We start from the raw sequence: 57671 nt of genomic DNA on the forward strand, positions 1-57671 counted from the left end.
GCCGCTGCCGCCGATGATCAGCACAATTTCCGCCCAGGAAGCATGCGAATGGCAGGGGTAGGAATAGATCGGGCAGTTGCTTATGTGAATGATGTTTTGCATGTGAGGCGGTTTGTTGTTGATAAAGAATGTGGGTTCCCCGGAAAAGACAGCGGTGTTTTGTTCTGGCTCCAACATAAGCAGCCTCCTTTGCTTCATCATGCGTAAGTGAGCAGTTCGATCAAGGTTTTCTATTTTCACTATATATTCTTTGCCGAAAAAGGTCAAGATGGAAAAATAACAAATAAAAGCGGGGCGGATTTTACGGACTATTTATGCGATCGGTCCAAGCGCATAGATCAAAATCGTATGATGATTCGTTGGAAAGGCAGGCCGCGCGCGCGGCGCAGCACGCATTCGCCGCTGAGGTTTCGTGCGAAAAAGTGGGAAATCGAAGCGAAAACTGAAATTTAACGGTGCATGAAGTGCGGATTTATCCATAATCGCATATGGGGCGGCGATATCCGAGGATTGTCCGTTTACGAAAAAATGGGTGAAGGCTATAATTAACCTATCCAATTAAGCATCGCAAACAAGAGATGTGATCAGAAAAAACAGGATACGTATCGGCAGGGGGTGGACGCAAGCGGCGCGTGTAAGAAACGAGGAAGAAGCAAAAAACAGTGGTTCGTCAAGGACCGAAAAAAGGAGGAATATGTGTGAATAAGCGAATAATCCGTAAAATGGTAAGTATGTTGACTGCCGGCGCGCTGCTGTGCGCTTGCGGATGTGCGAAGGATACGCCGCAAGACGCCGCGCAGCCACAGACCGATGCAGGCAACGCCGACGGGGTCAATATTGCGGCGTTTTTCAGCGCCTCCGGCGCGAGCGCGGACTACGGCGTAATTGATTTCCGCGCCTGTCAGTTCGCGGTCGACTGGATCAACGACAAGGGCGGTATCGCTTCGCTGGGCGGCGCCAAGCTGAATCTGATTACCGGAGACTTGATGAGCGACGCCACGCAAGCTAAGGCGGTCGCGGAACGCGTGCTGAGCAACAACAAGATCAGCGCGGTCGTCGGCAGTTCGACCAGCTCGACCACGATTCCCATGCTGCCCGTGCTGGAGAAAGCGCGGGTGCCGATGGTCACAAGCAATTATTCCCCCGATATTGTCGGTCAGGGCTATTCGTATATTTTTATGCCATGCGCGAAGGGCACGCAGCATGCCCAGATGCAAGCCGACTTTATGAAGTGGATGGGCGCGGAAAAAGGCGTTTCGGTGAGTAAAGCCGCCATCGTGTTTGAGGACAGCGAGGTTGGCCGTTCCACGCTGAACTCGGCCGCGCCTATTATCGAAGGCGCGGGCGCGGAGATCGTCTATAACCAGTCCTTCCCACCCGGCCTGTCCGACGCTTCCTCCATCATCACCGCGATCAAAAACAGCGGGGCGGAGGTCGTGTTTGTCAACGCGCAGACCGCCGATCTCAAGCAGCTGCTTTCCACGATGAAGTCCATGCGTTACAGCCCTATCATTTTTGGCAGCGCGGGCGGTATCCTGCTGCACCAGTTTGCCGAGGATATGGGAGACGAGTGCCTAGGAATCGTCGCGACGGCGGCGTGCGCGGCGGATTCCAAACACAACATGGAAAACGAGGAGATGGTCGCTTATTTCAATGCCTACCGTGAAGAATTCGGCGTGCAATATATCGACGAGCACGTCGCGCAGATATCGAATCTGATCTTCACCGTAGCGGCCGGCATTGAAAAAGCCGCATCCACGGACGGCACGGAGATCCGCGATGCGATCGCATCGCTGGACGCCGAGTTTGTGATCCCCGGCGGGCCTTACGCCTTTGACGAGACCGGATGGAACACCAACTCGGTGCCGGCGCTGGTACAGTGGCAAAAGACCGAGGACGGAAGCGACTACGAATGCCGCATGATCTATCCGCAGGAACTTGCCCACTATGAGTATGTGCCGCTTTCCGGTACATAACGGTTACCATGCGCGGATGAAAAAGGAGTGAAGCGATATGGGGTTTATGATCTTGCAGACGCTGATCAATGGTATTATGTCCGGCGGCGTTTATGCGCTGGTGGCCATTGGCATCACGATCGTATTCGGCGTGATGAAAATTATCAATTTTGCCATGGGCTCGTACTTAATGGTTGGTATGTATCTGACCTATATGTGCTATCAGCTCATGAGTCTGGAAACCTATTTTCTGCTGCCCTTTGTACTGGTGATCCAAGCGCTGGTCGCGCTTGTTACGTTTAAGCTTTGCGTGGGGCCGTCGCTAAAACGCGGCAGCTCGGTGGCCCTGCTTGTCACGCTGGGGCTGGGCATGGTCATTCAGAACGTGGTGCAGGTGATCTTCGGCACGCTGCCGATGACCGTCCCTTCAAGCATTAAATACGCCTCCATTTCGATCGGTCCGCTGTCCATTGCATACCCTCGGCTGATCGCGCTGGCGGTCACGCTAATCGTTGTGGCGTTTGTCAACTATCTGATGAACAAAACGCTGATGGGACGCGCGATGCGGGCCACATCGGAAAATTTAGAGGTCGCGCAGATCCTTGGCATCAATGCGCAGCGGATCTACATCATCGCCTTTGTCATGGGCATCACGATGGCGGGCATTGCCGGCCTGCTGCTGACCCCCGTATATCTCATAACGCCCAATGTCGGTAACATTTTCCGCACGACCGGTATCATGGCGGTTGTCATGGGCGGGCTGGGCAGTATCAAGGGCTCGCTGATCTGCGGCCTGATGATCGGGGTGATTGAATCCGTAGTGGCGACCTTTGTTGCGGCGGATTACGGCCCCATCGGTATTTTTATTCTGTTTCTCATCATTCTGTTCGTGCGGCCGCAGGGCCTGTTTGGGGAAAGGGGGCGTGTATCGTGAAGCGGCTGAAAAAGAAAAGTACGGTCACCGGCATCGTCGTACTCGCGGCGCTGCTGGCGGCTCCGGCGCTGATCTCTTCCAACTACGTCATCTCCATGGCGGTGTACTGCTTTCTGTATGCGGCGCTGGGCGTGTCGTGGAACATAGTCGGCGGCTATGGCGGGCAGACCTCGTGGTGTCACGCAACGTTTGTCTCTATCGGCGCCTATACGGCCATGATCCTGCTGCGGAACTTCAACATCTCACCCATCCTGTCCATCCCGATCTCCATGGTGTTTTCCTTTTTCGTAGCGCTGGTGATCGGCGGCGCGACGCTGCGCTGGCGCGGCACGTTTTTCACCATCTCCACCATCGCGCTGCTTGAGATTTCCCGCATCGTACTGATGGTATCGGACAAGGTAACGGGCGGTACCTCCGGCCTGTACACGCCGTATACGGGACAAAGCTTTTATAAGCTGCATTTTGATAACGATGTGCCGTTTTATTATTTGTCCCTGCTGGCGCTTCTGATCGTGCTGTTCGTGGTATCGAAATTCGTCAAGTCAAAGACCGGTTATTATTTGAGCGCGGTCAACGGCGACGAGGACGCGGCGATCTCCCTTGGAATCGATTCCTTTCGGGTCAAGCTCAAGTCCTTTGAACTGAGCGCGATGATGACATCATTTGTTGGGGTGCTGCTCGGCATGTTTCTCGCCTTTATCGATCCGATGACGATATGCAGCATGGATATGACGGTGAAGATCGCCTCGGTCGCGATCATTGGCGGACTGGGAACGCAGTGGGGGCCGGTGCTCGGCGCGTTTATTATCATTCCCGCCACCGAGCTTTCCAGCGTGCTGCTCGGACAGTCGGGCAGCAGCGTGCTGCTGTACGGGCTGCTGCTCATTATCATCGTGCTGTTCAAGCCCAAAGGCGTGATCAGCATCTTCACGGAAGACATCCCGGAGTGGCGCTGCCGCAGGCAAAAGCGGGCGCAGGCCGGTGCGGCGGAGAGGGGGCAGGGGACATGAGCTGCCTGCTGGAGCTTCAAAATATCTCCATTTCTTTCGGCGGCATCAAGGCGGTCCAGAATGTCAGTTTTAGGGTGCAGCAGGGTGAAATACTGGGGCTGATCGGACCGAATGGCTCGGGTAAATCCACCTGTGTGAACCTGATCACAGGCGTATATCCGCTCGATTCCGGCTCTATCATTTTTGACGGCCGCACGCTGTCGGAAAAGGATTCGATCCGTAAGCGCACCCATATGGGTATGGGACGGACCTTTCAAACGCCAAAGCCGTTTGGTAATTTAAACGTATTTGACAATGTGTTTTCCATTGCGCTGCAAAAAAACTCTTTCGCGGAGGCGGAAAAGAAAACGCTTAGAATTTTGAAAACCGTTGAGCTGATTGAGCAAAAGGACGTTCCCAGCGCCAAGCTGCCGATCGAAAAGCGCAAATGGCTCGATCTGGCGCGCACGCTGGTTTTGGAACCCAAGCTGATCATGATGGACGAGGTCATGGCGGGCCTCAACCCTGCGGAGGTGGGCGAATGCATTGAAATGGTCAAACGCATCAACCGGCAGGGCGTGACGATCCTTTTTATCGAGCATGTGATGCACGCGGTCGTCAATGTTTGCAGCCGTGTGGTCGTACTGAACGAGGGGCGCTTTTTCAGTGAGGGAGAGCCGCGCGAAGTGCTGACCAGACCGGATGTGATCGCCGTTTATATTGGAGGGGGGCCAAAAAGCATGGAACTTCTTGAGGTGCGGCACATCAACGCCGGCTACGGCGACCTGCAGGTGCTGTTCGATGTATCCCTGAAGATCGGCAAGGGCGAGGTCGTTAGTTTGGTGGGGGCCAACGGCGGCGGTAAGACCACGCTATTGCGTATTTTATCCGGGCTAATGCCGGTCAAGAGCGGCACGGTGCGCTACAAGGGACAGGACCTGCTGGCAGCCAAAAGCTATCAGCGCGCTTCGCTCGGCATTGCGCATATCCCGCAGGGGCGCGGCATTTTAAGCACGCTTACCGTGCGTGAAAATTTGATACTGGGCGCATATGCCCCGCATGTGCGGGCGCAATGCGACCAGCAGATCGAGCAAAGCTTCGATATGTTCCCGATCCTGCGCGAACGCCAAAACCAAAAGGCGGGCTCACTCAGCGGCGGACAGCAGCAGATGCTGGCGATCGCCCGCGCGCTCATGATGCGGCCCGAGCTGCTTCTGATGGACGAGCCTTCGCTCGGTCTGGCGCCGATCGTGGTGGAAGAAATGTTCGATATCATTTGGAACGTGGCGCAGCAGGGCACAAGCATCTTTATTATTGAGCAAAACCTATCCTATGCGCTTTCCATCGCATCGCGCGGCTATGTGCTCGAAACCGGGCGCGTCGCCATGGAGGGAAGCGCGAAAGAACTTTTGGACAATGAAGCGGTTCGGAAAGCCTATTTAGGTGTGTGACGGGAGCGTGCAGCATGAAAATTACAGCAATTACAAACGGCATCAGCGGAAATTATGAAGAGGCCTGCCGTGTTCTGCGGGAAACGGGCGTTCGCTACGCCGAGATTCAGCATTTAGACGGCGAGCAGGACCCGGCGCTGCAGGCCGGAGAAGCGCGCAGCGTGCCGGGCGTACCGGTGGAAACGTTAAAGATCGAGGAAGCGTATCGCGTGCGCGATTTGTCTCGCCAATATGGGATCGAACCGGCCCTTATTACCAGCCATGCTTTTTGCGGCGTACCCATTCGCAGCACCGAGATCAGCGATCCGGTATATACGCTGCATATGCGCCAGCTGAAAAATGCGATCGCCTTTGCAAAGATCACCGGCGCGCCGATGGTACGCGTCATGTGCTTTGCCAAACAGCCGGTGACCTTTGGCAGCCACGGCGCGGGGGAATGGCTCGCGAACGACAACACGGTTTGGGATAAGTTTTTGTCGCTGTTTCGTCCGATCGCAGAGCTGGCCGAAACCGAGCAAATCACACTGGTCGTGGAAAACGGAAATGGCCAGATATGTTCCTCCTACCTGATGCGAAAGCTCGCGGACGGCCTCGGTTCTAAACGCATCCGCTATCTGTGGGACCCGGCCAACGCCATGTACTATGGGGAAATGCCCACGCTGGAGGTTTACGAGAGCATCCGCGATATCCTGTCGCATATCCATATCAAGGATTGCGTCGCGGATATCACCCGTTCCTATATGGATATCTGTGAGATCGGGTCGGGCGAGCTTGCGCAGTACTTGCCGCCGCTGGCTGCGGCGCTGCGGCGGGACGGATATCAGGGCTGCGTTTCGCTGGAAAATATTTATTGCCCGGACGGCGGCCGGTGTGCGGATGGATACCGGCTGGATATCCGCCATTTGCAGGATATCTTCGGATAAGGAGCGCGTTTATCAAGGGAGGAATACATATGAAAAAAATTGGGTTTGTCGGCCTTGGCGATATGGGCATGGGCATGGCGCGCAACATTCTGCGCGCCGGCTTCGACATCAAGGGATATGACCTGCGCGAAGACCGGCGCGCCAACTTTAAGGCGGCGAACGGCACGCTCGCTACCTCAACCGCCGATACCGCAGACGGTGTGGATGTGCTGTTCATCATGGTCATGAGCGGCGATCATGTGGATGCGGTGATAAGCGATGTGATCGATAGACTTGCTCCGGGCGCGACGGTGTTCATCACCGCGACCATCGGCCCGTGGTATGTCAAACGTCAGGCGGAGACCCTAGAAGCGCGCGGCATACATGTGGTGGATATGCCGGTCAGCGGCGGGCGCTTCGGCGCGAACGACGGCGTGTTGTCGCTGATGGCGTCGGGCGATAAGGCAGTGATCGATTCCCACATGGATGTGCTGTCCGCGATCGGCGATCCGAACAAAATCTATTTCGTCGGTGGCCGCGTCGGCGACGGACAAACGGTCAAAAGCTGTATTCAGGCGTTTCAAGGCACCTCATACGAAGGCCTGTTTGAGGCGATGGTTTTGGCCGAAAAGGCCGGACTGGATCTGGAGATGTTTGCCTCTGTGCTGAACGAAAGCATTATCGGCAGCGCGATTACTCGAAATACAACCAGAAAGATCATCGACCGGCACTTTGTAGACACCGGAAGCAATATCGCCACCATGAAAAAGGACATATCGATCAGCGTGGAGCTGGGCAAAAAGCTGGGCGTGCCGCTGTATGCGACCACGGTCTCGCGTGAGATGTTTCAGGTCGGTTTGAATATGATGCCGGACGGCGATAACTGGAGTATCGTCAAGCTGCTCGAGGCGCAGGCGGGCATCGAGCGGGAGGATTAGACCATTTCTTTTTCATCTTCTTTTTGGCAGGGCGCGTTGTAACGTTATGGGGCAGCGCGTCCTGCCGCCATCCGTCGAGGAGCGAGAAAAATGAACGATAAAAAACTGCAAGCGGCGTTTCAGTCCCATGGGTTTTCTTGCGCCTTTTTTGCGTCCGGCGCGGAAGCGGCGGCGTATTTATCGGAAACGCTTACCGGCCGCACCATCGGCATCGGCGGCAGCGTGACCGTGCGGCAGATCGGTTTATACGAGCTGCTTGCACAAAAAAACGCTGTTGTCTGGCACCACCGAATCGCGGGCGACGAGACAAAGCGTTTGGCAGCGCAGTGCGCCGTATATATCACCAGCGCCAACGCGGCGTCGGAGACGGGGGAATTGGTGAACATGGACGGCGCGGGCAACAGACTGGCAATGACTTTGTACGGACCGGAGCAAGTCTATTACCTGATCGGCCGCAATAAGATTGTGCCCGACTGCGCCGCAGCCATTTGGCGCGCGAAGCATATCGCGGCGCCCAAAAACGCACAGCGGACCCGGGCCCATACGCCTTGCGCGGAACGGGGCGACCGGTGCTACAACTGCGACTGCCCGGCTCGGATCTGCCGCGCGACGCTTATTTTAGACCGCGCGCCAAACCGAACGCCGTCCAAAATCCTGTTCATCGATGAGGATCTCGGATTTTAGATACGTCCCAAGCAAAAAAAAGCCTCCGGCCTAGCCGGAGGCTTTTTTTGCTTGGCTTTTAGATAGGGTACTGCCGGAAAGCGGAGGGCGTTACGCCGACCTTCTTTTTGAAGGCGCGTATAAAGTTTTCCTCGCTGTTAAAGCCGGTCTCAAAGGCGATCTGTCCCACGGTGCGCCCGCCCGCGAGCAGCAGCTCCTTGGCGCGGTCGATGCGGCGCAGGCTGATGTATTCGTAAGGAGAGTACCCCGTGCGCTTGCGGAACTGCTTGGTGAAGTACGAGGCGCTCAGGCCGATGTGCGCGGCGACATCCTCCACGGACAGCGCGCCGTTATAGTGTCCGTCCATGTACCGGAGCGCGCGGTCGATCAGCGCGTCAAAATCATCGACCGGACCCGAGGCGGCGGCAAGCAGCTCGCACAAAAGGGCGTACACAGTCTCGGAAAGCGTATGCTCGGGCCCGCGGCCCGGCATTTCCCCGTAGGTGATCAGCCGCTCAAATAAAAGGCGCACCTGCGCCGGATCGCCGGAGGGAAACACGTGTCCGCCGCGAAGCGACAGGATCTCGCCGTACAGGCTATCGCTCTGTCCGCCGTTAAACAGCAGCCAGAAAAATTCCAGTTCGTCGGTCCGCGCGCGATATTCATGCGGCTTTTTGCAATCGAACAGCACAAGGTCGCCGGGGGAGGCGGAAAAATGCTCGCCCTCCAGCTCGATATCCATATGGCCGCCCACCACGAGAAACAGCATATAGTTGACGCGGTGGCCGGCTTCCATCGCAATCTCACAGTTGCAGCTGAACTGATAATTCCGGTCGCAGAAATAGTGCCCAATCCGGGTGGGATAGAAGAACAGACGCTCGGCATAGGAAGAAGGGGTGAAAAAATAGCGCACAGATCGCCGGGAAACACCGGCCTCGTTAATTTCCATAACTTTCACGCTCCTTTTTTATATAATATCACGTTTCACCTTTGGTTTACAACAGAAAAAATCGAAAATGTCAATGAGAAGAGCGGTTTTCAGCTTGGTTTGTCAAAAACGCGGTGCTACAATAGAGGCAATGAAACGGAAACCACAAACCACATAAGCAAAGGAGACGAAAAGTATGAAAATCGCATTTGACGTAGACGTATTGGCCAAGCAGATGTCGATCAACGATATGGTGCATCAGGTGGCCGACTGGGGCTACAAGTACATTGAACAGTCCCCCCATCCGCGCATCAATCCCTTTTACAAGCACCCGCTCTTCTCCGAGGAGTGCGAGCAGGAATACCGTCAGGCGCTGAAGGAGACCGGCGTTGAGATCTCGTCCTTCATCGTTGTTTACCGCTGGTCCGGCCCGACTGAGGAGCAGCGTCAGTTCGCGGTGGAAAACTGGAAGAAGATCATCCAGATCGCCGTTAACATGGGCGTTCCGGTCATCAACACCGAGCTTTCCGGCGACCCCAATCAGGCCGAGATCTGCAACGGCATGTGGTTCAAATCGATGGAGGAGCTGCTGCCCCTGATTGAGAAGGAAGGCATCCGCGTTGAGATCCAGTCCCATCCGTATGACTTCTGCGAGCTGAACAACGAGACCGTCGATATGGTCAAATCCTTCCGCTCCAAGAATCTGGGCTATGTATACTCCTCGCCCCACGGCTTTTTCTACGATCAGGGCAAGGGCGATGTTCGCTCGATGCTGCAGTACTGCGGCGACGAGCTGACCCACGTTCTCTTTGCCGATACCTTTAACCAGACGCTGGATTGCCGCTACATCGCCAATCCGCCCTGGCTCAACGGCCGCGGCAAGGCTGACGTTACCATCCACCAGCATCTTGCCATGGGCGAGGGCGACGTGGACTTCCCCGGTATCTTCGAGACGCTGCGCGACATGGATTTTGCAAACAAGCAGATCGGCGCGAACGCCCCCAAGGTCGGCGGCGATAATATTGCCTGTGTTTCCATGTTCGGTTTCCCGGAGAAAATGGCAAAGCAGGCGCCCGAAGCACGCGAGCGCATCGAAAAGGAGCTTCTCGGCAAGTAAGGGTCGTATCTGAAAACTTTTTCCAAGAGTATGTGAATATTGCATAAAACATAGGGCCTTTCATCAGCTTTGTTGATGAGGGGTCCTTCTGTTTTGCATAAAAAAGTGATATGGAATATGTGCAATCCAACAAAACAATAGATTGGCATAAAGTTTCGTTTGAAATACGGTGCGAGAGATGGTAAAATTGGTAAAGAACTGGGGAAGAGCCCTTTGGGGCGCCCCGTAATCGCGTTCTCAGATCGCCGGTTTTTTTGAGAGGGGAGCCGGGCGGTCTTCTGTTTTGTTTTTTGCGTGCGCGTGCCCGCAAAAAACTTTAAGGGGAGTACGAAGCTGTTCCTTCTCCTTTGAGGGGGGAGAAGGGTGAGACGGCTTGGTATATAAATAAGAAGGAAAAAAGGGGAAAGACAATGAGTTTTCTAAATTCCATGGCGTTCACCGCGATTACTTTCTTGGCGTTTACAGCACTCGTAGCGCTTATCTCGTGGTGGAAGACCCGGGGCGACAACCTCGACACACAGGATGGCTACTATCTGGCGGGACGCGGACTGACCGGCCCGATCATCGCCGGTTCGCTGCTGATGACCAACCTGTCCGCCGAGCAGCTCGTCGGTACCAATGGACAAGCGGTGCGCGTCGGCATGGGCCCAATCGCGTGGGAAGTAACGGCGGCCATGGCGCTGATCGTTATGGCGTTCTTCCTGATGCCCAAGTACTTAAAGACCGGCCTTACCACGGTGCCGGAATTCTTCGAGCAGCGCTACGACGCGGGCACGCGCCGTCTGGTCTCGCTGATCGTGCTGCTCTCTTACATCGTCATCATGCTGCCGAACATCCTGTACGCTGGCGCGCAGGTGTTCTCCAACATCTTTGATCTGCCCGGCCTGACCGGCTGGAGCGAGTTCGCCTGCATCGCCGTCGTGTGTGTCGCGACCGCGTTTGTCGGTTCGATCTACGCGATTTTCGGCGGTCTGAAGGCCATCGCGCTGTCCGACTCGATCAACGGCCTCGGCCTGATCGTCGGCGGTCTGCTGGTGCCGATCTTCGGCCTGATCGCGCTGGGCCAGATGCACGGCGGCAACTTCATGCAGGGCGTGGACGTGTTCCTGCACTCCGAACCTGAAATGATGAACGCCATCAACCCGGCGAACGCGCCTGAGCCGTACATGCCCTGGCCGCTGCTTCTGACCGGTATGTTCATTAACAACATGTATTTCTGGGGCACCAACCAGTCGATCATCCAGCGTACCTTTGGCGCTAAGAACCTGAAGGAAGCGCAGAAGGGCGCCGTACTGGCCGGCTTCCTCAAGATTCTGACCCCTCTGATCGTCGTTATCCCGGGCATCATCGCTTTCATGCTGTACGGCTCCGCCGCGCAGGCCAACAGCGGCGACGCCGGCTACCCGATGCTGGTCGCTAACGTTATGCCCAAGCCGATTCTCGGCTTCTTCGCCGCCGTAATGTTCGGCGCGATCCTGTCCTCGTTCAACTCGGTGCTTAACTCCGCGTCCACGATCTACGCGCTTGATATCCACCGTCCGTCCTTCAACCCGACGGCTTCCGACGCCTACATGGTGAAGGTCGGCCAGCGCTTTGGCACGGTCGTGGCCATCGTATCGACGATCATGGCGCCGTTCATGCTCTACATGGGCGGTATCACCACCTTCGTAAACTCCATGTTCGCGGCGTTCAACACGCCTATTCTGGTCTGTCTGGTGTGTGGCTTCTTCTGGAAGAAAGTGCCCACCATCGCGCCCAAGATCATCATCCCGGTGCATGTGGTGCTGTATTTTACCCTTCAGTTCGGTCTGCGCAACGTGATTCCGTTCCTGAAGGATATCCACTATCTGTACTTTACCGCCGTGCTGTTTGTGGTCGACATGTTCATCATGTGGGTCATCGTTAAGAAGCGTCCGCGCGAGACCGATTTCGTCCTGAACGACGTCAAGGCGGTCGAGCTGACGCCGTGGAAGCATGGCAAGCTCTTTGCCACGATCACGCTGGCCGTTATGGTTCTGGCGTACATCCTGTTCTCCCCGCTGGTATTTGCCAAATAAAATACGGTTTTACTGTGAAGCTCCCCCGCGGATATTGCGAAAGCAATACCTGTGGGGGAGCTTTTTGTTAGTGCTTTAGCGGTGGCGTATTTGCAGAGCAAATACGGTAAGAACCGCCCGCAATGCGGGTGGGATTCAAGTTTAAACAAAAAAGGACTTCCAAACTGATAAAATGGTGAGTGTTCAAGCCACCAAAGAAACAGAAAGGAAGACCTTTATGGCAAACAGTTTAGCACATACAAAATGGGTATGCAAGTATCACATCGTATTCACACCGAAATATCGAAGGAAAATAATCTATAAGCAGCTGCGAAAAGATATACAGCAAATTATAAAGGATTTGTGCAAGTGGAAGGGTGTGGAAATCATCGAAGGGCATATGATGCCTGACCATATTCATTTACTCGTAAGCGTGCCGCCGAAATACAGTATCTCGCAGTTTATGGGATATTTAAAAGGGAAAAGTGCGATGATGATATTCGAGCGGCATGGGAATTTAAAATATAAATTCGGCAGTCGTAATTTCTGGGCGACTGGATATTATGTGAGCACGGTAGGAATCAATACGGCCACGATTCAAAAATATATCAGGGAGCAAGATAAGCAGGATCAAATCGAAGATAGCTTAAGTAAGAAAGAATATGTTGACCCTTTCAAGGGTAGTAAGTAGTCTTACCATCAGGGCTTGAACGAAGTGAAAGCCAGCGTCTTTTAGGCGCTGGCTTTTTTTATGCCCTTATAGGGCTTGTTCATGCCACCCCGCTTTGGGGTGGTCATGACTTTCCGAAAGGTGGCCGCTTTACCAAAGCTTTACGCAAAGTTTAAGCGGGCGCGGTGGAAAGGGAGCCCCGCTCATTGGTATGATAGCAACGTACTTTGGAACAAAGAAGAAATGCTTGCTCGTGAAAGGAGCTTTTTACATGTTGGAACTGAGATCGGTCAAAAAGGCCTACGACGGCGTGCCCGTTCTGCGGGATATCTCCATCCGCGTGGACGACGGCGAGATCGTTTCCATTCTGGGGCCGTCGGGCTGCGGTAAGACCACGCTCTTGAATCTGATCCTTGGCATCGCGGCGGCGGACAGCGGCGAGATCCTGTGCGACGGCGAGGACCTGACCCATACGCCGATGGAAAAGCGGGGATTCAATATTGTGTTTCAGGATTACGCGCTGTTTCCCAATCTGAACGTTTATAAAAACATCACCTATGGTTTGAAGAACAAGCCGGGCGTGTCCACGGAGCAAGAGGTAGACGAGCTGATCGATCTGCTGGGCCTGCGCGAGCATCTGGAAAAGGGGATCGACCAGCTTTCCGGCGGCCAAAAGCAGCGCGTGGCGCTGGCGCGCACCATGGTGATGAAGCCGCGCATCCTGCTGCTGGACGAGCCGCTTTCCGCGCTGGACGGCGTGATCAAGGAATCCATCAAGGACCGCATCAAGACGATCGCCCGCGAATACAAGCTAACCACCATTATCGTCACGCACGATCCCGAGGAAGCGCTGACACTGTCCGACCGGGTGCTGATCATCGACGAAGGCACGATCTCCCAGTACGCCCGCCCGGCGGAGATCATTCATAAGCCGGAAAACGACTTTGTTAAAAAGTTCATTTTGAATCAGCTAGAGATTAAGCGCAACAATATTTACGCGCTCTTCGGCGACCGCGCGCCGATGCCAGCCGAGGCGGTGTAACGGGGCCGTATGAATCGTAAAAACTGGGAACTAAAACTGATTTTCGCGGGTATCACGGCTTTGTTTGCCGCCTTCCTTATCATTCCCACCATACGCCTCTTTTTTAAGTCCTTTTTGGGGGAAGGGGGCGTTACCGCTTCGTATTACCTGTCGGTCTTTTCGCAGCGCGGCTTTGGGCAAACGCTTGCAAACAGCTTTGCCGTGTCCGCCGCCTCGGCCGTGGCCGCGGTGGGGCTGGCCTTTGTCATGGCCTACGCGGTGCACTATACGGGGCTGCCCGCGTGGTGCAAACGCATCCTGCGCGCCATGGCGACGCTGCCGATGTTTCTGCCCACCATTACTTACGGCTTTGCCATCATCTACTCCTTCGGCAAGCAAGGGCTGATCACGCGGCTGCTGGGCAGGCAGCTGTTCAATATCTACGGCTTTTGGGGGCTGATGATCGGCTACGTCATCTACACCATCCCCGTGGCCTTTATGCTGATCAGCAACACGATGTGCTACGTGGACAAGAAAACGCTGATCGTTTCCAAGACTATGGGCGACCCGCATCTTTCCACCTTCTGGATCGCGGTGCTGCGTCCGCTGCTCGGCACGCTGGCCGGGGCGTTTATTCAGGCGTTTTTCCTCTGCTTTACGGATTTCGGCATTCCCGCTTCGGTCGGCGGCCGGTATGATGTGATCGCGACCGTGCTGTATAACCAAATGCTCGGCGGTATCCCGGATTTCAACCGGGGCGCGGTGGTTGCCGTGATCATGCTGCTGCCATCCGTGGCGAGCATTTTCCTGATGCGCTTTCTGGAACGGTACAACATCCGCTACAACCGCATTTCAGACGCCGACCTGCGCAAAAACCGCGTGCGCGACGTGGGCTGGGGGCTGGGCGGCACGGCGGTCTCCGTTTGCATGCTGGCGGTATTCGCGGTCATCTTCGTGGTGCCGCTCGTGCAGGATTGGCCGTACCGCACCGCCTTTTCCTTTGACCACATACGCGGGGTGCTCGCGGACGGCGATCTGCTCGCGGTCTATCAGCACTCGATCGTGATGGCGCTTTTGACCGCGCTGTTCGGCACGCTGCTCGCTTACGGCGCGGCGCTGATCACGGCGCGCAGCGCGCTGCCCGCTTGGTGTAAGCGCGTGGTGGAAAGTATCGCCATGGTGACAAACACCATTCCCGGCATGGTACTCGGTCTGGCGTTTCTCTTTGCCTTTTCGGGCACGCCGCTGCAAAATACGCTGACGCTGATGGTGGTCTGCAACATCGTCCACTATTTTTCCACGCCTTATCTGATGATGAAAAACTCCCTTTCCAAAATGAACGCGGGGTGGGAAACCACCGCGATGCTCATGGGGGATAGCTGGCTGAAAACGATCCTGCGCGTGGTCACGCCAAACGCGGTGTCCAGTCTGCTCAGCGTATTCAGCTATTACTTTATCAACGCCATGGTCACGATCAGCGCGCTGGTCTTCATCGCGGGCGCGCGCACCATGGTGCTGACTACCAAGATCAAGCAGTTGCAGTATGTCAACAAATTCAACGAAGTCTTTGTACTGTCCCTGCTGATCCTGCTGACCAACTTTGTTGCAAAAGCCGTATTTTCCCGGCTTGCAAATGATAAAAAGAAGAAATGAACGTATGAAAGGAAACTGTTACCGATGAATCTGAAAAAACTCTTGGCCCTTGGCCTTTCTCTGTCGATGGCGTCCATGGCGCTTGCCGGATGCAGCTCCGCCGGCGCGGGCGACGTCGAGGCGGGCGCGAAGGTCGTGATCTACTCGAACGCGGATGATGAAGCCATCACCGCCATGACGGACGCGCTGGACGCGAACGGCTACGCGGACAAATACCTGCTCGAAACCTTCGGTACCTCCGAACTGGGCGGCAAGCTGCTGGCCGAGGGCGCCAATATCGAAGCCGATCTGGTTACCATGAGCACGTTCTACGTGCAAAGCGCGCAGGAACAGAACGATATGTTTTTGCCGCTGGATTTCGAGGTGAAAACGCTCGATACCTTTCCGGATTATTGCGCGCCCATCACCTCGCAGGAGGGCGCGATCATCGTCAACACTGAAATGCTGAAGGAATCCGGCCTTGCAATGCCCGCGAGCCTGAAGGATCTGACCGACGCGCAGTATGCGGGCCACCTTGCGGTGACCGATATCCAGTCCTCCTCCACGGCGTGGCTGCTGATCCAAGCGCTGGTCGCCGCCTATGGCGAGGACGGCGCGGGCGGTGTGCTGGCAAAGATTTATCAGAACGCGGGCGACCACATCGAGTCCTCCGGGTCCGCGCCGCTCAAGCTGTGCCGCGCCGGCGAGGTGGCAATCGGCTTTGGCCTGCGCCATCAGGCGGTGGCTGACAAGCAGGACGGCCTGCCCATCGACTATGTCGATCCGTCCGAGGGCAATTTTTCGCTCACCGAGTCCGTGGCCGTGACCAACAAGGGCGATCAGACCAACCCGCTCGCCATGGAAATGGCGCAGTGCATCATCGATAACGCCCGCGCCGCGCTCATCCAGACCTATCCGAACCCGCTGTACGAGGGCGAGATCGCGGACGCCGCAAACCAGTCCGCCCACCCGATGACCTTCCCGGAGCCGCTGACCTTTGAGCTGTTCCAGCAGCATCAGGCGCTTTCCGAGAGCGCCAAGCCGTAAGGGAGGAGTCGCCGCGATATGAATACCTATAAGCTTCTCACACCCGGGCCGCTCACCACGACCGACACGGTTAAACGCGAAATGCTGGTGGACCGCTGCACCTGGGATGATGATTACAAGGCGGTCACGCAGGAGATCCGCCGCCGGTTGCTCGAACTGGCGCAGGTGACGGACCGGGATTACACCGCCGTGCTGATGCAGGGCAGCGGCACCTTCGGCGTGGAGAGCGTGCTTACGAGCGTTGTGGGCGAGACCGACAAGGTACTGATATGCTCCAACGGGGCTTACGGCGAGCGCATGACCGCGATCTGCGCGCGCGCCCGCATTCCTTTTCTGCACTATGCGCAGCGCTATGACCGCACGCCTGACGCCGCGCACGTGGCGGCGCTGCTCGAAGCGCGTCCGGAGATCACGCATGTCGCCATGGTGCACAGCGAGACCACGAGCGGCATTTTAAACGACATCGAGTCCATGGGCAAGGCTGTGCAAGCGGCTGGCCGAACCTTTATTGTGGACGCGATGTCCTCTTTCGCCGGGGTGGAGATTCCGGTGGAAACGTGGGGCGTCGACTTTTTGGTGTCCAGCGCGAACAAATGCATTCAGGGCGTGCCGGGCTTTTCCTTTATCGTGTGCCGCCGGGACAAGCTGATCGCAAGCGAGGGCAAGGCGCGTTCGCTCTCGCTCGATCTGTACGATCAGTGGAAGAGCATGGAGGCGGACGGTAAATGGCGCTTTACCTCGCCCACACACGCGGTGCTTGCCTTTGCAAGGGCGCTCAAGGAGCTGGAAGCCGAGGGCGGCGTGGCCGAACGGCACCGCCGGTATGCGGCAAACAACCGCCTGCTCATTCGTCGTATGGAGCAGCTCGGCTTTGCTACCTATGTGGACGCCGCCAGCCAAGGTCCGATCATTACCACGTTTTTCTATCCGGACGGCGTGCGCTTTGCGTTTCGTGAGTTTTACGACTATATCAAGGCGCGGGGCTATGCGATCTACCCGGGCAAGCTGACCGAGCGCGAGACCTTCCGCATTGGCAACATCGGAGAGATCTATCCGGAGGATATTGAAAAGCTCGCCGGTATCATCGCGGATTTTCTCGCGGAGCAGCAAAAGGAGGCCGCCGCCGTATGATCGAAGCCGTTATTTTGGACTGGGCGGGCACTGCCGTGGATTACGGCTGCTTCGCCCCGGTGCGCGCCTTTGTCGAGGCGTTCGCGCACTTCGGCGTTGCCGTTACCATGGAGGAAACGCGCGCGCCCATGGGCATGCTCAAACGAGACCATATCCGCGCCATGCTGGGCATGGAGCGGATCGCGCAGGTATGGCGGACCGTGCACGGCCGCCCCGCGACAGAAGAGGATGTAAACGCGGTGTACGCTCAGTTCGAGCCCAAACTATTTGACATTCTGGACGGCTACGCGGCCCCTAAGCCCGACCTGCCGGATACCGTGACCGCGCTGCGGGCAAAGGGCCTAAAGATCGGCTCCACCACGGGATATACGGATGCGATGATGGCTATCGTCGTGCCGCGCGCGGCCGAACTGGGCTATGCGCCGGATCTATGGATCAGCCCGGACAGCGTGGGCGGCAAGGGGCGGCCCTATCCCTACATGATCTTTGAAAACCTGAAAGCGCTGGGCGTTACCGGCGTGCGCCGGGCCGTCAAGGTGGGCGACACGGTCTCCGATATTCGCGAGGGCGTGAACGCGGGCGTGTGGTCGGTCGGTGTGATCGAGGGCAGCTCGGAGCTCGGCCTGTCCGAAGCGGAGTTCGCTGCTTTGTCCGAGCGCGAGCGTGAAATCGCCTGCCGCCGGGTGGAGGATACCTTCCGCGCGGCCGGCGCGGATTGTGTGTTGCGCGATCTGCACCCGCTGCCCGCGCTGCTGGACACGCTGAACGCGAAAGCGGATTGAAAGCAGGGATGATTTACGCCGCCAAAGAGCGGATAAACCCTCTCGCTCTTTGGCGGCGTATGTGCTATACTAGGGTCAGTACCATAATAAGGAGGCACTCTGCCATGGCAATGAAAGAACACTATCAGGGACTCGGCCATATCGCGATCCATGTGAAGGATATGGACGAGAGCATCGCGTTTTACCAGAAGATCGGCGGCGCGCTGTTCAAGCGCGACAGCATTTCCACGCCGGAAGGGGACAAGCTGCTCGCGCTCGTCGATCTCGGCGGGTTCCTGCTGGAACTGATCCAGTCGCCCGCGCCTGCGCCGATGAGCGAGGGCAATATCCCGCACTTTGCCGTTTACGTAGATGATTTGGATGCCGCCGGGGCCGACCTACGCGCGCTCGGCATCGAATTTACCGAGCCGGAGAAAAAAGTGCTGCCGGATACCTTCGGCGGCCTGCAAAACTGGTTCTTCACCGGCCCCTCCGGTGAGCAGATCGAGCTGCTGCAAATGCTGTAATCCAAAGGGACCCAAAAAAACGGAGGAGATAAAATATCTCCTCCGTTTTTTTGCGTCTATTTTTGACCGCTGCCGCCGCATTTCCAGCATTCGCCGTGGTCGCAGTTGGGGCATACCACCCAACTGCTCAGCACAAGCGGGTTCCAGTAGCCGTGGGCGCCGTTGCAGGTCGGGCAGTCGCCGGAACCGTAACAAATATCGCAGCTCTGCGAGCCCTTTGGGGGCTGATAGCTGCCGCCGCTGGCCGAACCGTCGGAGGCCGAACCGCCCGAAACGCTTTGGTGCGCCTCCACATAGGCGCGGGCTTCCGCCATGTCCATTTGCTTGATCTCGTCGTCGGTATAGCCAAGCTGGTGCAGGATATCGCGCCGTTCCGCGTCCCAGTCGTCATACTGCTGTTCGTAGTTCGGATTGTCCATCTGACCGAAGAAGCAGTTTTTGCAGGGCTTGTTCCCGGTGTTGCCGCAGGTGATACACGGGGACCAATAAGAGGTGCCCGGAATCCTTTGCCTGCCGCTGCCGCCGCAGTCGTCGCAATCCTCGTCGTAATAACCATCCCCGCCGCAATAGGTACAGTCGATCAGCATTTCAGGCTGTTCGCCCTCAAGCTTTTTGTATTGCGCCCAAAGCGCGTCCTGATCCGCCTGTGAGGGCGTACCGGCGGCTGCCTTGGCTTGCTGAACCGGCGGCTTTTGCTGCGTCGCCCCCTGTGCTTTGGCCTGCGGTTCGTCAATCAGCACGGTTTTGGGCATCTGTTCGTCCGCCCCCTTCGGCGCGTCCGGCACAACGACCTTGTACGGCGTTTGCTCGCTTGGGGGCGCGTCGGCCGTTTTCGCACCGCTCTCATCATCTGCGCGACTGTTGCCCGCGATCAGCCCGACCGCAAACGCGCCGCCCACGGCCAGCAGCAACAGAACCGCCGCAACGACGTATCCCTTTGTCGAAACCTGTTTCATAGCTCGCGCCTCCTCAACCCCTGTTTTTCAACTCAAGCCTATCACAAATTTCCTGATTTTTCAACAGGTGAACGGACGAAAATAATATGACAGGGGAGTAAAAAAGATCGCAGCAACATGCATGCAGCAGTCGCCGTGAACGGCAGTTAGGGCAGTTTTGTAACTACCCGGTAAGAACGGGGAAAGCCTCTCGCTCTTTACAGCCGTATATGCTATACTAGGGATAGCAACATGATTAAAGGGGGATGTGACATGAGCATGAAGAAACACGGGGGAGGAAAGAATATGAAAAAAGGATCATGGCGGCATGTCGTAACTACTGCGCTTGCCATTTGCCTATTAACTGCCGGAGCGACGGCGATCAATAACGAGGGATTGTTTTCGGGTGCGACAATCGACAAAAACGGAACCCTGACTATGGACCCGTTTTTTATCAACGATTACGGCTATCCAGCGGATATCACAATTCCGGACAAGGTCGTTACAATATCGGACAGTTGTTTTGCTTCGAGTCAGGTGCAGTCCGTTACTTTTAATGGGCATGAAAAAAAGGTGGGCGCGAGCGCATTTTCAACCAGCAGTCTACGCCAGATCGCGTTTCCGGATTCCGTCACCGAGATCGGTATGCTGGTGTGCGCGGACTGCACCCAGTTGACTGATGCGGTCTGGTCAAAGGCCACGCCTACCGTATCCAAATATGCGTTTGACGGCTGTACCGCGCTGCAAAGCGTGACTCTGCCCGAGGGCGTTACGGCCATTGACAGCTGGGCTTTTAAGGGCTGTACCGCGCTGACATCCATCCGGCTGCCTGCAACACTGCGTTCCATTGAGAACGCCGCGTTTGAGGACGCCGGGCTGAAAAGCATTGTCATACCGGACGGCGTGACCAAGCTGGGCTGGGGCGCGTTTGAGGGCTGCACCCAACTGACCGAACTGCACATCCCCGCAAGCGTGACGGAGATCGGCCTTTTGTTTGGCGCTCCGAGTGATCCCGCGGTTAATGACCCCTATACCGATCCCTCTACATGGACAAAGGGCCCGGTCATTTATGGCGTTTCCGGCTCGGAAGCCGAGCGCTACGCACGGAAAAACGGCATTCGTTTTATGACGGAAAACGGTGCGACTCAACCAACGCCTGAGCCCTCACCGGAGCCTGCCCCCGAACCGGTTCCGGAAAAGAACGTGTCGATCTCTATTGCTTATGATGAAATGATAAAGATGTATGACAATGGAATTGCTTATTTGGCAACATTTACGAACCATACGGACAAGCCGATTCATCAATATTTTGCCCTTCTGGTATATGAGCCAATGCTGCAGGCGACAAGCGAAATAATAAAGAGCGAGAATGGGTATCAGATCGTTTATGCTCGAGACGCAAACGGCGATCCGATCTATTGGTTGGATGCTGAAATCCACTTTTTTGATGTTGATCTGCCTGCGTTCGGCAGTGTAAAAAAAGGCGTGGATGCAGGTACGTTTCTCCTCTCATCAGGGACACTGCAATGGATCACCTTTGACGACAAAGCGGAAATGGACCGCGTTCAGGCATCTGTACCTTCCGCATACTATGAACGTGATATAGAGCCGCATGAAAAGGGCCAGAACTGGCTCAAGGATACCTTTGGTATTTTGCTGCCGCGCGAGACGATTGACTGATTTTAGGGGGAAAGAATTTGTGAATACCAAAATACAACGGGCGACCGCAGCGCTTCTGTGCGCCGCCGTGCTGACCGGCGGCGCCGCCGCGTTTACCATGGAAGAGGTAAAGCCTGAGGACATTTTCACGCCCGAGGTAATCGAACAAGAGAGAGTTTCCAGTTGGGCTGCAGAAGAGGTTCGCGACGCCACCGATCTGGGGCTCGTCCCCGCCGAGCTTGGCCGCGGCTTCCAAAAAGAGATCAACCGCGAGCAATTTTGCGAGCTGGTCGTCAACATGGCGGAAAAGGCGCTGGGAAAAACGCTTACCGTCCCGTCGTCCCATAGCTTTACCGACACCGCAAGCGAGTGGGTGCTCAAGGCAAATGAGGCGGGCATTGTGAACGGTACCAGCGCCACCACATTCGAGCCGAACGCATCCATTACGCGCGAGCAGATCGCGGCCATGTTCTACCGCGCCATTGTCTATATCCGGCAGCAGGTGGGCAGGGAAGCCCTTGATGCCGGCGGCGATCTGTCCGCCTATACGGACGAGGGGCAGGTTTCCGGCTGGGCGAGGGAAGCGGTCGCCGCGCTGGCGCAAAGCGGAATTATGAAGGGCACCTCGGATACCCGGTTGAGCCCACAGGAAACGGCTACTGTTGAGCAAGCAATCCTTTTAGTGCTGCGGGTATATCGCATAGTTTAAGTAAATAACCGCAAAAGGGCCGCCCGATCGTTTGATCGGGCGGCCCTCAGTTATGGCACCTTCAAGCGCCTGTGTGTATGATAGGGTTAGCCGTTGGGCTGTGACGCGTATTTGGGAAGAAGCCGCGCCAGTATTTGCGCCAGTTCCGCGCGGTTGGCGCCTGCTTTGGGCGCCAGCCTGCCGTCCGTCATGCCTTCCACGATCCCGGCGCCGCAGGCCCACTGAAACGCGGGCACGGCCCAGCCGGAAACCTGCGCCGCATCCGGATAGGAATGGAGATCGGTTTTTGAACCGGCGCTCGTATCCCAGCCCTTCCATGCCGCGTAGCGGTAGAGCAAGGTAACGAGCTGCTCGCGGGTGAGGGGATCGTCCGGCCCAAAGCGTCCGTTTCCATAGCCCTTTGCCAGACCGTTCGCGGCGCACCACGTCACAGCGTCGGTGTACCAACGCCCGGCCAAAATGTCGGTGAAGAAGGCTCTGCCTTCACCGAGGATGGAGGGGGTCCCCTCCATCCTATATAAAATCGTTGCTAACATGGCGCGGCTTGAGCCGCCGTAGGGCTCGAACGTGGTTTGGCTGGTGCCATTCATCAAACCGTTGATATAAACGTACAGTACGGCGTTGTGGAACCAGTCTGACTCCCGCACATCGGTAAAGGGAAGGAGGAATTGCTCCAGATCGGCCTTCGTATAAGCGCCGTCCAAAACAGCGAAGGGAGAAAGGCTGTCGGTCTCCACCGTGATCAAGCCGTTCGCCGCTTTCGCGTCGGTCAGCGTCAGCTTGCCGTCCAAACAGTGGGCGACAGTTAAAACCTGTCCATCGTGATCTGCCACGGGCAGGGAAACGGATAGCTTGCCACGGAAGCCGTAGGAAAGGGAAACATCAAAAACTCCCAGCAGGCGCCCGGCCTTTTCGGCCGCCCGCAGCAGATCGCAACCGGCCTCTCCGGCATCGTGCAGCGTTCCGGTTGTGATAGACAAAACGGCGGATACGTGAATCTGTTCGCCCGATACCGTCAGCCCGGTGGGTTTGTCGGTCAGCGTGCGCCGGCAGTAGCTGGAACCGCCGCCACCGCCGCCACCGCCGCCACCGCCGGAGCCGCTGGGTTCGGGATCTTCCCAGACCGCGGTCAGGCTGGTCACGGAAGCGGGTACCGCCGCGCCCGCGGCATAGAGGCTGCCGTCGTTCCCGCGCCACATGAAGTAGTCGCCGTTCTTGCCGGCTGGCCGCGCAAAGCCGTCCGCCGACGGGGCGGTGAACGAATCTCCGGCATAGACGATATCCATGTTGCCGATCTGATCCGCTCCGGCCAGCGTGCCGCCGCTTAAATGCAGCCGTATCGCCTTGAGGGTGTTTGGCGCAAGCGCTTCCAATACGGGGCGGTAGCCCGGCCGCGCGTCGATACCTGCGGAATCGGTATCGTTCCAGCCGTGGGACGCATCATAGCCGCGCAGTGCATAGCCTTGCGCGGTGGTATCCTGTCCCAGAGAATATACGTCCGTCCAATTCTTTATGTAGGTGCTGCCGCCTGCTAAAATGGAATCCCATTCATTGCTCAGCGGCAAGCCGCGCGTATGGTCGCCGGTTCCGGAAGAAAGGTTGCCGACGGAAGGCGCGCGCAGGATATAGCCGGCGCCGCCGCTTATGTAGTCTTTCCCGAACAGCAGACCGGCGCCGTTCAGTTCCCGCCAACTGGCATCGCTGGAAAGGTTGTATTCCGAAATGAAAAGGCTGTGATCGTAGCGGTAGCCATAGGTACCGGCGGGGTCTGTTGTGTTCGCCGCATCGTCGGCCGCGCCGGGCTGACCGTCGGACGCGTTGTTCAGCACATAGGCGTTGACCGTGCCCGCATAGGTAAAGGGACTCCAACGCAGGCTGCCGTCCGGTAGGGAGCCGTTTCTTGTGCCGGGGATATCCACACCGGAAAGGTCGAACCAGTAGGTGCCGCCGGGCGTGAGCGTGGCCTGCTCCTCTTCCGGGCCGCCAAGCGTGACAAGCTGCCATCCGGCGGGGAAATGGGCCGCTAGCCAAGCGGCGTCATAGCCGTCCGCTCCGTAAGGGATAAAGACCGTGCCGCTGTCGGCAACGCCTGAAAAGGCGCCGGTGGCGAGCGCAGGACAGGAGACCGCGCGGAACCGTACGGAGGAAAGCACAGAACAAAATGAAAAGGCATCCTCGCCAAGCGCGTTTGTGCTGGAAGGCAAGTCTATTGCCGCAAGGAGGATGCAACCGGCAAACGCCTGATTCCCGATCGAGACCACGCTGTCCGGCAGCGTGACTTGCGTAAGCGATACGCACTCATAGAACAGGTCGTTTGGGATTGCGGTCAAATTCGTACAGCCGGAAAGATCCATAGCTTTGAGCCCCCTGCAATTCCGGAACGCCTTTTCGCCGATCGCGGAGACCGACGCGGGCAGACTGGATAAGTTCAGAGCGGGGCAATAGCCAAAGGCATCCGCGCCGATGGTCTCTAACGCGGCGGGAAGCACCGTCAACGCAAGTTTATCGCAGGTGTAAAACGCGCCGTTGCCGATGTGCTTTACGCTGTCCGGCAATTTGTCTAAATTGAGCGCGGCGCAGTTGGAAAACGCATAAGCTTCGATCGTGGTCAACCGGCTGGGCAGCTCGGTCAACTCTAATAGGCCGCAATAGGAAAACGCTCTTTCCCCAATGTGGTCCACCTCTGCGGGCAGCGCTGTCAGCGCCAGCTTTTTGCAGTTGTTGAACGCGCCGTCGCCGATCGTCGTCAGGCTATTCGGCAGCTTGTTCAGCTTCAAATTGAAGCAGTCGGAAAAGGCAAAGCTTTCGATCGCGGAAATTTGTTCCGGCAGCGTGGCGTTGATCAGTCTGCCCATGTTTTGGCGAGAAGAAGAGGAGCTTTCGTCCAGCCCGGCAATTTTGGTGAGCTGCGTCATGCCGGAAAGGTTAAGGTCGGTCAGGTTTTCCCATTCGCTGTTATCGTGGTAGCAGTCCCGCAGCGCGTTCCAGTCGTCGTCGCTGATCTCGGTCGCGTTGCCGGTGATCTGAATGGTGGTATACAGTTTCTTGTCGGGGTTTGCATGGGTAAGGGCGTCAGTAATTTTTGCGGTCATAGAATCGCCTGTGTTGAAGGTAACCGTAAGAATGAAACCTGCGGTTTTCGTCCAGCCCGAAGGCAGCGCATTGATAATTTTGCTGTAGTCGGACCCGGCTGGGTAGATCAGTTCGCCGATCTGAGGGAGTTTTTGTAAAGCGTTCTTGTTGCTTAATGTTGGAGCCGTTGCGCCGCTGAATTGCAGGGTTGAAAGATTACTACACTCGTAAAACGCATACTGACCAATGGAAGTCAGGTTTGCAGGAAACTGCATTTCAGATAAACCGGTGCAACCATAAAAAGCATTGTCAGAAATCTTAGTCAAAGTGTCTGGCAACTTGCTCAGGGTAAGGTTGGGACAGTCCCTAAACGATGCGTTACCTATCGTTGTCAGATTAGGTGGCAGATCGGTCAAAATAAGATTGGTGCAACCTATAAATGCGTTGTCTCCAACGGTTTTTAGACTGCTTGGAAGTTTCTTGAGCTGCAACTGCGTCAGATTAGCAAATGCATTCGCTCCGATCGTCTCTATACTGTCTGGCAACTCAGACAGTATCAGATTGGGGCAGTTGTAGAATACATGTGAGCTAATGGTTTTCAGGCCGACCGGCAGCTTGATAAATTGAAGCCTGTCGACCGTATTTTGGTAAGAAGATGGGTTTTTAATGACTGCCAGATTCGCCATACTTGACAGATCAAGAGTAGTAAGGCTACTCCAGTCTCTATTAAGATTAGAATTACAGTATTCGCGCAATAATGTCCAGTTCGTGTTATTTAAGGTTGTTGCCGTACCAGTAATTTTAATTGTGGTTACTGTTCCCTTTGTTATGCCTGTGGCATTCAGAGCTTTGTTAATTGCTCCTTCAACCCTAGCATTATCACTATTCAGCTCAACAGGCAACGTTACCTCCTCTTCCGGCGCGGCAAGAGCCACGCCGGGCAAAAGTCCCGCAACCATAGCGAGGGAGAGGGCTAGCGCGGCCAGCCGTTTTCGGATTCTGTTTTTCATGTTTGATCTCCTTTCGTGATCCCATTTTTGTGAAAAGCAAGGGGCTGAAAAACAAAAGCACCGGCCGCCCGCGTACAGCGGGAAGCCGGTGTTTTCCAGTTCATTTACAGTATATCATAGGTTTCGACAGATTACGCGAAAATGAAGAAAATTTCATTTTCGCGGGGACATGGCCCCGGGGGAGGGGGATAAAAAAGACTGCTGCAAGATACTTGCAGCAGTCTTTTGGGAAATTGTTCGATGCCCCAAACGCGAAGGAATTAATAGTGGCGGGACTCGTACAGGTGATCTTCGATCGCCTTGCGGGCGGCCTGTACTTCGGGCTTGGTGGAAACCTCGGCCACGCCGACGCGCCACCAGTTCTCGTAGCCCTTCGACATGGTCTTGGGCAGCACCTTCATATCGATCACGGTAGAAACGGTCTGCTTCTTGGAATCCTCGATGGCGGCCTTGAGCTCGTCGAGCGTCTTGACGGTGTAGGTCTTGCAGCCGTACGCGGCGCCGATGGCGGCGTAATCGATCTGAATAACCTTGCCCTTGTGGATGCCGTTGGTCACGCCCTCTTCGAGCATGTTCTTTTCGGTGCAGATGCTGGCGTTGCCCTGACCAACCTCAAGGTTGTTGATGCAGCCGTAGGAGGCGTTATCGAACAGCATGACGTTGATCTTCTTGCCGATCTGCACGGAGGTGATCAGCTCGGAGTGCAGCATATCGAACGAACCGTCGCCGCACATCGCGTAAACTTCCTGATCCGGGCAAGCCAGCTTGGCGCCCAGCGCGGAAGCGACTTCGTAACCCATGCAGGAGTAGCCGTACTCCATGTGGTAGGTGTTGGGGGTGCGGGCGCGCCACAGGCCCTGCATGTCGCCCGGCAGCGAGCCGGCGGCGGCGCAGACGATCGCGTCGTCGTCGATCATCTTGTTGATGGTGCCGAGCACGGTGGTCTGGCACAGGTCGCAGCCGGTGTCCTCCACGTACTTCTCAACGCATTCGCGGTTCGCGTCAAGGCACTCCGGAACAAAGGAATCCTTGCCGGTGTATACGCACTCGTCGAGGCGGGCCACTTCGTCGTCCCACCAGATCTTGCGAAGGTTCTTCACTTCTTCCGCATAAGCGTCGTCGGTGTGGTAGCCGATCTTGGACAGCTCCTCGCCGATGGCGGTCAGCGCTTCGTTCGCGTCGGCCACAACCGGGGTAGCGTCCATCTTAAACGCTTGGAAATCGGACGGGTTGATGTTGACGAACTGCGCGTCCGTGCGGTACAGCCACTTGGAAGCGGTGGTAAAGTCGGTGTAGCGGGTGCCCACGCCGATGACAACGTCGGCTTCGTGCGCCAGCTTGTTGGCGGCGATGCCGCCGGTCGTGCCCAGACCGCCGAGGTTGAGCTCGTGCGTCCACTCAATGGCGCTCTTGCCCGCCTGCGTCTCGCCGAAGGCGATGCCGAAGTCCTCAGCGAACTTCTTGAATACCTTGTGGGCTTCCGCGTAGCGAACGCCGCCGCCGCAGATCAGGAGCGGCTTCTTCGCGTTCTTGATCACTTCGACAGCCTTGCTGACGGCGTACTTGGTGGCCGGGCGGCGCTCGATGCGCCACACGCGCTTGCGGAAGAAATCGACCGGGTAATCATACGCTTCCGCCTGTACGTCCTGCGGCAGCGAGATCGCGACCGCGCCGGTGTTGGCGGTATCGGTCAGCACGCGCATAGCGGCGATCATATCGGTCATGACCTGCTCCGGACGGTTGACGCGGCCCCAGTACTTGGTGACCGCTTGGAAAGAATCGTGCGCGGAAATCGTCAGGTTCTGCGGCTGCTCCATCTGCTGGAGTACCGGGTCGGGCTGGCGGGAAGCGTAAACGTCGCCCGGCAGAATCAGCACGGGGATGTTGTTCGCGGTCGCGGTAGCGGCGGCGGTGACCATGTTGCACGCGCCGGGGCCGACGGAAGAGGTGCAGGCGAAGATCTGCTTGCGGCGCGCCTGCTTGGCAAAGCCGACGGCGGCAAGGGCCATGCCCTGCTCGTTCTTGCCCTGATAGACGATCATGTCCTTCAGTTCCTGCTCGATGCCGTTTGCAAAGCCTACGACGTTGCCGTGGCCGGGCAGCATGAATACGCCCTTAACAAACTTGTGCTCGACTTCGTTGCCGTCCATATCGATGTAGCTGACATACTGGTTCTCCAGAAAACGAACCAGAGCCTGCGACGCGGTCAGACGGACAGTTTCCATATGCTTCATAGGAATCATTCCTCCTCAAAATAATGACGGTGTGATTAGTTGCCGGTCGGGCAGTGCCAAATCTTATCGTTGGCGTCCTTATCGAGCAGCCAGAGGTGCTCTTCGTCGTCGATGCGGGTCTTGTCCCACGGATCGCCCGGTAGATGGCGGATGCCCCAAGCGTAGCAGCAGGAGTAACCGGGACCCATGACCTGCGGATGCATCTTATCCGTGATGATGGCAAGGCCGTTGTGGTGGATCTCGTATAATTCGCCGTTGGCCCAGCCCGCGCCGAAGCCGATCGGCTTGTCGAAACGGTAGAAGTAAACTTCGGGCTGCGGGTGGTGGTGCGGCGGGTAGGAGGACCACTTGCCCGGCAGGTTGATAACTTCGCCCAGCACCATGTTGGAGTAGGGGGCGTTGTCAAGATCGAAGCAGGTACGTACATCGCGCTTGATGCAGCCCATTAGTTCGCCCTTGTCGCCGCGCGCCCAGGTATCGGTATCGTCCGGCGTGTAAAGCTTGTTCGGGAAGGTCTTTTCGTTCAGGGTTTTTTGGATGTATACGTTGGAAGTGCCGTGCGCCGTGATCTTCACCTTGGTATCCTTGCAAACGTGCAGGCACCACGGGTTGTAATCAAACGGGTTGGGGCGTACCATGTCTACCTTCTGGTCGTCCCACTCCATGGTCACGTTGCCGTCGAACAGCATGCAGGCGAGCTCCTTTTCGGTCTCGTTAAAGGAGTATTCGTCGCCGTCCTCCATCACGAGCAGCGCGACGTCCATCATCGCGTCCTTGCCGATGCCTTCGTCCAGACGGATATATTCGTTGTATCCGCGCTTGACTTGCTTATCAATGTACATGCGTTTTCCCTCCGCTCTCTAATTTTTGGATGCGCCGCCATTTCGTATGCGTCCGGCGAAGGGCCGGTGCGCGCGGAAATGTGGACAAACTCTCTCCTCATATTATAACATGAGCGTTTTGCGCACACAACCGCTGGAAACAGCTTTGGCATTATCCACAAAAAACAGGTGGTATGTTCTAACAAAAGGTACAACAAAAATCAGGTTTTTTGATTTGCCGCCCTTGCGCCTTTGCCTGTTTACAGGTATAATTATAACATAAGGATGCCAAAATGCTTGTAATATCTTCGCCAATAATAACACGATATTAAGGAAAAAGGGGGCGTTACTTATGGACGCCGCACGGCGCGAAAAAAGGGAGCACGGCAGCGCGTCTTTTCCGTTTCAGATCTATCCCGCGCTGGATGGAAGCGAAGCGCAGGACAGCGATTTTATCCCCTATCACTGGCACCCGGAACTGGAGATCATCACGGTGGAAGCGGGCCATGTTTCGGTCACGATCGCGGACCATAATTACGAGGGCGAACCGGGCGACGTATTCTTTGCCGCGGGGGAGGAGCTGCACGAAATCCGCGCCGCCGGGCATGAAAACGAGTTCCGCTCCTTTGTGTTCGCGGCGGATTTTTTGGAGTTCACGCGGGCCGATCAGGCGCAGAGCGAGCTGTTGCAGCCCTTGGCCGAGGGGCGGCTGCGCATGAAGACCTGCATGCGCTGCGGCGAGGCGGGCCAGCGGGAGATACGCGGCCTGCTGGCGCAGATCGTCCGCGCGTGCAACGCGCGCGCGCCGGGGTACCAGCTGATGGTGAAGGCGGCGCTGCTCGGCGTGATCGCGGTCTGCGCGGAAAACGGCCGTCTGGAGCAATGGGCGCGCCCCGCGTCGGACTATAAGGCGGGCCAGCTTAAGGAGATCGTCGCCTATCTGGGCGAGCATTTCGCCGAGCCGCTGCGGCTGGCCGAGGTGGCCGCGCATTTTGGCCTGTCGCCGCAGTATTTTTGTACCTATTTTAAAGATAATTTTGGAAAAACACTGACGCAGCATATCAACTCGCTGCGCATCGAGCAGGCCGCGCGCCTGCTGCGTGAAACCGATCTGCCCGTGATGGAGATCGGCTTTCTTGTCGGCTTTGACAATTTCAGCTATTTCATCAAACGCTTTCGCGGGGTTTACGGCGCGTCGCCGTCCGGTTACCGAAAAGGGAAGTAGCCCGAACGCGGTCGGGGTCACATAAACAATAAGTGGGATGCCGCAACGATTTTGCAGCGTCCCACTTATTGTTTTATTCTTTATCATCCAGCGTCCACAGGTGCCTGTCGCGGCGAAAAACAAGGCAGATGAGCACGCCCGACACGGCCAGCAGCAGAAACAGCGCCGCCGCGCCCGTCCCGCCGCCCGCGCCAAACAGACGCACAAGCGGGCTGTTCGCCGTCTGCGCCGCCATGAGCGGGCCGAGCGCGCGGTCGATCAGCAGCCCGCCGAGCAGATACCCCACCGGGATGGTGAAGAATTGCAAGGCATTGCGCGCCGCGTAGACCCGCCCCTGCATTTCCACCGGAATATGCGATCTGAGCAGCACGTCCATGTTCGCGTTCATGACCGGAATGCACAGCCAGCCAAGCACCGCGCCCAGACACCACACCGGGGCCGAACGGCCCAATGCGAGCAGCAGGTTTTCCGTTGCCATGGAAAAGAGAAGCGCGTTGCAGATCGCGCGCACACGGCTTTTCGGCGCGGGCGCAAGCGAGACAAGCACGCTGCCCAGCACATTGGCGGCGCCTGTACAGGCGTTGACCAGCGCGTACACGGTTTTGCTCCCGCCGGCGCGCGAAAGCAGCATGGCGGGCAGCGCGGCGTTGTACATCGAAGCCGCCAGATTGATGGCCGCGAGGAACAGGATCAGATCGAGCACGCCGCGGTGCCGCCGCAGAAAGCGCAGGCCGCTTTTGGCGGAAGCGAGCACGCCCTCCGCCGCATCGCCGGTGGCGTGCGGCCGTGGTATGCGAACGCGCAGCAGCAGCGTGAGAAACGCCACGGCAAACGTCGCAAGATCGAACACCAGCACGGCCCGAATGCCCAACGCGGCGAACATGACCGAAGCAAACACCGGCGATAAAATCGTGACAAGCGAATTGGAGAGCGACCGCAGGCCGCCGACCCGCTGGTATTGCTCCTTCGGCGCGAGCAAGCTTACCGCCACGTCGGAGGCGGGCTGCTGAAAGGTATTCATCAGGCCGTTCAGCGCGTTAAGCAAGTAGAGGTGCCAAATTTGCAGCGAGCCGGTGCAGAGCAGCGCCAGCGTGACCGCCGTACCGGCCGCCGCCACCGTATCGCAAACCAGCATGGTACGCTTTTTGTCCCACCGGTCGCTCAGCGCGCCCGCGAAAATGCTGAAAACCACATAGGGGGCGTAGGAAGATACGGAGAGCAGCGCGGTGACAAGCGCCGAGCCCTGCCGCTCAAACGACCAGACGATCAGCGCGAAGCTGGTCATAGCGCTGCCCAGCTCGGAAAACGCCTGCGTGCTCCACAGGATGAGAAAGGTATGAAGCCCCCGCAAGGGCTTGTTTGTATGATTCATTTCGACTTTGCTCCTTATTGTTTTGGTGCCGGGTATGGCCCGGGAAATCAACAAAACATGCAAAGCCTTTCATCGGACGGAACAAGGTGTTTCATTTCCGCTCCATGCAGCGCCGTCCGCTGATCAGACCTTGCATGGAGCTTTTTCAATGCAGAGCCGCATACCGTTCGCCGCCTCCTTTTCCAAAAGAACGTTGCTTATAGTATAGAAGGGGCGCGCGCAGAAGTCAAACCAATCGTCCGGCTGAGGGCGAATGGGCGCGCGATTAAAGCTTTTATTTTACCCGAAACGATTTCGGCGCGCGATGGTAAACCAGCACCAACGCAACGACAATATAAAGCATGGTGAATCCAAGCGCCGACATCGTAAAAACAAAACCGCCTGTTTCAATTTGCAGGCAAAGGAAACACAGAACGTACATCAGTACATTGATAAACGAGTAAAAAGGGTTTTTTATCTGCAAACTTTCCGAATATGGTTGGAAAATATAATAGAGGCACAAATGATGCGCCGTAAACAAAATGGACAACAGAAGGATGGTCACACAGAACAGCATAAGGTCCATGGTGAATAGGGAAGTGCCGCAGAGCAGACAAAAGCCCAGCGCCGCCAGACAGATCGCACCCGCGATTACAAGGTCGTACAGGGATACGCGAAACAGCCGTATTTGAAAATTGCGCAAAACGGTCTGCGGCTGACGGTAGTAGGCATAATGCAGCATATCCTTATCGCAGTTAAAGAACATGGCGCGGGCGGCTTTGTCCGCAACCGTCATAAAATACATGATATAAACGAAGAACGGCAGCAGGGAGGTCAAATGGGTACTAAGACGGACCGCCGCCTCGCGGTTGACGATCCAAAACGCCACGGCTCCGGAAAACAGCCCGGCTGTTGCGAGCAGCCGATAATAGACCGGCTTGACCAGCTGCCTTCTATGCCGTGCAAAAAACAGAGCGTTCATATACCGGTAGCCAGTGAGTTTCCGAAACTTTTCCTTTGCTGATTCGGAACCTTTCGCATCCGTTTCCTTGATCTCGACCGCTTTAAAACCGGCGGATGCGCCGGTGGAGGACTTGAGAAGCGTTGATAATAGAAAGTTTTGATCGATGGAGCGATGAAATTTTTCTTCATACCCACGGTAGCCCACCGTAATATACCAAAGGCTTACGATGCCAAGCGCTACGTAAACGACCACGCTGACCGGATGGAGCAGGACCGCGGCCAGAGTACCCGACCAACCGAACGCTGCGGGCAAGTAGGCGCCTGCGAGTCCGACGCCGATGACAGCCCAACTATACGCCATGCTGCGTGAAATGACCTTTCCGGTCCGGTCGAAGATCAGGAGCTGAGACGCCTCTCCGATCATGCGGAAGGAAAGCAGCATGAGCCAGAGAAAAAATCCTTGCAGAAGCGTTGCGCCCAGCAGTCGGGCGGACACGAATAGCCAAGGCAAATAGTATAGAAAAAAGGGAACGTATTTATATGCCAAAAAAGCCTTGAGATAGGTGCGCGCATCCATATGCAAATACTTGATACAGGCCACTTTGTCCCGCGTGACCGTAAAAATTTGACTTTCGCCAAACGAACCGATCCCGCAGTTTAAGAAAAACAGAATCTGCACCATCGCAGGAAACGCTCTGGACATCGTTTGCGGTTGCAGCGTCACCAGAAGCGGCAGCCCAACAAAAGCGAGCAGATAAAGCGGCTTGCCGCAAAAATCGAAAAGCTGCCTGACGATGCTTGCCACTACGGCAAGCGCCTTTTTGAGACCGTACCGGGCGTAGATAGATTCCGGCATGCATGTTCCAATCAGCCATAACCGCCTAAAGTAATAGCAAAACGCGTTCACCCATAAAACGGCTTTGATATCGGTGATCTGCTTTAATGTTTTAATCATAGGCTGCCTCATCTTTCAAAAGCTCTATGATCTGCGCTTCAAAGTCCTTGCTTTGCAGCATGGTATGGTCGATCTGCTGCAAGCGACCGTCGCTGAGCACGACGATTTCGTCGCATAGGTCGGTTGCCAGTTGCAGGATGTGCGTGGAAAAAATGATGATATGGTCGTGTTTGATTTCACGTAAAAGCTGTTTGATTTCCAATGCCACCACCACGTCGAAGGAAGTCAGCGGCTCGTCGAGCAGAATGACAGGAGGCCGGACGATCATAAAGCAAAGCATCTGTACTTTGTTTTTCATGCCGTGCGAATAGCCTTTGATCAGGCGGTGACGATCCTCGGCGTTGATCTTTACCATATCAAAGTAGTCGTCTATCGTCTTGTGGGGGTCAATTTTTCGCTCGTTTATGTCCATAAAAAATTTGATAAACTCATATCCGGTCAGAAAATCCGGCAGAATCGGCGTGGAGAACACATATCCGACCTCGTCCGCCATAAGCGCGTGGCAGTTTCCGTTCGCTTCGCAAATTTCTGCTTTTCCGCTATCGGGCGCCACCTCGTCGGTCAGGCAGTTGAAAAGCGTGGTCTTGCCCGCGCCGTTTCGACCAAGCAATCCATATATTTTACCTTTTTCAAATGTGAACGAGCAGTCCCGCAGTACCTTTTTGTTTCCAAAGGATTTTTTTATTTCAAATAGTTGCAAATTCATAAGATCGCCCTTTCTTGATTGTCACGGCTGCCTGACATGGCTGAAAACAGAAAAAGCACACCTCCGGCGCAAGAAAGCGCAAGGTGTGCTTTGGCTTTTCCATAGGGTAAGACGTACTTCGGGCAGCGTCGCTTAAGGCGTTGTCCATGGTATGTTTTCACCATCCTTTGTTTTGGGCCATTATAGCGGATATTCCAAGGCAGTACAACCCGGAAAAGAATATGTTCACAAAAACTTTACCTTGAGGATTTCTCACACGAAAAGCCGCAGAAACAAGCGCCCTCATCCGCCCTTCCGGACAAACAAAGGGGAACGCGCCGCCATCGCAACGTGCTCCCCTCATATTCGTATTATTCGTAACGGATCCGCACGTTTGCCGAACGGCAAAGATCGATATAATCCATTGGCGGCTCGCGGTCTGTGATGAAGGCGGTCAGGTCCTTTAAATGACAGAAGGTGACGATCGCCTCGCGGCCGATCTTGGAGGAATCGGCCATTAAGTAAATATGGTCCGCGCGCTGAACGACGGCGCGCTTGATCTCGGCTTCTAAAAAGGTGGTGTTGGTCATGCCCGCGGTGAGCGATACGCCGGTCGCGCCCATGAACGCCTTGGTGATGCGCACGGCGGAGAGCGCTTCGATCGTGGAAAGACCGACAAAGGAATCGGTCGTGGGGCTGTAAATGCCCCCCAGCGAAATAATGGTCAGGTTTTCATACTTGGCGGCCTCGCTCAACGCGCCGAGGGAATGGGTGATGATGGTGATGCGTTTTTTTGCCACCAGATAACGCAAAAGGCACAGCGTAGTCGTGCCGGAATCGATAAAAATCGTGTCGCCGTCCTCGATCTCCTCCGCCGCGAGGCGGCCGATCAGCGATTTATCCGCCGGGTTTAGCCCGGAGCGGATGGGCGTAGGCACCGCGCCGTTTGAAACGGCGGCGGTAACGCCGCCGTATACCTTGGTGATATGTCCGCGCATTTCCAACTCGTTCAGGTCGCGGCGGATGGTGTTTTTTGATACCCCGAACACCTCGCACAGTTCGTCAATGCTGACCGTTTCCCGCGCAATGACGTATTGTTCAATGGAATTCAGCCGATTTACTTTCATGACGCTTCCCCAATCCGTATTACTATTTAATCCCTTATTTTTTTTCTCTTAAAATTTTATCACAAGCAGATGCATAAATAGAACCCTATTTTTAATATTACCAGAAAACCACGAAAAAGCAACCAAGACACAACAAACAATTTTTATATTTTTGCACCAATTTTTTTGTGGATTTTTCCGGACTGGCCAAAATATAGGTTCAAAATTTTATGATGAAAATAAGAAATGCGGTTGAACTCGCGGGTCGTTGGTGTTAAACTGTATTCAAGACGGCGTGTATTTTGCGCCGCAGCCCGGACCCTGTTCCGTTTTGAGAAAAATTTTGTATTAGGCAGGTGTATGCAATGCAGAAAGCAGAAAAGATGCAGGAGCTTCGTGTATTCGCAGCGCAGATCCGTCTTGAGACCGTCAAGACGATCGGCTCGCTTGGCTTTGGCCATGTGGGCGGCTCGATGTCGATCATCGACGCTCTCGCCGTACTTTACGGCGATGTGATGAAGATCGATCCGAAGAATCCTCGCTGGGAAGACCGCGACTGGTGCGTCCTCTCCAAGGGCCACGCCGGCCCGGCAATGTACGCGACCCTCGGCCTCAAGGGCTTCTACCCCTTGGAGCAGGCGTATACGCTCAATCAGCCCCACACCAATTTCCCGTCCCACACCGACCGTCAGAAGACCCCCGGCGTTGACCTGACCACCGGCTCGCTCGGCCAAGGCATGTCTACCGCTACCGGCGCCGCTCTTGGCAACAAGATCGATAAGCGCGACAACCACGTATTCGTATTTGTCGGCGACGGCGAGTGCGATGAAGGTCAGGTTTGGGAAGCGGCTCAGTTCGCCGCGCACTACAAACTGGACAACCTCGTCTGCTTCGTAGACGATAATAAGTATCAGCTCGACGGCGCGTGCGAAGCGGTCATGAGCCACGGCAAGGGCATCGGCGCTAAGTTCGACGCTTTTGGCTGGAACGTGATCAATCTTGCCGACGGCAACGACGTTGAGCAGATCTACGACGCCGTACAGCAGGCCTATGCCACGAAGGGCAAGCCCACCTGTATCGTGCTGAACACCGTTAAGGGCAAGGGCGCTACCTTTGCCGACGGCACTGGCGCACACTCTTCGCAGCCTTCTAAGGAGCAGTGGGACGAAGCCATTGCTTACGCTGAGAAGCAGTACGCCGAGATCAAGGCACAGTAAGGGAGGGAATAGGAATGAGCTTTACTTTGATTGGCAAACACGAAAAGGATTCCCGCGCCAACCGCGACGGTTACGTCTCCGCGATGCTTGAGCTGATGGAGAAGGATCCTACCGTTGTACATGTTGACTGCGATCTGGAAAACTGCATCAATACCGGTAAGCTGGCTAAGGCTTATCCGGACCGTACCATCAACGCAGGCATTGCCGAAGCGAACGCTATGGGCGTTTCCGCAGGCCTGACCGCGACCGGCAAGAAGGTGTTCATGCACTCCTTCGGCTGCTTCGCATCCCGCCGCGCGTTCGATCAGGCGTTCATGTCCGCCGCGTATGCCGCTCTGCCGGTACACGTTGTCGGTTCCGACCCCGGCGTTTGCGCCGCATACAACGGCGGCACCCATATGCCGTTTGAAGATTGCGCGCTGTACCTGTCCATTCCGGACGCAGTCGTGATCGACCCCGTGGACTACGCGCAGATCAACTGCCTGACCAAGAAGCTGGCCGATTCCGGCAAGTTCTCTTACATGCGCATGATCCGCAAGGGCGTAACCACCGTTTACGCCGACGGCTCTGATTTTGAGATCGGCAAGGGCGTTACCCTCAAGGAAGGCAAGGATGTTGCCATCATTGCCTCCGGCATCATGGTAGACGAAGCGCTGAAGGCTGCCGAAGCACTGGCCGCTGAAGGCGTTGCCGCCAAGGTGATCGACATGTTCACCTGGAAGCCGCTCGACGAGGAACTTGTGATCGCCTCCGCTAAGGAGTGCGGCTGCGTTGTTACCGCCGAAAACCATCAGGTCGGCTGCGGTCTGGGCAGCGTTGTTGCAAACTGTCTCGCCAAGAACCAGCCGGTTCCGATGGAGATGGTCGGTATTCAGGAGCGCTTCGGTCAGGTCGGCGCAGAGGACTTCCTCCGCAAGGAGTATAACGTCACGGCTGACGATATCGCCCAAGCTGTCAAGAAGGCCGTTTCGCGCAAGTAAGCGACTAAACGAACATAAAAGGCACGCCGCATAAAACTGCGGCGTGCCTTTTTCATAAAATTGTTCTCCGCGGCTTAGAAATTTCGCTTTTCAAGAATTCCGGCAAAAAGTTTGTGGGATAGGCAGATAACTCTTTACGAAACTCGTACGAGCCGATATAATAGAAATGTTTGAAAAGTGGGAGGGGGATTACGGTGGAGCAGCAGGAGAGCATTCTCGGCACCGCGCCGGAGGGAAAGTTGGTGCTGCAACTAGCGCTGCCGGCCATGCTGGCGCAGTTCGTCAATATTTTATATAGTGTGGTCGATCGTGTGTACGTTGGCCATATCGCGGGCGTGGGCGAGTTATCGCTTGCGGGCGTGGGCGTGTGCGCGCCGGTCGTAACGATGATTACCGCGTTCGCGGCGCTGGTCGGCTTTGGCGGCGGACCGCTGATGAGCATCCGCATGGGGCGGCGCGATATGGAGGGCGCGCGGCAGATTGTGGCAAACAGCTTTTATCTGCTGCTTGCCATCAGTGTGCTGGTCACGGTGCCCGCGCTCGTGCTGAAAAAGCCCATTCTCTTCGCCTTTGGCGCGAGCGAGCAGCTTTGGCCCTATGCCAACGCCTATTTTACGACCTATGTATCGGGCACGGTATTTGCCCTGATATCCTACGGCCTGAATCAGATCGTGATGAGTCAGGGCTTTGCGGGCGTGGCCATGCGTTCGGTCATTGTGGGCGCGGCGGTCAATATCGTGCTCGATCCGGTGTTCATCTTTTTGCTGCACATGGGGGTGCGCGGCGCGGCGCTGGCCACGGTTGTGTCACAGGCCTGTTCCGCGGTCTATACGCTGCGGTTTTTGTTCGGAGGGCGCGCGGCGGTCGGCATTACCAAGTGCCCGCTGCATGCGGGGTGGATGCGCCGCATCGCGCAGGTCGGTCTATCGCCCGCGCTCATTATTGGGCTGGATAATGTACTGCTCATTTCAGTGAACGTGATGCTGCGCCGCTTCGGCGGGGGAGAGAGCGACATGCTGATCGCCTGCGCCGCCATCATGCAGAGCTTTATGCTGATCGTCACCATGCCGCTCGGCGGTATTACGGCGGGCACGCAGGCGATTTTGGGTTACAATTATGGCGCCGGTCGGGTCGACCGTGTGGTTCGCGCGGAAAAACGAATCATGCTTTTGTGCTTCGCGTTCGTTCTCGTGATGTTCCTGCTCGCGCGCTTGGTGGCGGAGCCGTTCGCGCGTATCTTTACCACCGACCCCGTCTATATCGAGCAGGCGGCGTGGATGATCCGTACTTACACGCTGGGCATTATCGGCCTTGCGATCCAATACCCCTTTGTCGATGGATTCACCGGCATGGGGCTGGTAAAATGGGGGCTTACCTTTTCGATGCTGCGCAAGACTGTGTATTTGGTCGGCGTGGTCGCGCTGCCCGCCGCCTTTTCAGCGACCGCGCTGTTTTACGCGGAGCCGATCTCTGACATTTTGGCGGCGGTGGTGTCCGGTATCGCGTTTTTGCTGCTCTTCCCAAAGCTGATGCGCAAACGCAAGGAGGAGGACGCGGGCTCCTTTGGCGATTCTGCCCCTAGGCAGCAAGAAGATTTTGCTGTAAAATAAGAAATAGAAAAATATATGCCGATGGAGGAACAATCATGGATTTGAAGGAGCGCGCGCTGAAAGCGCACGAGCAGTGGGGCGGCAAGATCGAAGTCGTTGCGCGGTGCGAGGTAAACAGCAAGGAAGATCTTTCGATCGCCTACACGCCCGGCGTGGCCGAGCCCTGCCTGAAGATCAAGGAAAACCCGGCGGACAGCTATAAGTATACCCGCCGCCATAATCTGGTCGCCGTCATTACGGATGGCACGGCGGTTCTGGGCCTTGGCGATATCGGGCCGGAAGCCGGTATGCCTGTGATGGAGGGCAAGTGCGCGCTTTTTAAGGCGTTTGCCGATGTCGATGCGTTCCCGCTCTGCGTCCGATCCAAGGATGTGGATGAGATCGTCCGTACGATCGAATTGATCTCCGGTTCGTTTGGCGGCATCAATCTGGAGGATATCGCGGCCCCGCGCTGCTTCGAGATCGAGCGGCGGCTCAAGGAAGTGTGCGATATTCCGGTCTTTCATGACGATCAGCACGGCACCGCCGTTTGCTGCGGCGCGGCGCTGTTAAACGCCTGCCGTTTGACCGGCCGCAAGGTGGACGAGATCAAAATGGTGGTTAACGGCTGCGGCGCTGCGGCGATCGCGGTGACCAAATTTTTGATGTTCCTCGGCGTCAAGGATATTGTTATGTGCGAGCGCTTCGGCATCGTCTGTGAGGGCGACGAGCGCCTAAATTCCGCGCAGGAGCAAATGGCGCGGGTGACCAACCGCGCCCACCTGACCGGTACGCTGGCGGACGCCGTAAAGGGCGCGGACGTGTTCTTCGGTATGTCGGCCCCGCAGGTGCTGACGAGCGAGATGGTCGGCGCCATGGCGGAGCATCCGATGGTGTTCGCCATGGCCAATCCCGTGCCCGAGATCTGGCCGGAGGATGCGAAAAAGGGCGGCGCGGCGGTCGTCGGCACCGGCCGTTCGGATTACCCGAACCAGATCAACAACGTGCTGGCGTTCCCCGGTATTTTCCGCGGCGCTTTGGATGTGCGCGCGTCCGATATCAATGAGGAAATGAAGCTCGCGGCGGCCAAAGCGATCGCCTATTGCGTTTCGGACGACGAGCTGACCCCGGAATACATCATGCCAATGGCGTTTGATGAGAAGGTCATCAAAGCTGTTGCCGAAGCCGTCGCCGAGGCGGCGAGAGATTCGGGCGTGGCGAGGATATAAATATAAAAAATAAGCAGTGATTTAAAAGTCACTGCTTATTTTTATTTACGGAACTTTCTCCCATGCTTTCAACGCGCCGGTGTCAAGTAATTCCTCGAGTGATTTGTCTTGGTTCTTATTTCCACCGGTTAACCAAGAGGTTGAAGTCAATGTTTTATTTCCGTTTGTCGTAGTACTTCGATAATATGACCCATCATAATAGAATAAATATCCCTTTAATTTTGGATTATCTGATTCAAAATTGCTTTGAGGTGTTAATAGCATGATATCGTGATAACTGCTGTCGAAATACATTCTGGTTGCAGTCCACACCAGAGGAGATTCAGAAAATCCCTGAGTATCGGGAAAATATTTTAAGGCTTCATCAGTTGGCACAGTCAATGGAGTTCCTATAGCTTGGTTATAGGCTTTCATAAAGGCGTAGTCATCACCACCGGACTTGAAATAACTGGTATCTCCGGGTTTTCCGTATAAGGCTTCAAAAGCCGCGCTGACAGAAGGGAGAGCAGCGGTTCCTTTCTCTTCGTTAGTCATCCAATCAGTTCGTTCGGATGAAGAACTATTTTCAGGATGTTTTGTGCAATAAACAGAATAAGAACTGTTATGGGAAATGATTTCTATGGTGCCATCTAAAGGACAGATTTTATCAGTAAAAGAGTTTCCGGTCTTTTCATATGCCGTTTTAAGGTCATCCCAATTTTGCTGAGATTCTTTATTCAATTCTTTTTTAAAGTTATCATCTGTCATAGCGGTAGAAGAAATAAGCCCTAACAGCGATCGGCGATTTGCTTGGCAGACTGCCGCTCGCGCCTTCTCCAAACTGCTTGTGAAAACAGGGATCGCGATCGCGACCAGTACGCCGATGATGGCGACGACGATGAGCAGCTCGGCGAGTGTAAAGCCGAGCTTGTTTCGACGTTTATTCACAGCGCACCCCCTACCCCTGTCAGTTGTTTACCGATACCGGTAAACGGGCAAAGGGTGCGCACCCTTTGCCCTGTGATGATTTGGTTACGTATTTATTCTATCATGAGTTTTCGGAAAAAGAAAGTACCTTTTATGTATTCTATTCGGGGGCAAATAGGGTTTGACTTTTCTTGGGGCTTTGGGTACAATAAGATATAGCAATGTGTATGCGCCGGAGAAGCGCCATGCGCATCAGAGAAGAATTGGAGGAATGAAAAATGTTAGATCCGAACAAGGTAAAGTTAGGTATCTGCCCGATCGGTTGGTCCAATGATGATATGTGGGATCTTGGCGACGAGAACACATTCCAGCAGTGCATTTCCGAAATGAAGCTCGCCGGCTACGACGGCTGCGAAGTCGGCCATAAGTACCCGGAGGATAAGGAAGTCCTCAAGCACATGCTCGACGCGCGCAACATGACCATCGCGTCCAAGTGGTTCTCTTCCTTCTTGGTTGACAAGCCGTATGAAGAGACTGAGGCCGAGTTCATCAAGGAGCTTGAGTACCTGTCCTACGTTGGCGCCAGCGCCATCAACGTTTCCGAGCAGTCCGGCTCTATTCAGGGTATGGAGGACAAGCGCGTTCTGAAGGACAAGCGCATCATGAACGACGACGAGTGGGCCCGTTTCTGCGACGGCCTGAACAAGCTGGGCAAGCTCTCCATGGAGAAGTACGGCATCAAGACCTGCTTCCACCATCACATGGGCACCGTGTGCCAGACGGTTGAAGAGACCATTCGCCTGATGGAGAACACCGATCCCAAGTACGTATTCCTCTGCTTCGATACCGGCCACTTCACCTTCGCGGGCGAGGACCCGGTTGCTGTTCTGGGCAAATTCGCTTCCCGTGTCGGCCACGTTCACCTGAAGAACATGCGCATGCCGATCGTTGAGAAGGTCAAGGCCGAAGATTGGTCCTTCCTGAAGGCTGTCCGCAACGGCGCTTTCACCGTTCCGGGCGATCCGGACGGCTGCGTGGACTTCGACGCCGTATTCGACCTGCTCGATAAGGCCGGATACGAGGGCTGGATCATGGTAGAAGCCGAGCAGGACCCGGCCAAGGCCAATCCGTTCGAGTACTCCAAGATGGGCCGCGAGTATATCACCAAGCACACCGGCCTGAGCGGCGAAGTCGCCCTTAAGTAAGCAAATACATACTGGCCCCGTCCATTTTGGACGGGGCCTTTTGCACGCAAAAGACGCGCCTATGGACAAATTGTAAAAAAGGAGCAAAACCCTTTGCAATGTCGGGCCAATTAGGGTAAAATAGTGGATAGGAATATGATCAATTAAAGGAGTGTTATGATGCAGACACCCAAATACAAGCGCGTGCTCATCAAGATCAGCGGGGAAGCGCTCGCGGGCGACCGGCATTTCGGCCTGAACTTTGACGTAATCGGCCCGGTGTGCGATGTGATCAAGAAGTGCAACGCGGAAGGTACCGAAATCGGCGTGGTCGTCGGCGGCGGCAACTTCTGGCGCGGCGTTAAGGACGGCGGCGGCAAAATGGAGCGCACCCGCGCCGACCATATGGGCATGCTTGCCACAACGATCAACGCCCTTGCTTTGGCGGACGCGCTGGAACAGCGCGAGGTGCCGGTACGCGTACAGACCGCGATCGAGATGGACCGCATTGCCGAACCGTACATCCGGCAGCGCGCCGTGCGCCATCTGGAAAAGGGCCGCGTCGTTATTTTCGGCTGCGGCACCGGCAACCCCTTCTTTTCTACCGATACCGCCGCTGTGCTGCGCGCGGCCGAGATCGGCGCGGAGGTGATCCTGCTCGCCAAGAATATCGACGGCGTGTACGATTCCGATCCCGCCAAAAACCCGGATGCTAAAAAATACGACCACCTGTCGTATATGGATGTGCTGAACCAAGGCCTTGGCGTTATGGATACGACGGCGACCTCGCTTTCCATGGATAACCACATTCCGATTCTGGTGTTCGCACTGTCGGATCCCGAAAATATTCACCGCGCCGTGAACGGCGAACAAATCGGTACGATCGTACAGGAGGAGAAGTAAAATGAAAGCTGATATGAAACCTTACGAACACAAAATGCAGAAAACCCTCGATGTGCTGGCGCAGGAGCTGGCCGCGGTGCGCGCTGGCCGCGCCAACCCGGGCGTTCTGAACAAGATTACCATCGACTATTATAACACGCCCACGCCGCTGAATCAGGTGGCCGCGGTATCCACGCCCGATCCCCGCACGCTCTCTATCCAGCCGTGGGACGCTTCCACGCTGAAAATGATCGAAAAAGCGATTCAAACCTCCGATCTGGGCATTAATCCGCAGAACGACGGCAAGCAGATCCGCCTTTCTTTCCCGCCGCTGACCGAGGAGCGCCGCAAGGAGCTCATCAAGGGCGTGGCCAAGACGGGCGAGGACGCCAAGGTTGCGCTGCGCAACGTACGCCGCGAAGGCATCGACAAGTGCAAGGCCGCTCATAAAAAGAACGAAATGACCGAGGACGAAATGCACGAGAGCGAAGAGAAGCTCCAGAAGCTGACCGATAAGTACGTAAAAGAGATCGATAGTCTGGTCGCCACCAAGTCCAAGGAATTGGCAGAAGTATAAAAAAGGGGATGGGCGGCGGTACGCCGCCCATTTCTATGGAATCGCCCGTGCTATAAAGGGCGTGGACCAAATATGGGGGATAAACTGTGGGCTTGTTTGAGCGAAAAAAGAAAGCTGCCGCCGATCGTCCGGCGCCGCCGCGCCATATCGCCGTAATCATGGACGGCAACGGCCGCTGGGCGAAAAAACGCGGCCTGCCGCGGAAAGCGGGGCATAAGGTCGGGGCGGAGACCTTCCGCACGGTCGCGACTTACTGCAAGGATATCGGCGTGCAGTACTTCACGGTGTACGCTTTTTCCACTGAAAATTGGAAGCGCCCGGAAGAAGAGGTCTCGGCGCTGATGGACCTGTTCCGCCGTTATCTCAAGGAAGCGGCGGAAACGATGTTCCAGCGCGGCGTGGCCGTGCGCGTGCTGGGCGACCTGTCGCCTCTGCCGGAGGATATCCTGCGGCAGATTGAAGAGACCGACCGCATTGCCGACACGCTCGGGCCGGACGCCGCGACTGCCTCGCTCTGCATCAATTACGGCGGACGGGATGAGATCAAAAACGCCGTGCGCCGCATCGCGGAGGAAGTAAAGGCCGGCACGCTCGAACCGGGCGATATAACGGAGGAAACAATCGGCGCGCGGCTTTACACCGCGCACATGCCCGATCCGGATCTGATCATCCGTCCCTCGGGCGAAATCCGCACCTCCAACTTCCTGCTGTGGCAATCGGCCTATGCGGAGTATTACTTTACCGATGTCCTTTGGCCTGATTTTAAGCCGAGCGACATGGACGCCGCGATCGAGGCGTACCATCGCAGAAACCGCCGGTTCGGCGGCGTATAAAAAGTAGCAAGGGGAACTATTGATATGAAAACAAGGGTGCTGTTCGGCGTTGTGGGCTTTGTATTCGTCCTGCTCGCGCTGTATGTGTTTCCGCCCGTTGTACTGGAACTGATTGTCGCCGCCCTGTGCGTGCTTGCCACCTATGAGGTGCTCGGTTCGACCGGGCTGGTGCGCAACCGGCTGATGCTGATGCTTAGCTGCCTCATTTCGTTTTTGTTCGCCGCGGGGCATTCCTCGCTCGTGAAATTTGGCATGCAGGCGGTCGTGCAGGTGCTCGTTCTGTCGATGCTGCTGCTTTCGTTTGTTATTTTGCTGCGCTTTCACGACAGCATGCGGGCGGGCGAAATTGCTTGGGGCTTTTTCGGCGCGCTCATTGTGCCGTACCTGATGCTGTCCCTGCTGCGCATTTTCCAGATGGAGTACCACCACGGTCCGTTTCTCGTGCTGCTGCCGCTGCTCGCGGCGTGGGGCGCGGATACGTGCGCGCTGTTTACCGGGCTGTTTTTCGGCAAGCATAAGCTCGCGCCCGTCGTCAGCCCTAAAAAGACGGTGGAGGGCGCGGTAGGCGGCGTAATCGGCGGCGCGCTTCTTGTCATGCTGGCGGCGGTGCTGATGAACGTATTCCTCGATCTTGAGCTGCCGATCTGGGCGGGCGCGGCGCTTGGCGCGGGCGGCGCGGTGCTCGGCGTTTTAGGCGATCTGTCGTTCTCCGTGATCAAGCGGCAGACCGGCATTAAGGATTACGGCAGCATTTTTCCCGGCCACGGCGGGGTGCTCGATCGTTTCGACAGCGTGCTGTTCGTTGCGCCGGTGGCGGAAATTCTGTTCCGCGTGATTTGGTAAGGGAAAGAAACGAGGACTTGGCATGAAAAAAATTGCAATTTTAGGCTCGACCGGCTCGATCGGCACGCAGACTGTCGATATTTTGCCGTCGATAGAAGCCGAAATCACCGCATTGACCACATTTCACCGCATAGACTTACTGGAGAAGCAGGCGCGTGCGCTGCACCCGAAAATGGTGTGCGCGGTGGACGAGGCGGCCGCGAAGGACCTGAAAACCAAGCTAGCCGATACCGATATCGAGGTGCTGGCGGGCGAAGACGGTCTGGTTACTTGCGCCGCCGCGTCGGGCGCGGACACGGTGGTTACCGCGGTGGTCGGCATGGTCGGTCTGGAAGCCGACGCTCGCCGCGATCGACGCGGGCTGCGATATCGCGCTGGCCAATAAGGAAACGCTCGTGTGTGCGGGCAAGCTGGTCATGGACCGGGCGCGGGAAAAGCATGTGAAGATACTGCCGGTGGATTCCGAGCACTCGGCAATCTTCCAGTGCGTGCAGGCCGCCGGCGGCAACCCGCTGGCGAAGATCATCCTCACGGCGTCCGGCGGGCCGTTTTTTGGTAAAACAGCCGCCGAAATGCGTTCTGTCACCTTGGAGCAGGCGTTACAGCATCCCAACTGGTCGATGGGCAACAAGATCACCATCGATTCCGCGACCATGATGAACAAGGGCCTTGAGCTGATCGAAGCCATGTGGCTGTACGATATGCCGCAGGAGGATATCGAGATCGTCATCCACCGCGAAAGCATCATCCATTCCGCGATCGAGTTCGCGGACGGCGCGGTGCTGGCGCAGCTCGGCGTGCCCGATATGCGCCTGCCCATCCAGTACGCGCTGACTTATCCCGCGCGCCTGCCCTGCAAGGCGGAACGTTTGAACCTTGCGAAAGCGGGCAGCTTTTCCTTTTACGAACCGGATGAAACCGCGTTCCCGTCCATCCGTCTGGCGCGCAGTGCGGCCGCGGGGCGCGGCAATCTGGGCGCGGTCCTCAGCGGCGCGAACGAGGCCGCCGTTGCCGCTTTCCTTGCCGGCGATATCGCTTTTTACGAGATCGCGGAGCGCGTGGAAAAGGCGCTGCTCGATGTGCGCTTTGTGAAAGAGCCCACGCTTTCCGATATTCTGGAAAGCGACCGCGAGGCGCGCGTGCGCGCGGTAAACGGCTAAAAGCGATTTGTTATTTTCCCCCTCTTGATTGAAAGGAGCACCAATTTGCTGCAAATTATCCTTGCAATACTAGCGTTTGGCGTGCTCGTCATCGTGCACGAGTTCGGCCATTTCATCACCGCCAAGCGGGGCGGTGTGCAGGTAAACGAGTTCTGGATCGGCATGGGGCCGACGCTGTTTTCCAAAACGTATCATGGCACGTTATACTGCCTGAAGCTGCTGCCCTTCGGCGGCGCATGCGTGATGGAGGGGGAGGACGGCGAAAGCGAAAGCGAGCATTCCTTCGGCAAGGCAAAGCTGCGCCGCCGCATGCTCATTGTCGTTGCGGGCGCGCTGATGAATTTCATCGTCGGCTTTTTGATCGTCTGCTTTGTTTTGCAGCCCAATGCGCCGAATGGCGGTTATATTATCTCTACGCTGGAAGCTGTTCAGCCTGAAAGTACTGCGGCGGGCGCGCTTGAGCCCGGCGACACCGTGCTCAAGGTGGATGGCTACCACATTTTAGAGCGCGGGGATTTCGATACCGCGCTCGCGCGCGGCAAGGATTCCTCGTATGAGATCGTCGTCAAACGGGATGGCAAGCGCGTGACCCTGCCGGATGTTCGTTTGGAACGCACGATCGACGACGGGGCGGGCGGCAAGCTGATCGGCCTGACCTTTGCCGAGCAAAAAGCGACGCTTTCGCTGCGTATCAATTTGGCCGCGCGGACCTCGGTCAATTACGCGCGGCTGGTCTGGTCCAGCCTTGGCCAGCTGGTCACCGGTCAGGTCGGTATCGATCAGCTTTCGGGCCCGGTCGGCGTGGCCGAGGTCATGGCCAACACCGCCAAGCAAAGCATGGTATATTTCTTCCATCTGGTCGCGTTTATCTCGATCAACCTTGGCGTGATGAACCTGCTGCCGCTGCCCGCGCTGGACGGCGGCCGGTTGGTATTTCTGATTCTGGAAGGGATTCGCCGCAAGCCCGTGTCCCCCAAATACGAGGGCTACGTCCATGCGGCCGGGTTGATGCTGCTGCTCGCCTTGATGGTCTACGTCACGGGGCAGGATATTTTCCGCATTATCTTTCGCGGGTAGCTACACCGTGGGCGTTTTATAAGGAAATGCTGGCGCATGTGGGCGGGGTGTCCTCATCCCGCCGCCAAACAGGAATGTGAATACGAAGCGATATCTCTGACTGGGGAAATAAAAAATAAAAGGAGATGGCACAGCATGAAACAGACAAAACAGATCGACGTCGGCGGCGTAAAGATCGGCGGCGGCGCCAAGATCGCGGTGCAGTCCATGACCAATACCGACACGCGGGATGTGAAGGCGACGCTTCGCCAAATCGCAGACCTTAACGATGCGGGCTGCCATATCGTCCGCTGTGCCGTGCCGGACGCAGAAGCGGCCGAGGCGCTCCGCGCGATCTGCCGCGAAAGCCCGCTGCCGGTGGTTGCGGATATTCATTTCGACTATCGGTTGGCGCTCGCCGCGATTGAGTCGGGCGTGCACAAAATCCGTTTGAATCCGGGCAATATCGGCGGAGCCGACCGGGTGCACGAGGTCGTGCGCGCGGCGAAGGAGCGGGGGATTCCGATCCGCATCGGCGTCAATTCCGGTTCGGTCGAGCGGCACATCCTTGAAAAGCACGGCGGGCCGACGCCCGACGCCATGGTCGAATCCGCGCTGTACCATGTCAAGCTGCTTAACGACTGCAATTTCGATGATATTTGTCTTTCCATGAAATCCTCCTCCGTGCCGGACACGATGCGGGCCTATCTGCTCGCGCACGAAAAGACGGACTATCCGCTTCATCTGGGCGTGACCGAGGCAGGTACCGAATACATGGGCACGGTCAAATCAGCCGCCGGGATCGGCGGCCTGCTCGCGCTCGGCGTGGGCGATACCATCCGTGTTTCGCTGACCGACGACCCGGTGCGCGAGATTCACGCGGCGTACTCGATTTTAAAGGCCGTGGGCCGTAACGACGACGGCGTAAACGTCGTCTCCTGCCCGACCTGCGGGCGCACACGCATCGATCTGATCCGTATTGCAAAGGAAGTTGAACAGCGCTGCGCTTCGGTCACGGGCAAGCGGCTCAAGGTGGCCGTCATGGGCTGCGCGGTCAACGGTCCGGGCGAAGCGCGCGAGGCCGATCTTGGCATCGCGGGCGGCGACGGCGAAGGCCTGCTGTTCCGCAAGGGCGAGATCCTCCGCAAGGTGCCGCAGGCGCAGTTGGTCGACGCGCTGATGGAAGAAATAGCAAAGTTCAATGAAGCTTGATCCGAAAGAGCTGCCTGCCTTTTCATGCAGGCAACGCTTCGCCTTGATCAGCATATCGGGAAAGGCATACGGGCGGCCAAAGGCCGCCCGTTGCGATAGCACTTGGAGTAGAGACTGGAGTATGCAACGTGCCGGGTAAACTGACAGACTTTTTTGAGCGGTGCAGGGACAGCATCGCGACGCAGCAACTCGCCGGGGGCGAGGTGCGCTCGCTGGCGTTTGGCGACGATAAAACGGTGATGGTGGTCGAGCTGGACCTGCACGATACCGTGGTCAGCCGCGCGCAGCTGCGCGAGGTGGAAAGCTGTATCGCGAGCGCTTACGATTTAAAGCGTGTCTTTGTCGAGCCGCGCTACGAGCTGAGCGAGCCGACGCCCGCCTATATCGAAACCCTATATGAAGACATGGCGTTTCGCATGCCGTCCGCCCGCGGCCTGCTGCGCGCGGACGCTTGGCGGTATGAGGACGGCGGCGTGTCCGTTCCCATGGACGAGGTGAGCGAAAAGCATTTTGCCGTTGCGCTTCGCCAGCTGGAACGCCGCATCGCGGACGAGCTGGGCACGCCCTGTCCGGTGCGCGCCGTCCGTGCCGAAACGGACGCTTACGATGCGCCGCTCGCGGAAGAGCACCGCGAAAAGATCCTGCAAAAGGCGATTGCAAACGAAGCGCAGGCCGCCGCAGCGGCCGAGCCGAAGCCCAAAAAGCCGCGCCCCGCGCCCCGGCAGGAGGGCGGAGCCTACGCCCGCCCCCGCACCGAAAAGGTGCGCGAGACCGATCTGCTGTTCGGCAAGCTGATGCAGGACCCGATCGTTTCGGTCAATGAAGCCGTGATGGCGTACGATATGGTCACCATTCAAGGCGAGGTGTTCTTTACCGATCACCGCGATATCAAGAGCAAAAAAACGGGCAAGGACTATGTCAAGCTCGCTTTCGATATGACCGACCGCACCAACTCGGTACGGATCAGCAAGTTTTTTCCCGCCGATAAGGCGGGCGATATCGCATCGAGCATCAAGCCCGGGCTTTACTGCACCGTACAGGGCAAAATGACCTTTGATTCCTTTGCCAAGGAAATGGTGTTGGAGCCGACCGCCATCGTCAAGGCCAAAAAGCCCATGCGGCAGGATAAGGCCGAAGGGTTGAAGCGCGTCGAACTGCATCTGCACACCAATATGTCCGCGATGGACGGTATGAGCGCGACCTCCGCGCTTTTATGCCGCGCGGCCAGCTGGGGCCACCGCGCGATGGCGATCACCGACCACGGCGTGGCGCAGGCTTTCCCCGAAGCGCTGCACGCGCAGGAGGGCAAGCAAAAGGATGTCATCGGCGATATGAAGATCATTTACGGCGTCGAGGCGTACTATATCAACGATGAGGACACGATCTCCGTTGTGCGCGGCAAATCCAACGAGCCGCTGAACGGCACCTTCATCGTATTCGATCTGGAGACCACCGGCCTCAATCCCGCGAGCGAGGAGATCACCGAGATCGCGGCCGTGCGCGTCAAGGACGGCGCGATCATGGATTCGTTCCAAACCTACGTCAATCCTCACAAGCCGATCCCGGAGGAGATCACAAAGCTGACCGGCATTTCGGATGAAACGGTCGCGGACGCGCCCGAGCTTGCCGAAGCCGTGCCCAAATTCCTCGACTGGGCGGGGGCGTACCCCTTTGTCGCGCACAACGCGGGCTTTGATATGGGCTTTTTACGCACGGCATGCAAACGGCTTTCGATCGAAAAGGAGTTTACCTCGATCGATACGCTGGAAATGTCGCGTATGATGCTGCCGCATCTGCACAAGTTCAAGCTGAATATACTGGCCAAGGAGCTGCAGGTAGGTCCCTTTGAGCACCACCGCGCCAGCGAGGACGCCGCCGTGCTGGGCCGCATTTTTGTCAAGCTGCTCACCCGCTTGCAGGAGGAGTTCCACGCGGTAACGGTTTCCGATATCAATCCCGTGCTGGCCGCGCAGACCGATCGCAAAAACAAGCTGAAAAACCTGCCCCGGTATCATTTCATCATTCTGGTCAAAAATCAGGCCGGGTTGCGCAACCTGTACCAGTTGATCTCCAAAAGCTTTTTGGAATACTACAACAAACGCCCCATCATGCCGCGCAGCGAGCTGATCCGCCACCGCGAAGGGCTGATCTTCGGTTCGGCCTGCGAAGCGGGCGAGGTGTTCCGGGCCATGACGGGCGGCGCGGAGGACGCGGAGCTGGAACGTCTTGCCTCCTTTTATGATTATTTAGAGATACAGCCGACCGGCAACAACAACTTTATGCTTGCCAAGGGCATGGCAAAGGACGAGGAGCAGCTGCGCGATTGGAACCGCAAGATTCTCGCGATCGCGGACAAGCTCGGCAAGCCTTGCTGCGCCACGGGCGACGTGCACTTTTTAGAGCCCGAGGACGAAGCGTTCCGCCGCATCCTCATGGCGGGGCAGGGCTTCGGCGACGCGGATAACCAAGCGCCCCTATACCTGAAAACGACGGATGAGATGCTAAAGGAATTTTCCTATCTGGGCGCCGACCGCGCGTATGAGGTGGTCGTGAAAAACACCAACATGGTGGCGGATTGGTGCGATATCATCCGCCCGGTGCCGCGCGAAAACTACCCGCCCCATATCGACGGCGCGGAGGAAGATCTGCGCAATATGAGCTATGAAAAAGCGAAGCGCATCTACGGCGACCCGCTGCCCGAGCTGGTACAGGCGCGTCTGGACCGCGAGCTGAACTCCATCATCGGCAACGGCTACGCGGTCATGTACATCATCGCGCAGAAGCTGGTGACCAAGTCTCTGTCGGACGGGTACTTGGTCGGTTCTCGCGGTTCGGTCGGTTCGTCGTTCGCGGCGTTTACCTCGGATATCACGGAGGTAAATTCACTGCCGCCGCATTATTTGTGCCCGGATGATAAGTATATCGAGTGGCACGACGAGTATTCCTGCGGCGTGGATCTGCCGGATAAGCTGTGCCCCAACTGCGGCAAGCCGCTCACCAAGGAGGGCTTCGGCATACCGTTTGAGACCTTCTTGGGCTTTGAGGGCGATAAGGTGCCCGATATCGATCTAAATTTCGCGGGCGAATACCAGTCCCGTATCCACTATTACACGGGCGAGATATTCGGACACGACCATGTGTTCCGCGCGGGCACGATCGGCACGGTCGCGGAAAAGACGGCCTACGGCTATGTCAAAAAATATATGGACGAGCGCGGCATCGAATGCTCGCGCGCGGAAGAAAATCGCCTTGCTGCGGGCTGCACGGGCGTGCGCCGTACCTCGGGCCAGCATCCGGGCGGCGTGGTCGTCGTGCCCAAAGAGATCGAGATCTACGACATCTGCCCGGTGCAGCACCCGGCAGACGACCCGGATTCCGATATCATCACCACCCATTTTGAATACCACTCGATCGACGCCAACCTGCTCAAGCTGGACGAGCTCGGCCATGATGATCCGACCATGATACGTCATCTGGAAAATCTGACCGGCGTCAACGCGCAGGAGATTCCGCTGGACGACCCGGAGACGATGAGCCTGTTCCATAGCTGCAAGGCGCTGAAATACACGGGCGAAAACCCGGATACCGATGCCATTTTGGGCGACCTCGGCTGTGTCGCCGTGCCGGAGTTCGGTACCAAGTTCGTGCGCGGCATGGTAAAGGAGACGCATCCCTCCACCTTCGCGGAGCTGGTCTCTATTTCCGGCCTGTCCCACGGCACGGATGTGTGGCTGGGCAACGCGGCCGAGCTGGTCCGCAAGGGCATTCCGCTTTCCGGCTGTATATGCTGCCGCGACGATATCATGAACTATCTGATTTTGCAGGGCGTTAAGCCCAAGCTGGCGTTCAAGACCATGGAATCCGTCCGAAAGGGCAAGGGCCTGACCGAGGAAATGGAAGCCGCCATGCTGGAACAAAACGTGCCGGACTGGTATATCGATTCCTGCAAAAAAATCAAGTATATGTTCCCCAAGGCGCACGCGGTCGCTTATGTTATGATGGCGTTCCGCATCGCGTGGTTCAAGGTGCACCGGCCGCTGGCGTTCTATTCGGCGTATTTCTCCGTGCGCGCCAAGGGCTTTGACGCATCCTGCATGATCCGGGGCGACAAGGTGTGTCTGGACAAAATGCGGGAACTGCAAATGAAGGACCGCGAAAAGACCATCACCGCGGCAGAAAAGGAAATGATGGTAACGCTTGAGGTTTGCCACGAGTTTTACCGCCGCGGATTTACCTTTGAGCCGATGGACGTTTACGCTTCGGACGCGACGACCTTTTTGGTCACGGAGACCGGCCTGATCCCGCCGTTCACCTCAATGCCCGGCATTGGCGAGCAAGCGGCGCTGAACATCGTGGAGGAGCGTGGAAACGGTAACTTCCTCTCCGCCGAGGAGCTCGCCGTGCGTTGCCCCAAGGTATCCAAGTCTGTCATTGAATTGCTGGATCAGATCGGCGCGCTGGGCTCCATGCCCAAAACCACCCAGATCAGCCTGTTTGCATAAGAAAACAAAGGAAGGGCTTGACAGGATGTGTTTTCCGTGGTATTATTTTAACGCGATAAAGTAATGAAGGAGATAACGGAGAGACATGAACCGTTTTAGCATTTCCACGCCTGAGGGCACGAGAGACCTGCTCTTTGCTTCGTGCAAGGCGCTGCGTCAGACAGAGGCCGCCATCCGCACAGCGCTTGAAACACAGGGCTTCAGCGAGATTATTACGCCGGCGGTAGAGTATTTCGATGTGTTCCACGCGGCCAACCCGGAACTCGATCAGGAAAACATGCTGAAGATCATCGACCGGTCGGGCCGCATCTGCGTCGCCCGTCCGGACAATACGACTCCGATCGCCCGCGTCGCGGCGACGCGTCTGAGCGATACGGCGCTGCCCGTCAAGCTGTATTACAGCCAAAAGGTATTCCGTTCGGTCAGCGGCGATCACGGACATAAGGGCGAATTCTTGCAGATCGGCGCGGAGCTGATCGGCGCGGACGGTCTGGAAGCCGACCGCGATATTCTCTCCGCCGCGTTTGGGGCGCTGCGGCAGGCGGGCGCGGACAGCTTCCGCATCGAGCTGGGCCACGCGGAAATCTACAAGGCGCTGATCGAAGCGCTGGGCGTGGACGGACAGACGGCGGAATCCATTCGCCGCCTGATCGAGAACAAATCCTTTGCCGCCCTTGGCGACGCGCTGGAGCCTTACGCCGACCGCTCGGCCGCGCGCGCGCTGCGCGCCATGCCGCAGCTTTTCGGCGGTATCGAGGTGCTGGACGAGGTGGAAACGCTTACCGGCAACGTGCGCGTGCTGGGCGCGGTTTCCTACTTGCGCCGCCTGTATGCCGCGCTGGAAAAAGTGGGCTGCGGCGATCGGGTTATGATCGATCTCGGGCTGGTGCACGAAATGGATTACTACACCGGCGTGATGTTCCGCGGCTATATCGGCGGTGCGGGCGCCGCCATCCTTTCCGGCGGGCGCTATAACGCGCTGTGCGCGAAGTTTGGGCGCGATCTGCCCGCGGGCGGCTTCGGCATCGATGTGGAAAGCGTGGCGGACAGCCTGCTTTCCGGCGCCAAGCCCGAAGCGGCCGAGCGCCGCGGCACCGTGCGCATCGCGCTGACCAAGGGCCGCTTGGAAAAGAAAACGCTTGCGCTGCTGGGTAACGCGGGCTATGATATATCCGAACTGGAAGCGGGCTCGCGCAAGCTGATCTTCGCGCTGCCCGATAAGGGCGTGGAGATCGTGCTCGCCAAGGCGGCGGATGTGATCACCTACGTTGAGCACGGCGTGTGCGACATGGGCGTGGTCGGCAAGGATACGATCATGGAAAAGGGCGGCAGCTTTTACGAAATGGTCGATCTGGGCTTTGGCAAATGCCGCTTCGCGTTGGCCACCAAGAAGGGCAAGGACGCTTACGGCGGCTATAAGACCCCGGTCATCGCGACGAAGTACCCGAATGTGACCAAGGCGTTTTTCAGCCGCAAGAACATGGATGTGGAGACCATTAAGATCGAGGGCTCGGTCGAGCTAGCGCCGCTTTTAGAGCTGGCGGACGCGATCGTCGACATCGTGGAGACCGGCACGACGCTAAAGGAGAACGGCCTCGAGGTCATCGAGGACGTGGCGCCCGTTTCCGCGCGCGTCATCGTAAACCTCGCTTCCGCCAAAATGAAAAAGGCGGCTATTCAAACGGTGATAAAGGACCTTGATAATTAGTAATTAGGAATGAGTAATTAGTAATTAGGAGCTAAGCGTCAGGCTTTCGATGTCTGACAGAAATAGTGTCTATTTGTAATAAAAGTTGCGCGCAAGGCGCGCTTCCACAATTACTAATTACTAACTATGAATTACTAATTCCTGGAGGGATTGAAAGTGTTTTTAAAAACAGTCCTCGCGGACGGGACGGCTGAGCATGCTGTTCTGCGCGAGATGAAGGCGCGCGCCGCGGGCGCGCGCGGCGATATCGAACAGACCGTGCGCGCGATCATGGACGACGTGCAGGCGCGCGGCTTTGACGCGGTTTGTGAATACGCGGAAAAATTCGATAAGCAAAAGCCCTATCTCGTCGGGCGGGAGCTGCTTGAGCGAGCGTATGACAGCTGCGAGCCGGGGCTGATCGCGGCGCTGGAAAAGGCGGCGGCCAATATCCGCGATTATCACGAGCAAATGCTGGCGAAAAGCTGGCAGTGGCAGCGCGCGCCGGGTGAAACGCTGGGGCAGACCGTGCGCGGTCTTTCCCGCGTCGGCCTGTATGTGCCGGGCGGCACGGCGGCCTATCCGTCCTCGGTGCTGATGAACGCCATTCCCGCCAAGGTCGCGGGGGTAGGGGAGCTCATCATGGTCACCCCGCCGACGGAGAATATGTCGAAGGAAGTGCTCGCCGCGGCCAAGATCGCGGGCGTCGACACCGTGATCGCGGTGGGCGGCGTGCAGGCCGTCGCGGCGCTTACCTTTGGGGCGGGCTTTATCCCGCAGGTGGATAAGATCGTCGGCCCGGGCAACGCCTTTGTCGCGGCGGCGAAAAAGCTGGCTTACGGCACGGTGGATATCGATATGATCGCCGGACCGTCCGAGGTGCTGGTTATCGCCGACCACACGGCCGACCCGACGTATGTCGCGGCCGACCTGCTTTCTCAGGCCGAGCACGATCGGTTGGCTTCGGCCGTGCTGCTGACCGATTCGATGGCGCAGGCGCAAGCCATTTCGTGCGAGATGGAGCGGCAGGGCAAGCAAATGCCGCGCTGGGATATCATCCGTGAAAGCGTTCAAAACTACGGCTGCGCGATCGTATTCGAGGAGCTGGCGGATGCTTGCCGCGTGGCCGATCAGGTCGCGCCCGAGCATCTGGAGATCGTCACCGCCGAGCCGCGCGAGTGGCTGCCTTATCTGCACAACGCGGGCGCGATCTTTCTGGGCGGGTACGCGCCCGAGCCGCTTGGCGACTATATGGCGGGCCCGTGCCACGTGCTGCCCACCTCAGGTACGGCGCGGTTTTTCTCGCCGCTGTCGACCGATACCTTTCTTAAAAAGACCAGCGTGATCGAATACACGCGGGACGCGCTCGCGGGCTATGCAAACGATATTATCGCCTTGGCAGAGGCCGAGCATTTAAACGCGCACGCAAACTCCATCGCCGTGCGCTTTCAGGAGGAAACGGAAGATGCGGAAAGCTGAGATCACGCGGAAAACCAAAGAGACCGATATCGCGCTGACGCTCGATCTGGACGGCAGTGAGCGGCAGATCGACACCGGCATCGGCTTTTTTGATCATATGCTGTGTTCCTTCGCCGTGCATTCCGGTTTTGGCCTGACGCTTCGCTGCAAGGGCGATCTGGAGGTGGACGGACACCACACGGTGGAGGATTGCGGCATCGCGCTCGGTCAGGCGCTGAGTAAATGTCTGGGCGACAAGGCGGGCATCGCGCGGTTTGGTCAGGCGTTTGTACCCATGGACGAAGCGCTTGGCTTTTGCGCGCTCGATATTTCGGGGCGGCCCTATTTGGTATTCGACGCGCCCATGCCCCAGCCGATGTGCGGGAGCTACGATACCTGTTTGACGGTGGAGTTCATGCGCGCGCTGTCCATGAACGCCGGACTGACGCTGCATTTAAAAGCTGAATACGGTGATAACGCGCACCATATTACGGAAGCGCTCTTCAAGGCGCTGGCCCGTGCGCTGAAGCAGGCCGTGACCCAAACCGGCGGCGGCGTGCTTTCCGCCAAGGGGGTACTTTGATTTGAGGTGCGCTTTGGCAGGCGTCGCAACGACAAGTTATGGGCAAGCAAGAGGTAAATAAGTGACATACGCCCTATAGGCTCCCCCCGACGAGGGGGGAGCTGGGCCGCGCGAAGCGCGGGTCTGAAGGGGGGCGTAAGGGCGGGCGTACCGAAACAGTAGCGCTCCGTTCTTTCAAGGCGCTTTCCGTTCAGCCCCCTATTCGTCACGCGCATACTGCGCGCGCCACCTTCCCCTCGTCGGGGGAAGGCCAAAGGGCAGCGGTGCACCATAAAGAAGGAGTATTATGAGCTATATTGGGATAGTGGATTACGGCGCGGGAAACCTGATGAGCGTACATAATTCG

At 56.9% G+C, this 57671-nt stretch carries 46 protein-coding genes and 2 pseudogenes (2 of these 48 running past the window's edge); 36 read left to right on the forward strand and 12 right to left on the reverse strand.

Features of this window, described 5'->3' with window-relative positions:
* Positions 1-177, reverse strand: the 5' end (the start) of a protein-coding gene (locus tag RWV98_RS08410) for an AraC family transcriptional regulator (protein WP_317865215.1). The gene continues 720 nt to the left of window position 1, outside the view; only the first 177 of its 897 coding nucleotides appear in the window; the start codon lies at positions 175-177; the stop codon falls past the left edge of the window.
* A gap of 521 nt (positions 178-698) precedes the next feature.
* Between RWV98_RS08410 and RWV98_RS08415 the strand changes: the two genes are divergently transcribed.
* The 7 genes from RWV98_RS08415 (at position 699) to RWV98_RS08445 (ending at position 7853) form a co-directional block, all read left to right on the forward strand.
* Positions 699-1976 carry an ABC transporter substrate-binding protein gene (locus RWV98_RS08415; RefSeq protein WP_317865217.1) on the forward strand — a complete coding sequence of 426 codons (1278 nt, stop codon included), beginning with the start codon at positions 699-701 and terminating at the stop codon, positions 1974-1976.
* A 37-nt stretch (positions 1977-2013) separates the two neighbouring features.
* Positions 2014-2889, forward strand: coding sequence for a branched-chain amino acid ABC transporter permease (locus tag RWV98_RS08420; RefSeq protein ID WP_317865218.1), 876 nt, complete (start codon positions 2014-2016; stop codon positions 2887-2889).
* The gene (locus RWV98_RS08425) at positions 2886-3899 is read left to right on the forward strand and encodes a branched-chain amino acid ABC transporter permease (protein ID WP_317865220.1); all 1014 of its coding nucleotides are present in this window, start codon (positions 2886-2888) and stop codon (positions 3897-3899) included. Before RWV98_RS08420 ends, RWV98_RS08425 begins: the two co-directional genes overlap by 4 nt.
* Complete coding sequence (locus tag RWV98_RS08430) at positions 3896-5329, forward strand: ATP-binding cassette domain-containing protein (RefSeq protein ID WP_317865222.1); 1434 nt, start codon at positions 3896-3898, stop codon at positions 5327-5329. Before RWV98_RS08425 ends, RWV98_RS08430 begins: the two co-directional genes overlap by 4 nt.
* Before the next feature lie 14 nt (positions 5330-5343).
* Positions 5344-6252: a sugar phosphate isomerase/epimerase family protein gene (locus RWV98_RS08435; protein WP_317865224.1), complete on the forward strand. Its 909-nt coding sequence runs from the start codon at positions 5344-5346 to the stop codon at positions 6250-6252.
* A 29-nt stretch (positions 6253-6281) separates the two neighbouring features.
* Positions 6282-7169 (forward strand): NAD(P)-dependent oxidoreductase, encoded by an 888-nt coding sequence (locus RWV98_RS08440; RefSeq protein ID WP_317865226.1) that lies wholly within the window; start codon positions 6282-6284, stop codon positions 7167-7169.
* Positions 7170-7259: 90 nt separating this feature from the next.
* Entirely contained in the window at positions 7260-7853 is a 594-nt protein-coding gene (locus RWV98_RS08445) for a lactate utilization protein (RefSeq protein WP_317865227.1), read from the forward strand.
* 58 nt (positions 7854-7911) lie between these two features.
* Here the strand turns inward: RWV98_RS08445 and RWV98_RS08450 are convergent, their stop codons facing one another.
* Positions 7912-8781, reverse strand: a complete 870-nt coding sequence (locus RWV98_RS08450; protein ID WP_317865228.1) for a helix-turn-helix transcriptional regulator — start codon at positions 8779-8781, stop codon at positions 7912-7914.
* Positions 8782-8956: 175 nt separating this feature from the next.
* Here RWV98_RS08450 and RWV98_RS08455 point away from each other — a divergent pair, with 175 nt between their 5' ends.
* From RWV98_RS08455 to RWV98_RS08495, 9 genes are all read left to right on the forward strand, one after another.
* A complete protein-coding gene (locus tag RWV98_RS08455) occupies positions 8957-9877 on the forward strand; it encodes a sugar phosphate isomerase/epimerase family protein (protein ID WP_317865229.1) in 921 nt (306 codons plus the stop codon).
* A gap of 410 nt (positions 9878-10287) precedes the next feature.
* Positions 10288-11934, forward strand: a complete 1647-nt coding sequence (locus RWV98_RS08460) for a solute:sodium symporter family transporter (RefSeq protein ID WP_280961503.1) — start codon at positions 10288-10290, stop codon at positions 11932-11934.
* A 217-nt stretch (positions 11935-12151) separates the two neighbouring features.
* Positions 12152-12604, forward strand: coding sequence for an IS200/IS605 family transposase (gene tnpA / locus RWV98_RS08465; protein ID WP_317861216.1), 453 nt, complete (start codon positions 12152-12154; stop codon positions 12602-12604).
* Positions 12605-12854: 250 nt separating this feature from the next.
* On the forward strand, positions 12855-13625 hold the full coding sequence (locus RWV98_RS08470; RefSeq protein ID WP_280961502.1) for an ABC transporter ATP-binding protein: 771 nt from the start codon (positions 12855-12857) through the stop codon (positions 13623-13625).
* Positions 13626-13634: 9 nt separating this feature from the next.
* The gene (locus RWV98_RS08475) at positions 13635-15257 is read left to right on the forward strand and encodes an ABC transporter permease subunit (RefSeq protein WP_317865230.1); all 1623 of its coding nucleotides are present in this window, start codon (positions 13635-13637) and stop codon (positions 15255-15257) included.
* 24 nt (positions 15258-15281) lie between these two features.
* Complete coding sequence (locus RWV98_RS08480) at positions 15282-16283, forward strand: extracellular solute-binding protein (RefSeq protein WP_317865231.1); 1002 nt, start codon at positions 15282-15284, stop codon at positions 16281-16283.
* Between the two features lie 18 nt (positions 16284-16301).
* Positions 16302-17414, forward strand: a complete 1113-nt coding sequence (phnW, locus tag RWV98_RS08485; protein ID WP_317865233.1) for a 2-aminoethylphosphonate--pyruvate transaminase — start codon at positions 16302-16304, stop codon at positions 17412-17414.
* Entirely contained in the window at positions 17411-18196 is a 786-nt protein-coding gene (gene phnX / locus RWV98_RS08490; protein ID WP_317865234.1) for a phosphonoacetaldehyde hydrolase, read from the forward strand. The genes phnW and phnX overlap by 4 nt, the downstream gene beginning before the upstream one ends.
* 104 nt (positions 18197-18300) lie before the next feature.
* Positions 18301-18702 carry a VOC family protein gene (locus RWV98_RS08495; RefSeq protein WP_317865235.1) on the forward strand — a complete coding sequence of 134 codons (402 nt, stop codon included), beginning with the start codon at positions 18301-18303 and terminating at the stop codon, positions 18700-18702.
* A 56-nt stretch (positions 18703-18758) separates the two neighbouring features.
* On the opposite strand, the gene RWV98_RS08500 is transcribed toward RWV98_RS08495, so the two are convergent.
* Positions 18759-19658, reverse strand: a complete 900-nt coding sequence (locus RWV98_RS08500) for a hypothetical protein (protein WP_317865237.1) — start codon at positions 19656-19658, stop codon at positions 18759-18761.
* Between the two features lie 285 nt (positions 19659-19943).
* On the opposite strand from RWV98_RS08500, the gene RWV98_RS08505 reads away from it, so the two are divergent.
* Positions 19944-21317, forward strand: a complete 1374-nt coding sequence (locus tag RWV98_RS08505) for a leucine-rich repeat domain-containing protein (protein WP_317865239.1) — start codon at positions 19944-19946, stop codon at positions 21315-21317.
* 19 nt (positions 21318-21336) lie between these two features.
* Positions 21337-22005: an S-layer homology domain-containing protein gene (locus tag RWV98_RS08510; protein WP_317865241.1), complete on the forward strand. Its 669-nt coding sequence runs from the start codon at positions 21337-21339 to the stop codon at positions 22003-22005.
* Between the two features lie 86 nt (positions 22006-22091).
* Here the strand turns inward: RWV98_RS08510 and RWV98_RS08515 are convergent, their stop codons facing one another.
* From RWV98_RS08515 to RWV98_RS08525, 4 genes and pseudogenes are all read right to left on the reverse strand, one after another.
* Positions 22092-25097: a leucine-rich repeat protein gene (locus RWV98_RS08515; RefSeq protein WP_317865243.1), complete on the reverse strand. Its 3006-nt coding sequence runs from the start codon at positions 25095-25097 to the stop codon at positions 22092-22094.
* Between the two features lie 183 nt (positions 25098-25280).
* Positions 25281-26087, reverse strand: a pseudogene (locus tag RWV98_RS19430) (leucine-rich repeat domain-containing protein); the annotation flags it as partial.
* A gap of 260 nt (positions 26088-26347) precedes the next feature.
* A complete protein-coding gene (gene iolD / locus RWV98_RS08520) occupies positions 26348-28312 on the reverse strand; it encodes a 3D-(3,5/4)-trihydroxycyclohexane-1,2-dione acylhydrolase (decyclizing) (RefSeq protein WP_317865731.1) in 1965 nt (654 codons plus the stop codon).
* Positions 28313-28356: 44 nt separating this feature from the next.
* Entirely contained in the window at positions 28357-29163 is an 807-nt protein-coding gene (locus RWV98_RS08525) for a 5-deoxy-glucuronate isomerase (RefSeq protein WP_280961492.1), read from the reverse strand.
* A 331-nt stretch (positions 29164-29494) separates the two neighbouring features.
* Between RWV98_RS08525 and RWV98_RS08530 the strand changes: the two genes are divergently transcribed.
* On the forward strand, positions 29495-30367 hold the full coding sequence (locus RWV98_RS08530) for an AraC family transcriptional regulator (protein ID WP_317865245.1): 873 nt from the start codon (positions 29495-29497) through the stop codon (positions 30365-30367).
* A 73-nt stretch (positions 30368-30440) separates the two neighbouring features.
* Here the strand turns inward: RWV98_RS08530 and RWV98_RS08535 are convergent, their stop codons facing one another.
* From RWV98_RS08535 to RWV98_RS08550, 4 genes are all read right to left on the reverse strand, one after another.
* On the reverse strand, positions 30441-31739 hold the full coding sequence (locus RWV98_RS08535) for an MFS transporter (RefSeq protein ID WP_317865246.1): 1299 nt from the start codon (positions 31737-31739) through the stop codon (positions 30441-30443).
* Between the two features lie 274 nt (positions 31740-32013).
* The gene (locus RWV98_RS08540) at positions 32014-33636 is read right to left on the reverse strand and encodes a hypothetical protein (protein WP_317865248.1); all 1623 of its coding nucleotides are present in this window, start codon (positions 33634-33636) and stop codon (positions 32014-32016) included.
* Entirely contained in the window at positions 33629-34342 is a 714-nt protein-coding gene (locus RWV98_RS08545; RefSeq protein WP_317865250.1) for an ABC transporter ATP-binding protein, read from the reverse strand. The genes RWV98_RS08540 and RWV98_RS08545 overlap by 8 nt, the downstream gene beginning before the upstream one ends.
* A gap of 350 nt (positions 34343-34692) precedes the next feature.
* A complete protein-coding gene (locus RWV98_RS08550; protein WP_280961487.1) occupies positions 34693-35448 on the reverse strand; it encodes a DeoR/GlpR family DNA-binding transcription regulator in 756 nt (251 codons plus the stop codon).
* A 344-nt stretch (positions 35449-35792) separates the two neighbouring features.
* Here RWV98_RS08550 and RWV98_RS08555 point away from each other — a divergent pair, with 344 nt between their 5' ends.
* The 4 genes from RWV98_RS08555 to RWV98_RS08570 all read left to right on the forward strand — a co-directional run bounded on the left by RWV98_RS08555 (position 35793) and on the right by RWV98_RS08570 (position 40442).
* The gene (locus tag RWV98_RS08555; protein ID WP_280961486.1) at positions 35793-36644 is read left to right on the forward strand and encodes a transketolase; all 852 of its coding nucleotides are present in this window, start codon (positions 35793-35795) and stop codon (positions 36642-36644) included.
* Positions 36645-36658: 14 nt separating this feature from the next.
* Positions 36659-37624, forward strand: coding sequence for a transketolase family protein (locus RWV98_RS08560; protein WP_317865253.1), 966 nt, complete (start codon positions 36659-36661; stop codon positions 37622-37624).
* A 194-nt stretch (positions 37625-37818) separates the two neighbouring features.
* Positions 37819-39234: an MATE family efflux transporter gene (locus RWV98_RS08565; RefSeq protein WP_317865255.1), complete on the forward strand. Its 1416-nt coding sequence runs from the start codon at positions 37819-37821 to the stop codon at positions 39232-39234.
* Between the two features lie 35 nt (positions 39235-39269).
* Positions 39270-40442, forward strand: coding sequence for an NAD(P)-dependent malic enzyme (locus tag RWV98_RS08570; protein ID WP_317865257.1), 1173 nt, complete (start codon positions 39270-39272; stop codon positions 40440-40442).
* 45 nt (positions 40443-40487) lie between these two features.
* Here RWV98_RS08570 and RWV98_RS08575 read toward each other — a convergent pair whose 3' ends face one another.
* Positions 40488-41369, reverse strand: a complete 882-nt coding sequence (locus tag RWV98_RS08575) for a type IV pilin protein (RefSeq protein WP_317865258.1) — start codon at positions 41367-41369, stop codon at positions 40488-40490.
* Positions 41370-41626: 257 nt separating this feature from the next.
* Here RWV98_RS08575 and iolE point away from each other — a divergent pair, with 257 nt between their 5' ends.
* The 13 genes and pseudogenes from iolE to hisH all read left to right on the forward strand — a co-directional run.
* A complete protein-coding gene (gene iolE / locus RWV98_RS08580) occupies positions 41627-42553 on the forward strand; it encodes a myo-inosose-2 dehydratase (RefSeq protein WP_280961481.1) in 927 nt (308 codons plus the stop codon).
* Between the two features lie 159 nt (positions 42554-42712).
* Positions 42713-43435 (forward strand): UMP kinase, encoded by a 723-nt coding sequence (gene pyrH, locus RWV98_RS08585; RefSeq protein WP_280961480.1) that lies wholly within the window; start codon positions 42713-42715, stop codon positions 43433-43435.
* A 1-nt stretch (position 43436) separates the two neighbouring features.
* Positions 43437-43991 (forward strand): ribosome recycling factor, encoded by a 555-nt coding sequence (gene frr, locus RWV98_RS08590; RefSeq protein ID WP_280961479.1) that lies wholly within the window; start codon positions 43437-43439, stop codon positions 43989-43991.
* Positions 43992-44077: 86 nt separating this feature from the next.
* Entirely contained in the window at positions 44078-44824 is a 747-nt protein-coding gene (locus RWV98_RS08595; RefSeq protein WP_280961478.1) for an isoprenyl transferase, read from the forward strand.
* Between the two features lie 24 nt (positions 44825-44848).
* Positions 44849-45667: a phosphatidate cytidylyltransferase gene (locus RWV98_RS08600; RefSeq protein ID WP_317865260.1), complete on the forward strand. Its 819-nt coding sequence runs from the start codon at positions 44849-44851 to the stop codon at positions 45665-45667.
* Positions 45668-45689: 22 nt separating this feature from the next.
* Positions 45690-46827 (forward strand): annotated as a pseudogene (locus tag RWV98_RS08605) (1-deoxy-D-xylulose-5-phosphate reductoisomerase).
* A gap of 45 nt (positions 46828-46872) precedes the next feature.
* Entirely contained in the window at positions 46873-47904 is a 1032-nt protein-coding gene (gene rseP / locus RWV98_RS08610) for an RIP metalloprotease RseP (protein WP_280961475.1), read from the forward strand.
* A gap of 135 nt (positions 47905-48039) precedes the next feature.
* Positions 48040-49095: a flavodoxin-dependent (E)-4-hydroxy-3-methylbut-2-enyl-diphosphate synthase gene (gene ispG / locus RWV98_RS08615; RefSeq protein WP_317865262.1), complete on the forward strand. Its 1056-nt coding sequence runs from the start codon at positions 48040-48042 to the stop codon at positions 49093-49095.
* A 128-nt stretch (positions 49096-49223) separates the two neighbouring features.
* Entirely contained in the window at positions 49224-53597 is a 4374-nt protein-coding gene (locus RWV98_RS08620; protein WP_280961473.1) for a PolC-type DNA polymerase III, read from the forward strand.
* A gap of 85 nt (positions 53598-53682) precedes the next feature.
* Positions 53683-55305, forward strand: coding sequence for an ATP phosphoribosyltransferase regulatory subunit (hisZ, locus tag RWV98_RS08625; RefSeq protein WP_280961472.1), 1623 nt, complete (start codon positions 53683-53685; stop codon positions 55303-55305).
* 156 nt (positions 55306-55461) lie between these two features.
* Positions 55462-56763 carry a histidinol dehydrogenase gene (gene hisD / locus RWV98_RS08630; RefSeq protein ID WP_317865265.1) on the forward strand — a complete coding sequence of 434 codons (1302 nt, stop codon included), beginning with the start codon at positions 55462-55464 and terminating at the stop codon, positions 56761-56763.
* Positions 56750-57325 carry an imidazoleglycerol-phosphate dehydratase HisB gene (gene hisB, locus RWV98_RS08635; RefSeq protein WP_317865267.1) on the forward strand — a complete coding sequence of 192 codons (576 nt, stop codon included), beginning with the start codon at positions 56750-56752 and terminating at the stop codon, positions 57323-57325. The genes hisD and hisB overlap by 14 nt, the downstream gene beginning before the upstream one ends.
* Before the next feature lie 286 nt (positions 57326-57611).
* Positions 57612-57671 carry the 5' end (the start) of an imidazole glycerol phosphate synthase subunit HisH gene (hisH, locus tag RWV98_RS08640; RefSeq protein WP_317865269.1) on the forward strand. 558 nt of this gene lie beyond the right edge of the window, so the window shows 60 of its 618 coding nt (coding positions 1-60); its start codon is at positions 57612-57614; its stop codon lies beyond the right edge, outside the window.

It is taken from the genome of Agathobaculum sp. NTUH-O15-33 (assembly GCF_033193315.1).
GTDB lineage: Bacteria > Bacillota > Clostridia > Oscillospirales > Butyricicoccaceae > Agathobaculum > Agathobaculum faecihominis_A.

Bases quoted from the DNA above. Each gene is read 5' to 3' on its own strand.
- frr (WP_280961479.1), top strand. From the start codon at position 43,437: ATGAAAGCTGATATGAAACCTTACGAACACAAAATGCAGAAAACCCTC.
- RWV98_RS08555 (WP_280961486.1), top strand. From the start codon at position 35,793: ATGCAGAAAGCAGAAAAGATGCAGGAGCTTCGTGTATTCGCAGCGCAG.
- RWV98_RS08455 (WP_317865229.1), top strand. From the start codon at position 8,957: ATGAAAATCGCATTTGACGTAGACGTATTGGCCAAGCAGATGTCGATC.
- RWV98_RS08470 (WP_280961502.1), top strand. From the start codon at position 12,855: ATGTTGGAACTGAGATCGGTCAAAAAGGCCTACGACGGCGTGCCCGTT.
- RWV98_RS08550 (WP_280961487.1), bottom strand. From the start codon at position 35,448: ATGAAAGTAAATCGGCTGAATTCCATTGAACAATACGTCATTGCGCGG.
- pyrH (WP_280961480.1), top strand. From the start codon at position 42,713: ATGCAGACACCCAAATACAAGCGCGTGCTCATCAAGATCAGCGGGGAA.
- hisB (WP_317865267.1), top strand. From the start codon at position 56,750: ATGCGGAAAGCTGAGATCACGCGGAAAACCAAAGAGACCGATATCGCG.
- RWV98_RS08420 (WP_317865218.1), top strand. From the start codon at position 2,014: ATGGGGTTTATGATCTTGCAGACGCTGATCAATGGTATTATGTCCGGC.
- RWV98_RS08450 (WP_317865228.1), bottom strand. From the start codon at position 8,781: ATGGAAATTAACGAGGCCGGTGTTTCCCGGCGATCTGTGCGCTATTTT.
- RWV98_RS08600 (WP_317865260.1), top strand. From the start codon at position 44,849: ATGAAAACAAGGGTGCTGTTCGGCGTTGTGGGCTTTGTATTCGTCCTG.
- RWV98_RS08570 (WP_317865257.1), top strand. From the start codon at position 39,270: ATGGATTTGAAGGAGCGCGCGCTGAAAGCGCACGAGCAGTGGGGCGGC.
- RWV98_RS08540 (WP_317865248.1), bottom strand. From the start codon at position 33,636: ATGATTAAAACATTAAAGCAGATCACCGATATCAAAGCCGTTTTATGG.
- iolD (WP_317865731.1), bottom strand. From the start codon at position 28,312: ATGGAAACTGTCCGTCTGACCGCGTCGCAGGCTCTGGTTCGTTTTCTG.
- RWV98_RS08505 (WP_317865239.1), top strand. From the start codon at position 19,944: ATGAAAAAAGGATCATGGCGGCATGTCGTAACTACTGCGCTTGCCATT.
- RWV98_RS08500 (WP_317865237.1), bottom strand. From the start codon at position 19,658: ATGAAACAGGTTTCGACAAAGGGATACGTCGTTGCGGCGGTTCTGTTG.
- RWV98_RS08445 (WP_317865227.1), top strand. From the start codon at position 7,260: ATGAACGATAAAAAACTGCAAGCGGCGTTTCAGTCCCATGGGTTTTCT.
- RWV98_RS08495 (WP_317865235.1), top strand. From the start codon at position 18,301: ATGGCAATGAAAGAACACTATCAGGGACTCGGCCATATCGCGATCCAT.
- RWV98_RS08460 (WP_280961503.1), top strand. From the start codon at position 10,288: ATGAGTTTTCTAAATTCCATGGCGTTCACCGCGATTACTTTCTTGGCG.
- iolE (WP_280961481.1), top strand. From the start codon at position 41,627: ATGTTAGATCCGAACAAGGTAAAGTTAGGTATCTGCCCGATCGGTTGG.
- ispG (WP_317865262.1), top strand. From the start codon at position 48,040: ATGAAACAGACAAAACAGATCGACGTCGGCGGCGTAAAGATCGGCGGC.
- RWV98_RS08480 (WP_317865231.1), top strand. From the start codon at position 15,282: ATGAATCTGAAAAAACTCTTGGCCCTTGGCCTTTCTCTGTCGATGGCG.
- RWV98_RS08440 (WP_317865226.1), top strand. From the start codon at position 6,282: ATGAAAAAAATTGGGTTTGTCGGCCTTGGCGATATGGGCATGGGCATG.
- RWV98_RS08435 (WP_317865224.1), top strand. From the start codon at position 5,344: ATGAAAATTACAGCAATTACAAACGGCATCAGCGGAAATTATGAAGAG.
- RWV98_RS08530 (WP_317865245.1), top strand. From the start codon at position 29,495: ATGGACGCCGCACGGCGCGAAAAAAGGGAGCACGGCAGCGCGTCTTTT.
- RWV98_RS08545 (WP_317865250.1), bottom strand. From the start codon at position 34,342: ATGAATTTGCAACTATTTGAAATAAAAAAATCCTTTGGAAACAAAAAG.
- phnW (WP_317865233.1), top strand. From the start codon at position 16,302: ATGAATACCTATAAGCTTCTCACACCCGGGCCGCTCACCACGACCGAC.
- RWV98_RS08560 (WP_317865253.1), top strand. From the start codon at position 36,659: ATGAGCTTTACTTTGATTGGCAAACACGAAAAGGATTCCCGCGCCAAC.
- RWV98_RS08475 (WP_317865230.1), top strand. From the start codon at position 13,635: ATGAATCGTAAAAACTGGGAACTAAAACTGATTTTCGCGGGTATCACG.
- hisZ (WP_280961472.1), top strand. From the start codon at position 53,683: ATGAACCGTTTTAGCATTTCCACGCCTGAGGGCACGAGAGACCTGCTC.
- tnpA (WP_317861216.1), top strand. From the start codon at position 12,152: ATGGCAAACAGTTTAGCACATACAAAATGGGTATGCAAGTATCACATC.
- RWV98_RS08525 (WP_280961492.1), bottom strand. From the start codon at position 29,163: ATGTACATTGATAAGCAAGTCAAGCGCGGATACAACGAATATATCCGT.
- RWV98_RS08535 (WP_317865246.1), bottom strand. From the start codon at position 31,739: ATGAATCATACAAACAAGCCCTTGCGGGGGCTTCATACCTTTCTCATC.
- RWV98_RS08515 (WP_317865243.1), bottom strand. From the start codon at position 25,097: ATGACCGCAAAAATTACTGACGCCCTTACCCATGCAAACCCCGACAAG.
- phnX (WP_317865234.1), top strand. From the start codon at position 17,411: ATGATCGAAGCCGTTATTTTGGACTGGGCGGGCACTGCCGTGGATTAC.
- RWV98_RS08430 (WP_317865222.1), top strand. From the start codon at position 3,896: ATGAGCTGCCTGCTGGAGCTTCAAAATATCTCCATTTCTTTCGGCGGC.